Source organism: Acidovorax sp. Root219 (assembly GCF_001428665.1).
In the GTDB taxonomy this organism is placed as follows: Bacteria; Pseudomonadota; Gammaproteobacteria; order Burkholderiales; family Burkholderiaceae_C; genus Acidovorax.
Genome location: NZ_LMIJ01000011.1, coordinates 329,969 through 384,958, shown reverse-complemented (window position 1 = coordinate 384,958; position 54,990 = coordinate 329,969). Strand labels below are relative to the sequence as shown.

The following is a 54,990-nucleotide window of genomic DNA, read 5'->3' as shown; positions in this document are numbered from 1 at the left end:
GCTCGAAATGCGTATCGGCCGGCATGTTGCGCGCACGCACCCGCACCGGGTGTGCAGGGTTGGGGGCGAAAGGGTCCATGTCCCCGAGCGGGGCAACCTGGCTGGTGCGTGCCATCGGGGGCTCCGTGCTTTGTTTTGTATGCGCTGTTGGCGCAAATTCGCCGAAAGCTGTCTTTCCGTCGCATTCCAGAAATCCAGGCGCAATACTACGATGCCGCCATGACCTCTGCCAACCCCACCAGCCCCGTTGCTGCCGTCCCCTTGCGTGCCGACGCCGGGGTGATCGGCCTCGTGGGCATCGCCCACCTCATCAGCCACTACAGCCAGCTCTTGCTGGCGCCGCTGTTCCCGTGGCTCAAGGACGCCTTCCAGGTCGGCTACACCGAACTCGGCTTCCTCATGACCATCTTCTTCGTGGTCTCGTGCGCCGTGCAAGCGGGCTCGGGCTTCGTGGTCGACCGCTTCGGTCCGCGCCCCATCCTGTTCGGCGGCCTGGCGCTGCTGGGCCTGGCCGCGTTCGGCTTTGCGGCCAGCACCAGCTATGGCATGCTGGCTGCGTTCTCGGTGCTCGCGGGCATCGGCAACGGCGTATTCCACCCCGTGGACTACACGCTGCTCAACCGGCGCGTGAGCGCGCCACGCCTGGGCCATGCCTACAGCGTGCACGGCATCACCGGTAGCCTGGGCTGGGCGCTGGCGCCGGCCATGCTGGTGCCGCTGGCGATCGCGTTCTCGTGGCGCGTGGCGCTGGTCTGTGCCGGCGTGCTGGCGTTTGCCGTGCTGCTGGTGCTGCTGTTCAACCGCCGCCACCTCGAACTGCCGGCCCTGCCACCAGCTGCCAAGGTCGGCGCGACCGGCGTGCCAGCGCAAGGCAACTTCGCCTTCCTGCGCATCCCCGCCGTGTGGATGTGCTTTGCGTTCTTCTTCTTCTACGCCGTCTCGCTCAACGTGGTGCAGGCCTTCGCGCCCGAGGCCGCGCGACAACTGCACGCGGTGCCGGTGGCGCTGGCGGCCATGTGCCTCACGGTCTACATGGTGGCCAGCGCGGGTGGCATGGTGCTCGGCGGCTTTCTCGCCGCCGAGCCGAGCCGCTGCGAGCGCATCGTGGGCGTGGGCTTCGGCCTGGCGGCCTGCGTGGCGGTGGCCCTGGCGCTGGCGCATCCGCCCGGCGCCCTGGTGCCCGTGATGTTCGGCGTGATGGGCTTCTGTGCCGGCATCGCCGGCCCCTCGCGCGACCTGCTGGTCAAGCGCTCCACGCCCGAGGGCTCCACGGGCCGTGTCTACGGCATCGTGTACTCGGGGCTGGACATCGGCCAGGCCCTGTCGCCGCTGCTGTTCGGTGTGCTGCTGGACCAGGGCCGCTTCACGGCCGTGCTGCTGGGCCTGGCCGTGGTGCAGGGTGTGCTGATCGCCAGCGCCTTCAATGTGCGCCGCGTGCGACGTACCCTGGCACCCGTGGCCGTCTGACGCCGGGCTGGCCGGCGTCGGCTGTTGCGCGTCAGACCACCGTGCGGTGGCGCGCGATGCAGGTGTCCAGCGTGTCCTCGCCCGTGCGCTGCCACCAGTCCAGCGCCGAGAAGATCTCCACCTCGGCATAGCCCGCGAAGCCCGCAGCCTCGACCCACTGGCGGATCTTCCTGAGCTCGATCACGCCGTCGCCCATCATGCCCCGGTCGCTGAGCAGGTCGCGCGTGGGCAGGCGCCAGTCGCACACATGGTAGGCCAGCAGGCGCTCACGGCCGGCGCGTGCGATCTGCTGCGCGAGCTTGGGGTCCCACCACACGTGGTACACATCCAGGGCCACGCCCAGCGCACCGGTCTTCTGTGCATCGAGCGCATCGCAGATGTCCAGCGCGTGCTCCAGCGTGTTGATGCAGGCGCGGTCGGCCGCCTGCATGGGGTGCAGCGGCTCGATGGCCAGGGGCATGCCCACCTGGCGCGCGTAGTCGAGCGATGCGGCAATGCCGTCGAACACCTCGCCGCGTGCGCGGGCGAGGTCGGTGTAGTGCGGCGTGCCGTCCAGCGCGCCGGGCAGGGCGCCCACCACCAGCACCAGGCAGGCGGCATCGAGCGTCTTGGCTTCGTCGATGGCGCGGCGGTTGTCATCGAGCGCGGCGCGCAGGCCAGCGGCATCGGCCGCCGGGAAGAAGCCGCCGCGGCAATAGCCCGACAGCGCCATGCCGTGGGAGCGCAACTGGCGCGCGGTGGCATCCAGGCCGGCAGCGGCCACCTGGTCGCGCCAGGGGCTGATGGCGCGGATGCCGCGCTCGGCACACTGGTCGATGATGCGCGAAAGCGGCATCTCGGCCCCCTGCTGCTTGCGCACGGTGGCGGTGTTGATCGACAGCCAGCGGTGGTCTTGCGAGAAGTCACGCATGGCGGTCAGGCGCTCACGCCGTGCAATGCCAGCAGGTGGCCCATGCGCTGCACGGCCAGTTCGGGCTGCTCCAGCAGGTCGGCCTGGTCGGCCAGGCGGAACAATTGCGCAAAATGCACCAGCGAGCGCGTGCTCTGCTGCCCACCCACCATGGTGAAGTGGCTCTGGTGCCCGTTGAGCCAGGCCATGAAGACCACGCCCGTCTTGTAAAAGCGCGTGGGCGCCGCGAAGATGTGGCGCGACAGCGGCACCGTGGGCCCCAGGATGGCGTGAAAGCGCGCCGTGTCGCCTGCGGCCAGGGCCGCGAGCGCCGCACTCGCGGCCGGTGCAATGGCGTCGAAGATGCCCAGCAGCGCATCGCTTTGGCCCTGGCGCTTCGCGGCGCCCGCACCATCGCCCGCGATGAGCTCGGCGTAATTGAAGTCGTCGCCCGTGTACATGCGCACGCCCTGGCCGTCGGTGCCGCCCGTGGCGGGCAGGCGGCGGCGCATGGCGATTTCCTTGTCCTTGTCGAGCAGCGAGATCTTGATGCCGTCCACCTTGTCCGGGTGCGCGGCGATCACGGCCAGCGCCGTGTCCATGGCTGCATCCACGTCGCGTGAGCCCCAGTAGCCCGCGAGCGCCGGGTCAAACATGTCGCCCAGCCAGTGCAGCACCACGGGCTGGCGCGCCTGCGACAGGATGCGGTCGTACACGCGCTCGTAGTCGGCAGGGCTCCTGGCCACGCGGGCCAGCGCGCGGCTGGCCATCACGATGAGCTTGCCGCCGAGCTTTTCGATGGCCTCCATCTGCTCCTCGTAGCCGCGGATCACGTCGTCCACCGACCTCACCTCGTCCAGCACCAGGTGGTCCGTGCCGCAGCCCGAGGCCACGAGCGCGCCCGGCCCGAAGTCGCGCGCCGCGTCGAGCGAGCGGCGGATCAGCTCCCGCGAGGTGGGCCAGTCCAGCCCCATGCCGCGCTGCGCGGTGTCCATGGCCTCGGCCACGCCCAGGCCCAGCGACCACAGGCGCTGGCGGTAGGCGATGGTCGCGTCCCAGTCCACGGCGCACTGCAGCCAGGGGTCGATGGCGGCTAGCGGGTTGGCCACCACATGGGCGGCTGAGTAGGCGGTGCGGTTGAACACCGCACCCTGCGGTGGCACGACCGGCGTGCGGCCCTGCAGGGTGTAAGGGGTGATGCGGCCATCGGCCGTGGGCAGGGATAGGCTGAGGGCCATGTGGTGATCGGAGAAAGTGGATAAAAAAGGGATTGCTGCGGCGGGCTCAGCCCTTGAGCGGTGTCACGTCCACCCAGCGGCGCTCCTTCCAGCTCTCCAGGGCCGCCTCCACCAGCTGCACGCCCTTGGCGCCTTCGGGCAGGGTCCAGCGGTAGGGCGCGTCTTCCACCACATGGCGGATGAAGTGCTCCCACTGGATCTTGAAGCCGTTGTCGTAGACCTGCGAATCCGGGATCTCCTGCCACTGGTCGAAGAAGTTCATGGTCTGCTTCTCGTCGGGGTTCCACACCGGGCGCGGCGTGGCCACGCGGCTCTGTGCGCGGCAGCTCGACAGGCCGGCCACGGCCGAGCCGTCGGTGCCGTCCACGTGGAAGGTGACCAGGTCGTCACGCCGTACGCGCGTGGCCCAGCTCATGTTGAGCTGCGCGATCACCGGCTCGCCGTTGTGGCCCGTGAGCTCGCAGGTGGCGTAGGCCGCGTCGTCGGCGGTGGCCTTGTACGGCTGGCCGGCTTCGTCCCAGCGCTGCGGGATGTGCGTGGCGCCGATGCACGAGACCGATTTGACCTCGCCGAACAGGTTGTCCAGCACGTAGCGCCAGTGGCACATCATGTCCAGGATCATGCCGCCGCCGTCTTCACTGCGGTAGTTCCAGCTCGGGCGCTGGATGGGCTGCAGGTCGCCCTCGAAGACCCAATAGCCGAACTCCAGGCGCACACTGAGCATGCGGCCGAAGAAGCCCGCGCGGCGCAGCATGTCGAGCTTGCGCAGGCCGGGCAGGAACAGCTTGTCCTGCACCGCGCCGTGCTTGAGACCCGAGCCCGAGGCCAGGCGCGCGATCTCCACCGCCTCGTTGAGGTTGGTGGCGATGGGCTTTTCGCAGTACACATGCTTGCCCGCGCGGATGGCTTTGGCCAGCAGGGTGGGGCGCATCTGCGTGGTGCCGGCGTCGAAGAACACCGTGTCCTCGGGGTTGGCCAGCGCGGCGTCAAGGTCCGTGCCCCAGCGTGCAATGCCATGCGCCTTGGCCAGCGCCTCCATCTTCTCGGCATTGCGGCCGATGAGGATGGGGTCGGGCATCACGCGGTTGCCGTTGGAAAGCACGACGCCGCCCTGCGCGCGGATGGCGCAGATGGAGCGGATCAGATGCTGGTTCATGCCCATGCGGCCGGTGACGCCGTGCATGATGAGTCCGAGTCGTTGGGTGGCCATGGTGTCGGTCCGTTTCAGTTCAGAAGTTGCAAAAAGGATTGGGCAAAGGCGCGGCCTGGCCACCCCATGGCAGGGGCGGGCGTTGCGGTGCGCAGGGGGATTACTGGGTGGGCTGGAGACCGGCCGCCTTGACGAGTGCGGCGTTGTTCTTGATCTCGTCCTTGATGTAGGCGTCGAACTGCTCGGGCTTGAGCGTCCACGCATCGGCACCGAGCTTGAGGAAGCGCTCCTTCACCTCGGGCGTCGCCAGCGCCTTCACCACCTCGTCGTGCAGGCGGTTCACGATGTCGCGTGGCGTCTTGGCCGGCACCATCATCCCGATCCAGAAGTTGAACTCCGAGCCGGGCACGCCGGCCTCGGCCGTGGTGGGCACGTCGGGCAGGGCGGCGGCGCGCTTGGGCGAGCCCACGGCCAGCGCCAGCAGCTGGCCGTCCTTGATCTGGCCGATGACGGGCGCGATGGGCGAGAAGTAGTAGTCCACGCGGCCCGACAGTACCTCGGTCACGGCCTCGGCAGAGCCCTTGAAGGGGATGTTGGTGGCGTCGATCTTCGCGGCCAGCTTGAACTTCTCGGCGTTCAGGTGCGTGGCGCTGCCCTGGCCGGCCGAGGCGAAGTTGACCGTTCCGGGCTTGGCCTTGGCCGAAGCCACCAGGTCCTGCAGCGTCTTGATGCCCTTGGCGGGCGAGATCACCAGCGCATTGGGCAGCGACGAGATCGGCGTCACGCCCGCGAAGTCGCCCGTGGTGTCGAACGGCAGTTTGGCGAAGGTCAGCGGGCTCACGGTGTGCGAGGAGGAGTGGATCATCACCGTGTACCCGTCGGGCGCCGCCGTGGCCACTGCCTGCTGGCCGATGGTGCCGCTGGCGCCACCGCGGTTGTCCACCACCAGCGACTGGCCCATGCTCTGGCCCATCTTGTCGGCGATGGCGCGCGCAATGATGTCGGTGGTGCTGCCCGCCGCGAAGGGCACGATCACGCGCACCGGCTTGGTGGGGTAGGCGCCCTGCGCCAGCGCGGCCAGGGGCAGGGTGGAAAGAACAGCACCCGCGAGCGCGGCATGTGCAGCGGTGCGGGCAAAACGGGCGAGGCACGTAGTAGGCATGGTGGATTTGTCTCCGGGGTGGCAGGCTTGAACTTGCTCTTAATTCACTGATTGGTGAATAGAGTGCATTTTTCAGGATCAGCCACCGGACGTCAACGCGGTTGCGCGGGGTGCAATTAGGGGTTTACCCGGAAATACGCAACCTGAGCGCCCGCGCTGCGCCTTCTGCCCGACAACCCGTGCATTCCAGAGGGGGATCGATTGGACGGAGGCAAGCGCTGCTGCGCTGGCCCGGCTCAGCTCCTCAGTACATAGCCGAGCACCATGTCGCACATGTGCGAAAGCCGCTCGTTGCGGGCTTTGGGCGCCATGAGGTCGCGTGCGAAGATGGACGAAAGCGTGTGGTTGTTCGACAGGTAGAAGTACGACAGCCCGGCGATCGACACGTACAGCTGCAGCGGGTCCACCCCGCCGCGAAAGCTGCCCTCGCGCCGGCCACGCTCCAGCACCTCGCCCAGCGTGGCGATCAGCGGCGAGTTCATCTCGCGCGCGCGCTGCGACTCCTGCAGGTGGCGTGCCTTGTGCAGGTTGGCGCTGTTGAGCAGGGTCAGGAACTGCGGGTTCTCCAGGTAGTACACCCAGGTGAACTCCACCAGCCGGCGGATGGCGGTGGCGGGCTCCAGCTCCAGCAGGTTGAGCTTGCGCTCCTCCTCGCGGATGTGCAGGTAGGCCTGCTCCAGCACGGCCTGGAAGAGCTTTTCCTTGTCCTCGAAGTAGTAGTAGATCAGCCGCTTGTTCAGGCCGGCGCGCTCGGCGATGCGGTCCATGCGGGCGCCGCCCAGGCCGTGCTCGGCGAATTCGTCGCGTGCCGCGCTGAAGATCGCGCCCTGTGAGCGGTCGGCGTCGCGCTGGCGCTCCTTGGCAGGAGTCGGCTCTGTGTCTTTGGTCATGCCCGAATAGTTCACTATCTGGTTAACAAAATCCAGTCCTTCTGGAAATCCAGAAGCGATTTTGTGGTGGCGATGCACGGCGCGGCAGGGGTCCACACGGGCACCCGGCACTATAGCCAGAGCGCCAACAGGTTCCCGGCTGGCGCATCTGCATACGCACAGCATATGGAGCTGCCCTGCACAGGCTATTTGACGGCACGCAGGGCCCTTTCTACGATGTGCCAAGGCCCTTGCCGCCCGCTGCTTTCGCAGAACCACACAACATACCCGGAGACGAATCGCCCATGCACTCCCTTCCTGCACCCCTCGTGCGCGCGATGCGCCTGCCCCTGGTGGGCCTGGCCGCCGGCCTGCTGGCCGCCTGTGCCCCGATGAAGACGCCGCCGACCGCCAGCGTGGGCGATTTGCCTGCCAGCAAGGAGGCGGCCCCGGTCGCCACCGCCTGCCCCAAGGACATCGCGGCCATCGCACGCTGCCTGTCGGGCCAGGATTCGGCGGGCGCCTACTACCTCATCGCCATGCCGAACCAGTGGAACCAGGTGCTGGTGATGCACTCGCACGGCGGCCCCACGCTGGGCGCACCCAAGGCCGAGCGCGCGGTGGAAGACCTGGAGCGCTGGTCCATCATGGTCCGCGCCGGCTATGCCTGGGCGGGCAGCACCTTCCGCCAGGGCGGTGTGGCCGTGCGCGCCGCAGCCGAGGACACCGAGCGGCTGCGCCGCATCTTCGTGGCCCAGGTGGCCCAGCCGCGCCGCACCATCCTGCACGGCCAGTCCTGGGGCGCCGGCGTGGCCGCCATGGGGGCCGACATGTTCGGCAACGGGGCCGGCAAGCCCTACGATGCCGTGCTGCTCACCAGCGGCCTGCTGGCAGGCGGCAGCCGCTCGTACGACTTCCGCACCGACCTGCGCGTGGTCTACCAGCACCTGTGCAACAACCACCCGCTGCCCAGCGAGCCGCAGTACCCGCTGAACATCGGCCTGCCGGCCAGCGCCAAGATGACCGCCGCCGAACTCACGGCCCGCGCCAACGAGTGCCTGGGCCTGAACAAGCCGGCCGCCGAGCGCACGCCCGAGCAACAGCGCAAGGTCAAGACCATCGTCGACGTGCTCCGCATCCCTGCCAGCTCGATCCAGAGCCACCTGAACTGGGGCACCTTCCACTACCGTGACGTGGTGCACCTGCGCACGGGCGACGCCAGCCCCTTCGGCAACACGGGCGCCCGGTACACGGGCTCCGCCGACGATGCGGCGCTCAACGCTGCCGTGCTGCGCTACAAGGCTGATCCGCAGGCCCTGGCGCGCTTCGCGCAGGACACCGACCCCACGGGCCGCATCGCCGTGCCGGTGCTCACCGTCAAGGGCGTGGACGACCCGACCGCCTTCGTCGAACTCGATGCCTACTTCAAGGGCACCATGGAGCGCGCCGGCAGCGGCGCGCGCCTGGTGCAGACCTTCACCCAGCACAACACCCACAGCTACCTGAGCGACCCGACCTACCCCACGCTGATGACCGCGCTGCTGCGCTGGGTGGACGAGGGCGTGAAGCCCACGCCCGACAGCATTGCCCAGCAGTGCCCGGCCTATGAAGCGCAGTTCGGCAAGGGCTGCGCCTTCCTGCCCGCCTACGTGCCCAAGCCCCTGAACAGCCGCGTGGTGGACCGCGACCGGCCGTAGCTTGTACCCGGCAGCTTGCTCGCGGCGCAATCGGCCAAGAAAAAGGGCCCCGATCGGGGCCCTGGGCTATGGGAGTGTGGGGCTCCGCAGCGAAAGGATCAGGCAAAGGCCTTGAGTGCCTTGTTCAGCGTCTCGCTGGGGCGCATCACGGCGTCCAGCTTGGCGACGTCGGGCAGGAAATAGCCACCGATGTCGGCGGGCTGGCCCTGCACGGCGGCCAGCTCGGCCACGATGGTGTCTTCCTTGGCGGTCAGTTCCTGGGCCAGCGGCGCGAAGTGCGCTGCCAGTTCCTTGTCGTCCGTCTGCGCGGCCAATTCCTGGGCCCAGTACAGGGCCAGGTAGAACTGGCTGCCGCGGTTGTCCAGCTGGCCGGTCTTGGGCGAGGGGTTCTTGTTGTTGTCCAGCAGCTTGCCCGTGGCGGCGTCCAGCGTCTTGGCCAGGACCTTGGCCTTGGCGTTGCCGGTCTTCAGCCCCATGTCCTCGAACGACACGGCCAGCGCCAGGAACTCGCCCAGCGAATCCCAGCGCAGGTGGTTTTCTTCCACCAACTGCTGCACGTGTTTGGGCGCGGAGCCGCCGGCACCCGTTTCGTACATGCCGCCGCCGGCCATCAGGGGCACGACGGACAGCATCTTGGCCGAGGTGCCCAGTTCCATGATGGGGAACAGGTCGGTCAGGTAGTCGCGCAGGATGTTGCCGGTGGCGCTGATGGTGTCCTGGCCGCGGATCACTCGTTCCAGCGTGTAGCGCATGGCACGCACCTGGCTCATGATCTGGATGTCGAGGCCGGTGGTGTTGTGCTCGTGCAGGTACATCTTGACCTTGGTGATCAGCTGCGCCTCGTGCGGGCGGTACGAGTCGAGCCAGAACACCACGGGCATGCCGGAGTTGCGGGCGCGCGTGACGGCCAGCTTGACCCAGTCGCGGATCGCGGCGTCCTTGACCTGGCACATGCGCCAGATGTCGCCGGCTTCCACGTTCTGGGACAGCAGCACTTCGCCGGTCGCCAGGTCGGTGATGTTGGCCACGCCGTCTTCGGCGATCTCGAACGTCTTGTCGTGCGAGCCGTACTCTTCGGCCTGCTGGGCCATCAGGCCCACGTTGGGCACCGTGCCCATGGTCTTGGGGTCGAACGCGCCGTGCCATTTGCAGAAGTTGATGATCTCCTGGTAGATGCGGGCGAAGGTCGACTCGGGCATCACGGCCTTCACGTCCTTGAGGCGGCCGTTGGCGTCCCACATCTTGCCGCTGTTGCGGATCATCGCGGGCATGGACGCGTCCACGATGATGTCGTTGGGCGAGTGGAAGTTGGTAATGCCCTTGGCCGAGTCGACCATGGCCAGCTCGGGGCGGTTCTCGTGGCAGGCGTGCAGGTCGCGCTTGATCTCGTCGCGCTGGCTTTGTGGCAGCGTCTCGATCTTGGCGTACAGGTCGACCATGCCGTTGTTCACGTTCACGCCCAGCTCGTCGAACGTCTTGGCGTGCTTGGCGAACGCGTCCTTGTAGAAGATGCGCACGCAGTGGCCGAACACGATGGGGTGAGACACCTTCATCATCGTGGCTTTCACGTGCAGCGAGAACATCACGCCGGTCTTGCGCGCGTCTTCGATTTCCTTCTCGTAGAACTCCAGCAGCGCCTTCTTGCTCATGAACATGCTGTCGATCACCTCGCGGTCGAGCAGCGCGACCTTGGGCTTGAGGACAATAGCCTTGCCGCTCTTGGTGATCAGTTCCATCTTCACTTCACGGGCGCGGTCCAGCGTCATGGACTTTTCGCCATGGTAGAAGTCGCCGTGGTGCATGTGCGAGACGTGGCTGCGCGATGCCTGGCTCCATTCACCCATCGAATGGGGGTTCTTGCGCGCGTAGTTCTTCACGGCGGCGGGCGCGCGGCGATCGGAGTTGCCTTCGCGCAGCACGGGGTTCACAGCAGAGCCGATGCACTTGCCGTAGCGCGCCTTGATCTCTTTTTCCTTGTCGTCCTTGGGCTGGTCGGGGTAGTCGGGTAGTGCGTAGCCCTTGCCCTGCAGTTCGGCGATGGCCGCCTTGAGCTGCGACACCGAGGCGCTGATGTTGGGCAGCTTGATGATGTTGGCGTCGGGCTGCAGCGTCTTCTTGCCCAGCTCGGCCAGGGTGTTCGGAGCGCGTTGCTCTTCCTTCAGAAACTCGGGGAACTCGCCCAGCACGCGGGCGGCCACGGAGATGTCCGACTCCGCCACGTTGATGCCGGCAGGTGCGGCGAACGTGCGGATGATGGGCAGGAAGGAAGCCGTGGCCAGGCGAGGTGCCTCGTCGGTCAGGGTGTAGATGATGGTCGGTTGCTGTGTCGTCATGGCTTGTCTCACGAAACGGGTGTGTAAATGCCCTTTGCCGGGGTATGGCAGGGGCCAAACGCGAATGCTCTCGCATTCTCGTCTTTTGCTGCTTTCCCGGACCCCCATTTTTGCAATTGAATTCCACTATGCAAAATTTACCGTTGGGTCGGGGGATTTTTTTATCGGTTTGCTCTTGTGCGAGGGGCGGGGAGTCCAGATGGCGCGGCCCCAAATCAGCTCAAAATCCTCATCGGCAGAAGGGCCAAGCGGCAGGCCGCGAGGCAATATGGCCGGCGGTTCAGGGCTCCGGCTGGTGGCCCTATGCTTGACCGCAGCCACCAGGAGGCCCGTATGGATGAGGAACAGAACAAGCGCAACGTCATGGCCTTCTATGACCTGATGTTCAACCAGTGCCAACCGGCGCAGGCCATCGAACGGTACGCAGGCAGCGTCTACATCCAGCACAACCCGCATGTGGCCGATGGCAAGCAGGCCTTCATCGACTACTTCGAGCGCATGGCGCGGGAGTTCCCCGGCAAGCACGTGGAGTTCAAGCGCGCCCTGGCCGAGGGGGACCACGTGGTGCTGCATTGCCTGCAGACCTGGCCGGGCGACAAGGACTATGCGGGCATCGACATCTTCCGGCTAGACGCGGATGGAAAGATCGTGGAGCACTAGGACGTGCTGCAGGTGGTCCCCGAGCGGTCGGCGCACGGGAACGGAATGTTCTGACGCAGCGCGCGCCGTGCGCTCACAGGCGCCGGACCTGCGCCCCTGCCACCACGAAACGCAGCGTGCCCGGTGGCAATTGGTCCACCGCGGATCCCGTGAACGCTCCGAACGCCGGCAGCACGACCAGCCCCGGCGTCCATGCAAAGCAGGGCAGGCGCACGCTGTCACGCGCCAGTCCGTACAGGGTCGCCGTGGGGTGCAGGTGCCCCGCCAGCACCGTGGCCCCCGCTACCGAATGCGGGTGGTGGCAGGCCAGCACCTCGACCCCCTCCATCGGTTGCCAGGGCTCATCGACCAGGGTGATACCCAGGGCTTCTGGCGGGTCGCCCGCATGCACGTCGTGGTTGCCACGCACCAGCGTCATGCGCACTGCAGCTTGGCCTTCGCGCCAGGGCTGCAGCTGCTGCCACAGGGCGTCTGCCGCACCGCTGCGCGCGTGCAGAAAGTCTCCGAGGAAGACCAGGTGCTCCGCGCCCGTCACGGCCAGCACTTCGTCGAGCCGGGCCAGGTTGTCGGCCGTGGTGCCGTGTGGCACGGGCTGGCCCGCGCGGCGGAAGGTGGCGGCCTTGCCGAAATGCACGTCGGCCACGAAGGCGGCGCGCGCGGCAGGCCACCACACGGCGCGCTGGGGCAGCAGCCACAGGGAGGTGCCGCCAGGCAGGGTGATGGCCTTGGCGCCTGGGGGAGGGGCGGTGGGTGAATGGGCGAAAGAAGGGTCTGCGTTCAAGGGAAGTTCGGTCGTCGTCGTGCTCAGAATCCGTGGCGCCTTCGGGGTCGGCGGGGGCTGTCTCCCGCATCGCCTCGGCGCGCGCGCCGGGGTGGCGCGGTGGCGCCGTCGGGCACATCCCAGGCCATGTCGGCCGGGTCCACGGGATTGTCGGCGAGGTGGGTGCCGGTGGTGTCGTCGGCTGCCTTCTCCAGCGCCTGCACCATGCGCGCCAGGCGGTCGGCCAGGGTCTCGGTGCTCAGGCGCTCGCGAAAGCGCTCCACCATCAAGGGCAGGGCGAACGGGGTGGGGCGCTCCAGCGCATGGATGGACAGGGTCTGCGCCTGCATGCCGCGCAAGGTGCGCGCGAGGCGCTCCATGTCCAGCTCGTTGGCCAGCAGCTCGGCGCGGGCCTGGGCCAAGAGCAGGTTGTCGGGGTCGTACTGGGCGAACACGTCGTAGTACAGCGAGGACGAGGCCTGCAACTGGCGGCTGCTGCGCTGCTCGCCCGGGTGGCTCTGGAAGATGAGCCCTGCGATGCGCGCGATCTCTCGAAAACGCCGGCGCGCCATCTCGGTGGCGTTCAGGCTGGACAGCACCTCCTCTTCGAGCCCGCTGCCCAGGGCGGTCGGCGTGCCTTCACCCAGGATGCGGGGCAGCAGCGTGGCCCAGTCGATGGGCTTGGCCGACAACAGCTCCAGCCCGTAGTCGTTGACGGCGATGGAGAAGGTGTTGGCCACCTGCTGCGATGCGCGCCAGGCCAGCAGGCCGGCCAGGCCCAGATGCACCAGGCGGCCCGCCAGCGGGTACAGGTACAGGTGCCAGCCCTCGCGGGTGTGCAGTGTTTCGGCCACCAGGCGGCCGGGCGTGGGCAGGGCGGACCAGGCATCCTGCACGGCCAGCAGGGGGCGGGCGCACTGCATCTCGGGTGATGCGTAGACACCACGCTCGGCCTGCTCCAGCATCTCCAGCATGGCGTCGGCCAGCGTGTTCGACAGTGGCATGCGCCCGCCGTTCCAGCGCGGGAGCGCGGCGCTGCCCTTGGGGGCGATGCGCACGTAGGCCGTCATCTGCTGCGTGCGCACCAGCTCCAGCAGGCGGCCGGCGAACATGAACACGTCGCCCTTGCGCAGCCGGGCGATGAAGCTCTCTTCCACCGAACCCAGGCGCCCGCCGCTCACGAACTGCACCTGCATGCTGGCATCGCTGACGATGGTGCCGATGTTGCTGCGGTGGCGGCGCGCCAGCCGCGCATCGGGCACGCGCCACACGCCTTCCTCATCGGGCGCGGCGCGCTGGAAATCGGGGTAGATGGCCAGCGAGGCCCCTCCCTGGCGCACGAACTGCAGCGCCCACTGCCAGTCATTGTCGGCCAGCGCGGCATAGGCCGGGGCGCGGCGCACCTCGGCCAGCAGCGCCTCGGGCACGAAGCCGCCGCCCAGCGCCACGGTGACCAGGTGCTGCACCAGCACGTCGAGTGGCGCGCGCGGTGTGTGCCGGTCTTCGATGCGGCCCAGCGCCAGCGCGTGGCGCGCGGCGGCCGCCTCCACCAGCTCCAGGCTGTGCGTGGGCACCAGGGTGATGCTCGACGTGCGCCCTGGCGCGTGGCCGGATCGGCCCGCGCGCTGCACCAGCCGCCCCACACCCTTGGCCGAGCCGATCTGCAGCACCTGCTCCACGGGCAGAAAGTCCACGCCCAGGTCCAGGCTCGACGTGCAGACCACCGCCTTGAGCAGGCCGGCCTTGAGCCCATTCTCCACCCAGGCGCGCACCTCCTGGCCCAGCGACCCATGGTGCAGCGCCAGCGTGCCCGCCCAGTCGGGCCGCGCCTCCAGCAGGGCCTGGTACCAGCGCTCGGCCTGCGAGCGGGTGTTGGTGAACACCAGTGACGATGCGCAGGCCTCGATGGACTCCACCACCTGCGGCAGCAGCGCCAGGCCCATGTGGCCGGCCCAAGCGAAGCGGTCCACCTTGGCGGGCAGCATCACGTCCACCCGCAGCGCCTTGTCGATGCGGCCCTGCACCAGCACGGCGGGCGGTGCGGCGGGGGCGCCCTGCACCGGGCGGGGCAGCAGGGTGTCCAGCGCCTCCTGCAGGTTGCCCAGCGTGGCCGACATGCCCCAGACCTGCAGGGCGGGGTTCCAGCCCGACAGGCGCGCCAGCGCCAGCTGTGCCTGCACGCCACGCTTGTTGCCCACCAGCTCATGCCACTCGTCCACCACCACCAGCTGCACATGGCGCAGGCGCTCATGGGCATCGGCCCGCGCCAGCAGCAGCGACACGCTTTCGGGCGTGGTCACCAGCAGCGTGGGCAGGCGGCGGTCCTGAGCGGCGCGCTCGCCGCTAGCGGTGTCGCCGGTGCGCAGGCCACTGGTCCAGTCTGGCGCCAGGTCGGGCAGGGGCGCTACCAGCGCGCGCAGCGTGTCGGCGGCCAGGGCGCGCATGGGGGTGATCCACAGCACGGTGAGCGGTGGAGCTGCCGCGCGGCGTGTGCGCAGGGCCGTGCGCGCGCTCGCCTCTGCAACGGGTGCCACGGGCGCGCCTGCCAGCGCCAGGTGCTGCAGCGCGCCCAGCCACACGGCATAGGTCTTGCCCGCACCAGTGGTGGCGTGCAGCAGGCCCGAGCGGCCTCCGCCCATGGCACGCCATACCTCCTGCTGAAAGCCGAAGGGCTGCCAGCCGCGCGCCGCCATCCAGCCTGCCGCCGCACTGGCGGCCACCGTGGGCCGCGGCTTGCGCGGTCGCCGGGGCGGGGCCTTGGCTCCCGTGCTCATGCCGGTGCGTCCTGCCCTGGCAGAAGCGCCATCAGCGTCTGCAAGGTATCGGCCTCGGCCACGGTCTTGTCCTGGCGCCAGCGCAGCATGCGCGGAAAGCGCACGGCGATGCCGCTCTTGTGCCGCGGGCTCTTGCCGATGCCCTCGAAGCCGAGTTCGAAGACCATGGTTGCATCCACGCTGCGCACGGGCCCGAAGCTCTCGCGCGTGGTCTTGCGGATGATGGCGTCCACCTGGCCGATCTCCACGTCCGTCAGGCCCGAATAGGCCTTGGCGAAAGGAACCAGCTGGCGCTCGGGGTCGCCCTGCGGCCCGTTCCACACGGCAAAGGTGTAGTCGCTGTACAGGCTGGCGCGGCGGCCATGGCCGCGCTGGGCGTAGATCAGCACGGCGTCCACGCTCATGGGGTCGATCTTCCACTTCCACCACACGCCCACGTCCTTGGTGCGGCCCACGCCGTAGTGCGCCTGGCGGTGCTTGAGCATGAAGCCCTCGGTGCCCATGCCACGCGCGGCCTCGCGCTGGCGCGCCAGGTCCTCCCAGTCGTTGCCCTGCAGCAGCGCGCTCAGCCGCAGGGTGTGCTGCGGTGCGGGTGCGATGGCCGCCGCCAGGTCGGCTTGCAGTGTGGCCTCCAGCAGCGCGCGGCGTGCCTGCTGGGGCTGCTGGCGCAGGTCCTGGCCCGCATGTTCGAGCAGGTCATAGGTCACAAGTACCACGGGCAGCTCGCGCAGCAGCTTGGGGCCCAGGGTCTTGCGGCCCAGGCGCTTCTGCAGGTCGGCAAAGGGGCGGGGCTGGGGCTCGCCGGGCAGCCACACGAGGATCTCGCCATCGACCACCGTGCCATCGGGCAGTGCCGCCATCGCGGCCTCGGCCAGTTCAGGGAAACGGTCGGTCACGAGCTCCTCGCCGCGCGACCAGACCCAGACTTCGCCCGCGCGGCGCACGATCTGCGCGCGGATGCCGTCCCACTTCCACTCCACCAGCCAATCGCCGAGCGCGCCCAGCAGTGTGGGCATCTCGGCCACGGGCTGGCTGAACGGGTGGGCCAGGAAGAAAGGGTAGGGCTGGCCCGCCATGCCTGAATCCACTGCGGCGCCCGCGTTGCCATCTGCGGCCTCCTCCACGGGTGCCACCAGCGCGTTGTAGTCGTCTGCCTTGGGCTGCCGGCCGATCTGCGTGTAGCCCATGAGCCGGTGGGCAATGCGCTTGGGGTCCAGCGCGCTCACGGTGGCCAGCGCCTGTGTGACCTGCAGGCGCGACACCCCCACGCGGAAGTTGCCGGTGATGAGCTTGAAGTACACGAAGCGCTGCTCCGGTGCCAGCATGTCCCACTGCGTGCGGAGCCGAGCATCGGCCTCCTCGGGCGGCAGGGAGCGCAGCGGCAGCAGCTTGGCCATCCACTCGGCCAGCGGCAGGTCCACCGGCTGCAGCGGCGGGGGCAGCAGCAGGGCGAGCGTCTCGGCCAGGTCGCCCACGGCCTGGTAGCTTTCTTCGAACAGCCATTCGGGCAGCCCGGCCGCTTCCTGCGCCAGGGCCTTCAGGCGCTTGGTGGGCACCATCTGGCGCGGCTTGCCCCCCGCCAGGAAGTAGGTGGCCCAGGCCGCATCGGCCGGCGGCGCCACGCGCAGGTAGGCTACCAGCGCTGCCAGCTTGGCCGACTGCCCGGTGGTGGCATCGAGCGCCTGGAACAGCTGGGCAAAGGCCTTCATGCAGCGGCCTCGGGTGCCGGCGCATCGGCCTGTGCTGGCGGCGCTGCCCCTGCGTCGTCCTCGGTGTCGTCGGCGCCGTACTCGGTCACGAACACCTGGGCATCGAGCCCCTGCTCGCACAGCCAGCGCACCATCACCTCGGTGCTGCCGTGGGTGACGATGATGCGCTCGGCCCCCGTGGCGCCAATGGCCTTTTGCAGGCTGGGCCAGTCGGCGTGGTCGCTCATCACGAAGCCCCGGTCCACGCCCCGGCGGCGGCGCGCGCCGCGCACCAGCATCCAGCCGCTGGCAAAAGCGTCGGAATGCTCGCCAAAGCGCTTGAGCCAAGGCGTGCCCGCCGCCGAGGGCGGTGCCAGCACCAGCGCGCGGCGCAACTCGGCCTTGGTGACGCCCGGGTCCGTCACGCGCAGCGTGGGCGGTAGCGCCACGCCCGCCGCGCGGTACACGGCGTTGAGCGGGTCCACCGCACCATGCACGACGATGGGACCGATGCCCGAGTCCACCCCGTGCAGCAGGCGCTGCGCCTTGCCGAAGGCGTAGGCATACAGCACGCTGGCCTTGCCCGCCGCCGCATTCGCGGCCCACCAGGCATTGATGTCGGCGAACAGCACGGGCTGCGAGGGCCAGCGGTAGATCGGCAGGCCAAAGGTCGATTCGGTGATGAAGGTATGGCAGCGCACCGGCTCGAACGGCGGGCAGGTGCCATCGTCCTCGAGCTTGTAGTCGCCCGAGGCCACCCACACCTGGCCGCCATGCTCCACCCGCACCTGGGCCGATCCCAGCACATGCCCCGCCGGGTGCAGCGACAGGCGCACGCCGTGGTGGTCGATGGTGTCGCCATAGGCCAGCGTCTGCAAATCGATGTCGGCCCCCAGCCGGTTGCGCAGCGTGCCCTCGCTGTCCTGGTGCGCCAGGTAGTGCGCCGAGCCCATGCGTGCATGGTCCGAATGCGCATGCGTGATCACGGCCCGCTCCACCGGCCGCCAGGGGTCGATGTAGAAATTGCCGGCCGGGCAGTACAGGCCTTCGGGGCGGTGGACGATGAGGTCGCTGGGCATGGGGCAGTTAGGAGTGCAGTCCATCCTAAGCGTGGAACGCAGCCCTGCGACGGCTCGTCCGGCAACTCGCAGCCGTGTCCTACAGCCGGCGCTACCGTCGGCTAGCCATGGAATGCAGCCTCCGCAATCTGCTGCACCCGTGCCATCGTGATGCCCTCCCGTTGCTCCACCGCCAGCGGGTGGTTTGTCGGTTCCAGCGTGATGAGGGGGCGCTGTCCCAGGGGCATGGTCTGCACGTTCGTCTTCAGGCTGAGCGTGCCAGGCGCATAGCCAGGCAGGGCACTTTGCAGCCAGCCGAAACACGCTGGCTCGGCCTCACGCCCTTCGCTCTCCCACAGCTCGCAGCTGCGCACGAAATTCGCCTCGCTCAGGGACACCCATGCGAGCCAGACGAAAGAATCGTCTCCGTCGACGACGGGCAGCAGGATCCGGCCGAGAATGAAAAAGTGCTGGCCGTCGATGACGCACTGGTCCGACGACAGCTCCACCCGTGCTTCACGCTCTGCTTCGGGTACCGAGAACCACAGCTCCGGGGCGGGGGCGCCCAGGCACATCGGTATGCTGTCGTGGGTCTGGCCGCAGGTTGCGCAAAGGAATCCGGTCATGGGAACGCGTTCATTCGTTGGTGGAGCAGCGGCTGTGCCGAAAGGAGGGCATCCGATGAAAGGCATTTTCACATTCCATGGAGTTCGGCGGTGCACCCTGGCACTTGCCGTTGCCATGGTATCGGGCGCTTTTGCGCAAAGCCCGGTGCCGCAGGCGCTCGTCGCCCGCACCAACGCTTTCAACGATCCCTTCGTACAGGTGACCTCGGCCATCGCTGCATGCCCCGCGCCCGAAGGCCCGCTCTACACCGAGGCCGAGGTGCGCGAACTGGCCCATGTGCGCTCGCAGCACGGCGGCAGCTGCCACCGCGTGGGGCGCTGCCGGCTGCCCAACTCCTACCTGTACGACGCCGAGATCATTCCGCGCGTGCAGCGCTACGTCCGCGAGGAAGGGCGTTTTGGCGACACCAGCGTATGGGTGCTGGGCGAGCGGCGCCTGGTCACGCTGATGGGCTGTGTGCAGTCCGCCGAGCAGGCCCAGGCGCTGGAGAAGGCCGTGGAGCTGGTGGACGACGTGATGGGCGTGATCAACCTGCTGCAAGTGGGCACCGAACGGGGCGCAGCGCGCTACCCTCTTGCCAAGTAGACAGATACCGCAGGTGCGGCGTTTGCGCAATCGGCCCTGACGCGCAATTGCGCGGGCGAACCACACTGCCCGGACGGGGGCTTTTGCGCGCGCGCGTCCTGCTGCATATTGCCGGTTCGTACGAACATTCCTGTTTTGCAAAGGAAACCCCCATGCACTTCAAGCACTCCCTGCTCGCGGCCGCCACCCTGGCCCTGGCAGCCATCGCCCCCACCGTTTCGGCAAAACCGTTCAAGTGGGCAGGGTCCACCGACATCCAGACCATGGACATCCACTCCCAGAACAGCGCCCTGGGCAACGGCATCCATGCCGCGGTGTACGAGTCGCTGGTGATGTTCAACAGCCGCACGCTCAAGGTCGAGCCGCTCTTGGCCACGTCCTGGCAGCAGGTCAGCCCCACGCAGCTGCGCGTGAAGCTGCGCCAGGGCGTGAAGTTCAGCGACGGCTCCACCATGACGGCGGACGACGTGGTGTTTTCGCTGCAACGTGCCATGGGCAAGAGCTCCACCTACGCCATCTACACCCAGGGCATGGACCGCATCGCCAAGGTGGACGGCGAGACCATCGACATCTTCCTGAAGAACTCCAACCCGGTGCTGCTCAACCAACTGACCGAGCTGCGCGTGATGAGCAAGGCCTGGTCCGAGAAGAACAACGCCGAGGAGCCCAAGGACATCAAGTCCAAGGACGAGACCTTCTCGCACCGCAACGCCATGGGAACCGGGCCCTTCGTGCTCAAGGAATGGGTACCCGACCAGAAGCTGGTGTTCGCCGCCAACCCGCAGTGGTGGAATGCCGGCAAGAGCGAGGGCAATGTCACCGAGATCGTCTACACGCCCATCAAGTCCGAGGCCACACGCATCGCGGCCCTGCTTTCGGGCGAGGTGGACATGGTGCGCGACACCAGTCTGCAGGACCTGGAGCGGCTCAGGGCCAACCCCAGCATCAAGGTCATGGAGATGGTCGAGAACCGCACCGTCTACCTGGCCCTGGACCAGTTCCGCGACGAGCTGCCGGGCAGCAGCGTGAAGGGCAAGAACCCGCTCAAGGACCTGCGCGTGCGCAAGGCGCTGTACCAGGCCATCGACGTGGCCACCCTGCAGCGTGTGACCATGCGCGGCATGTCCAAGCCCACGGGCGCCATGGTCTCGCCCCTGGTCAACGGCTGGACGGAGGCCGTGGACAAGCGCCTGCCCTACGACCCCAATGCCGCCAAGGCGCTGCTGGCCGACGCCGGCTACAAGGACGGCTTCGAGGTCGATTTCGCCTGCAGCAACAACTCCATCATCCAGGACGAGAACCTGTGCCAGGCCATCACCTCGATGTGGGCGCGCGTGGGCGTCAAGGCCAAGCTGCGCACCATGCCCTCCATCACCTACTACCCCATGGCGCAGCGGCACGAAGCCAGCATCACCCTGCTCAGCTGGGGCGTGCCGACCTTCGACGCGCTGTACACCCTGCAGTCGCTCACGCGTACCAAGACCACGGGCGGCGACGGCAACTACAACCTGGGCCGCTACAGCAACGAGCGCATGGACTACGTCGTGGACCGCGTGAAGACCGAGATCGACCAGCCCGTGCGCAACCGCCTGCTGACCGAAGGCCTGCAGCTGCAGAACGACACAGTGGCCAACATCCCCCTGCACAACCAGATGCTGGCCTGGGCGATGAAGAAGAACGTCGAGCTGGTGCAGCGGCCTGACAACCGCATCGACTGGCGCCTGATCAAGGTGAACTGATGCCGGTGCCGGTGTTCCCTCAAACCGCGTCCAATGGGAACACCGGCCGGCGCACGTTCCTGAACGGGAACAGCGCGTAGTTGGAACTGGTCACTCCCGTGGGGCTGTCGCATTCGACCAGCGCGTGCGACAGCGGCACGAACACCGGGCGGCAGTACATGCGCGACTTGAGCAGCACGAAGCGGTGCGCCGTGGGGTCCACCCCCACGCACGAGAACACGCCCAGGTCCCAGGGCTCGTGGGTCTTCTCGGTCACCACGATCCGTGCGCTGCCGGTGTCGAACAGCACGGTGCGCCCCATGGCGCAGCGCTGCCCGGTGTAGATGGGGCCGGTCACGGTGTACTCGCCATCGCTGATGGCGCGCACCGTGCCGGTCAGCGCCACGGGCTCCTTGGCCACGTTGAGCTGGGTGAGCGGCACCTTGTTGCCCAGGCGCACGGTGACCTGTGCACCGACGCCCGCAGCCACCAGCTCGGCCACCGCCTCGGGGTCGCACAGCGGGCCCACGGCGATGTCCGACAGGCCCTCGGCGAGGGCGGCCTGCAAGACATCCATGGAGTCGCAGGTGCCGCCGGACATGCAGTTGTCGCTGTGGTCCAGCAGCAGCACCGGGCGCTCGGCGCCTTGCGCCAGGGTCTGCGCGCGCTGCAATGACTGCGCCAGGGGCTCGCTGTCGTAGACAAACTCGGCGCGCTCCTGCCAGATGGTGGCGGCAATGCGGTCGGCTACGGCCTGGGCGGCTTCGGGGTCGTCGGCGCGGCCGGTGACGACCACGCTCATGAACGGCGCCTCGATGTCGGCCAGCGAAAACCCTGCGAACACCGACACCGCGGGCACGCCCTCGGCCTCCGCTGCGCGCGCGGCGTCCACCGCGCGCAGCATGGCGCCCTGCAACGTGGTGCTGCGCAGGGTGTGGCCCATCATGGGCAGTTGGTGCCAGCGCACGCTGTAGCGTGCTTGGCCTTGCAGCATGGCCAGCAGCAGGCGCCCTGCATGCTCGCCGGTCTCGTACATGTCGATGTGCGGGTAGGTCTTGAAGCCCACCATGACGTCGGCGTTGGCGACCATCTTCGGCGTGATGTTGCCGTGCAGGTCCAGCGCCACGCCGATGGGCACGCCGGGCGCCGCTGCGCGCACGCGTTCGAGCAGGTCGCCCTCGCCATCGGGGCTGTTCTCGGCCACCATGGCGCCATGCAGGTCGAGCAGGATGGCATCGCAGCCCGGCGCCGCCTCGACGATGCGTCGGGTCAGCTCGTCGTAGGCGGCGGCATGCACCGGGCCGCTGGGGTTGGACATGGCCGACACCGGCGTGACCAGTGTGGCGCCCAGGCCCCGGGCCAGGTCGATGAAGGCCGCCATGGCTGTGCGCATGCCCAGGTTGTCGCGCAAGGCGTCTTCGCCGTAGGTGGGCGAAAACGCCTCCAGCGGCGTGGGCACGGGCGAGAAGGTGTTGGTCTCGTGGTTCAGGCGGGCGATGAGGATCTTCATGCGGCCACCACCTGGGCGCTGCGCAGCATGGCCTGCAGCAGTACGTTGCAGCCGGCTTCCAGGTGCTCGGGCTCGGCGTCCTCGATCTCGTTGTGGCTGATGCCGTCGGCGCAGGGCACGAAGACCATGGCCGTGGGTGCCAGCCGCGCCAGGTACACGGCGTCGTGCCCGGCACCGCTGACCACGTCCATCGCGCTGTAGCCCAGGGCCTGGGCATCGGCGCGCACGCCTTCGACCAGCGCGGGCGCAAACGGCTGTGGCGGGAAGTACACCACCTGCTCCACCGCGATGGGCGTGCGGTGGGCGGTGCCGATGCGCTCGCAGGCGGCGCGCAGCTCGGCGTCCATCTGCAGCAGCTCGGCGTCGTCGGCAGCACGCAGGTCCACCGTCATGCGCACGCTGCCGGGGATCACGTTGCGCGAACTCGGGAACACCTCCAGCACGCCCACCGTGCCGCGGGCATGCGGCGCATGGTCCAGGGCGATGCGGTTCACTTCGGCCACCAGTGTGCTGGCGGCCAGCAGCGCATCGCGGCGCAGCGCCATGGGCGTGGGGCCGGCATGCGCCTCCATGCCCTGCACCGTCACGTCGTACCAGCGCTGGCCCAGGGCACCCTGCACCACGCCGATCACGCAGCCATTGGCCTCCAGCACCGGGCCCTGCTCGATGTGCGCCTCGAAATATGCGCCCACGGGCGGCGTGGGGCCGCTTTCGCCGGCATAGCCGATGGCGGCCAGTGCCTCGGCCACGCTGGTGCCCTGCGCGTCGCGTTGGGCCAGCGCATGGTCGAGCGTGAAGGCGCCGGCGAACACGCCCGAGCCCATCATCACCGGCACGAAGCGCGAGCCCTCTTCATTGGTCCACACCGCCACCTCGATGGGGGCTTCGGTCACGATACCGTGGTCGTTCAGGGTGCGCACCAACTCGATGCCGGCCAGCACGCCGTAGTTGCCATCGAACTTGCCGCCCGTGGGCTGGGTGTCGATGTGGCTGCCGGTCATCACCGAGGGCAGGGCGTCGTTGCGGCCCGCGCGGCGCGCGAAGATATTGCCGATGGCGTCGGTGCGCACGCTGCAGCCGGCCTCGCGCGCCCAGCGCACGAAGAGGTCGCGGCCTTCGCCGTCCAGCGCGGTCAGGGCCAGGCGGCACACGCCGCCCTTGGGCGTGGCGCCTATCTGCGCCAGGTCCATCAGCGATTGCCACAGGCGCGCGCCGTTCACGCGCGGCAGCAGGGCAGAGGGGTTGGTCATCATGTTCACGGTAAGCTTTCCTGAAAAATGGGGCGGGGCGCTACGCGAGGCCCACGCCGAGGTAGCGGTCCTTGATGGCGTCGTCGGCCAGGAAGGCGGCGTTGTCCGCCTCATGCACGATGGCGCCCTGCTCGATCACGTAGTGCCGGTCGGCCAGCTGGGTGCAGACCTCCAGGTTCTGCTCCACCAGCAAAATGGCCACGCCCGCGGCCTTGATGGTCTTGAGCTGCGCCACGATCTCCTCGACGATCACGGGCGCCAGGCCTTCCACGGGCTCGTCCAGCATCAACAGGCGCGGTGCATTCATCAGCGCGCGGCCGATGGCCAGCATCTGCTGCTCGCCGCCTGAGAGCTGGCCGCCGCCATTGCTGCGCCGCTCCTTGAGGCGCGGAAAGATGCGGTAGACGTCCGGCAACTGCCACGGCGAGCGCTTGCGCTGGCCCAGCAGCAGGTTCTCCTCCACCGTGAGCAGCTTGAAGATGCCGCGGTGCTCGGGCACCAGGCACACGCCGCGCTGGGCGATGGCGTGCGTGGCCAGGCCCTGCACCTCTTCGCCCGCAAAGCGCACGCGGCCCTGGGTGGGCGGCACCACGCCGCAGATGCTCTTGAGCGTGGTGGTCTTGCCGGCACCGTTGCGCCCGAGCAAGGTGACCAGCTCACCGTCGCCCACGCGCAGGTCCACGCCCTGCAGCACATGGCTCTTGCCGTAGTGGGCGTGCAAGCCCTGGATGTCGAGGATCGTCATGCCGCCTTGCCCCCCGTGATCATGTTGCCCAGGTAGGCGCTGCGCACCCGGTCGTCGCTGCGGATCGCGTGCGGATGCCCTTCGGCCAGCACGCGGCCCTGCTGCATTACCGTCACGGTGTCGGAGATGTCCATCACGATGTTCATGTTGTGCTCGATGAGTACCACGGTGTGCTCGTCCTTGAGGCCCTGGATCAGCCGCTTCATGTCATCCAGGTCGTCGATGCCCATGCCGGAGGTGGGCTCGTCCAGGAAGATCGCCTTGGGCCGCGCCGCCAGCGCCATGCCCACCTCCAGCCGGCGCTGCTGGCCGTGCGAGAGGTTGCCCACGGGCGTGTCGGCATGGCGCTCCAGGCCGAGGCGCGCGAGCACGCTGGCCACCACCCCGGCCTGCGAGCGCGCGCCCTGCGGCGCATGCCAGCAGTTGAGCGCATGGCGCGGCGCGGTGCCCTGGGCCGCCAGGCGCAGGTTCTCGCGCACGGGCAGGGTCAGGAACAGGCTCGTCACCTGGAATGAGCGCGCCATGCCGCGCTGCACGCGGCGGTGGTCGGGCTCGTGCGTCACGTCGTGCCCGTCGAACACGATGCGCCCGCCACTCACGGCCTTGGTGCCCGTGAGCATGTGGAACAGCGTGGTCTTGCCCGCGCCGTTGGGGCCGATGACCGAATGGACCGTGTTCGCGCGCACCTTGAGGTCCACGCCCGCGAGGGCGGCGAACTTGTCGTAGCGCTTTTCCACGCCCACGGCTTCGAGCAGGATGGGAGAGGCTGCGGTGTTCATGCCTGGCCTCCTTGCGTGCTGGCGTCTGTCTTGCCGCCACGGCCCTTGCCGCGCAACAGATTCCAGGCCGACTCGCCCAGGCCCCACAGGCCGCGCTGCATGCCCAGGCTGACCACCATCAGCACCACCCCCAGGATCAGCAGCCAGCGCGGCCACAGGGTGGACAGCCAGTCGCCCAGCAGCAGGTAGAAGGCCGAGCCGAGCAGCGAGGCCAGCAGGTTGCCCGTGCCGCCAATCACGGTCATCACCAGGATCATCTCGCTGGTGTGGTATTCGGCATTCGCCAGCGGGGCGATGCCGGTCATCATGGCGTGCAGCGCGCCGGCCAGGCCCGTCACCGCGCCCGAGATCACGAAGGCCTGCAGCTTGAGCAGGCGCAGGTTGTAGCCGATGGCGCCTGCACGCTCCTCGTTGTCGCGCACCGCCAGCAGCGTGCGCCCGAAGACCGAGGCCGACACCTTCTGCAGCAGCCAGAAGGCCACCAGGAACACCGTGGCCACGAAGCCGTAGTACTGCCAGGGTGAATTCAGCGGCCACAGCGTGAAGCCACCCACGGCCAGCGAGGGGCGCGGGATGTCCATCAGCCCGTTGTCGCCCCCCGTGATGCCGGGCATTGAGTAGGCGAGAAAGTAGAACATCTGCGCGAAGGCCAGCGTCAGCATCACGAAGTAGGTGCCACGCTGGCGGATGGCCACCCAGCCGACGATGGCCGCGCCCAGCGCCCCGATCACCACGGCGAGCGCCAGGGCCAGCGGCATGGGCAGGGGCCAGCGCGTGAGCGTGAGGGCGATGGTGTAGCTGCCCAGCCCGAAGAAGATGCCCTGCCCGAAGGACAGCAGCCCGGTGTGGCCCAGCAGCAGGTTGCAGCCCATGGCGGCCAGGCCATAGATCAGCACCTCGCTGGCCAGCGAGCCCGATTGCATGGTCAGCGGCATCACCAGCACCACGGCCAGTGCCAGCAGCAGGTGGAAATTCTTGCGCAGAAGTGTCGTCATGGTGGTGTTCATCCTTTGCGGCCCAGCAGGCCATGCGGGCGCAGCAGCAGCACGGCGGCCATGGCGATGTAGATCATCAGGCGCGCACCCTCGGGCCACACCGTGCTCATCACGCTCTGCACGATGCCGATCAAAAGGCCGCCGATCAGCGCGCCGGCGAAGCTGCCCATGCCCCCGACCACCACCACGATAAAGGCCACGCCCAGCGCCTCGATGCCCATGAAGGGCTCGGCCCCGCGCATCGGGGCGGCGAGCACGCCGGCAATCGCGGCGGTGGCCGCGCCCAGCGCGAACACCAGGCTGAAGATGCGGAACACGTTGATGCCGAGCAGCGAGACCATCTCGGTCGATTCACTGCCCGCGCGCACCGCGCTGCCCAGGCGCGTGCCTTCGAGCACATACCACAGGCCCACGGCCAGCACGGCGGTGAAGCCGATCACGAACAGCCGGTACTTGGGGTAGACAATGCCGCCCCACATGACCACGCCCTGCAGCAGGTCGGGCACCGGCACGCTGTCGCCTAGCGGCCCCCACTGCAGGATCACCAGTTCCTGGATGGCCAAGGCCAGGCCCACGGTGACGAGGATGTGGAACTCGTGCGGCTTGGCGTACACATGGCGCAGCACGAGCTTCTCGGTGAGCCAGCCCAGCGCGCCCACGAGCACGGGCACCACAGCCAGGGCCAGCCAGAAGCTCAGGCCCCAGCGCGTCATCTGAAAGCAGAAGTAGGCGCCCAGCAGGTAGAAGGCCCCGTGCGCGAAGTTCACGAAGCGCAGCAGGCCGAACACGATGGACAGGCCGACGGCCAGCAGGAAGTACAGCATGCCGATGCCGATCCCGTTGATGGCCTGTAGCAGGTAGATGTTCATGGGCGAGGTGAGAGGGGGGGATGGACTTGCGGCGCGCAGGCACGGCCCGCAAAGAGGTGGCTTCAATGGCGAGGGCGGCCAGGAACTTTGGCGTTCTCGCGGATTTGCGCTCGGCCAGATAACTAGGCGGTGAGCCGCGGACAGTGCGCTAGCACGGCAAGGCTCTCCAACGACGTTAGCTGGTCGAACGCAAATCCGTATCAGGCGAGCTTGCAGCCGGTCTGGTCCAGGGGCAGGAAGGACTTGCCCGAACTGACCACATCCACGTAGTCGTCCTTGTTGGCCATCTTCGCCTTGGCCTTGCCCTTGAGCAGGTAGTAGTTCTTGAGCACCTGGTGGTCGCCCTTGCGGATCTCTTCATCACCCGTCAGGCCTTGGTACTTCATGCCTTCCATGGCGGCGATCACGGCCTTGGGCTCCACCGTGCCGGCCTTGATGATGCCGTCGATCATGAGCTTGGTGCAGATGTACGAGCCCGCCAGGCTGTAGTTGGGGTTGGACTTGAACTTGTCGTTGCTGCGCTTGACCAGGTCCAGGTTGAGCGGCGCATTGGCCGTGTGCCAGTACTGCGCGCCAAAGTACACGCCCTCACACAGGTCGGCGCCCAGCGACTCGAACTGCTCCAGCCCCGAGGCCCAGGCCACCAGGATGGTCATGTTCTTGTGCATGCCGAAGCTCACCGCCTGGCGCAGCGCGTCGGACGACTGCGAGCCGAAGTTGAGCAGCACCAGCACGTCGGGCTTGGCGGCCATGGCATTGGTCAGGTAGCCGCTGAACTCCTTTTCGGTCAGCGAGTGGTAGCTGTTGCCCACATGCTCCAGGCCCTTTTCCTTGAAGATGTTCTTGGCCGCCGAGAGCAGGCCGTCGCCGAACACGTACTGCGGCGTGATGGTGTACCAGCGCTTGGCCTTGGGCAGGGCCTCGGCCAGGGGGCGCACCGTCTGCTCGATGGCGCCGAAGGTGGGCACCGACCAGCGGAAGGTGGCGGCATTGCAGTCCTTGCCCGTGATCTCGTCGGCACCGGCGGTGGTGATGAAGATGCCACCGGCCTTCTCGGCCTCTTTGCCCATGGCCAGCGATTCGGACGACAGGATGCCGCCCGCGAAGAAGCGCGTGCCCTGTTGCTGCGAGGACTCCTGCACCTTGCGCACGGCCGTGGCGGGCTTGCCTTCGGTGTCCAGCACCGTGTAGGCCAGGGGGCGCTTGAGGACGGTGCCGTACTGCTCGATGGCCAGCTTCATGCCCAGGTCCGCGAACTTGCCATTGGCCGCGAACGCGCCCGACATGGGCACCGGGCAGCCGAACTGGATGGCGCCGCTGGCCTGCGCCCAGGCGCTCTGGGCCAGGCCCAGCGATGCGGGCAGTGCGCCCAGGGCAGAGAGTTGCAAGAGGTGGCGACGGTGCATGGGGGCTCCTGTGGAGGGGTTGAGGCCGGCTGGCCGATAGCGGGGCACGACTTGTGCAAAGCACATGGCGTGCCACCGCTGCAGAGCGTCGTTGGCGCTCATTTCTCGTATTTATAGTGATAAATAGAATAAACACCGTGCGTGGAAACCCTGCATCGCTCCCGCTGCCCCCATGCGGTGCATACACTGCACCACGGGCGGTACTTCACCCCTGCCGCGCACCGGCGTGTGCATCCGTCCGAGCAACGACAATCCATCCATGCCAAGCAAACCGTCCGCACAGAAGCCGCTCAAAGCCCTCAAGCGCCCCGACCTGGTGGCGCAGGAGATCAAGCGCCTGATCACCGAGAAGAACCTGAGCCCGGGTGACCGCCTGCCGCGCGAGAGCGAGCTGCAGGCGCAGTTCGAGGTCAGCAAGGGCACCATCCGCGAGGCCCTGAAGTCGCTGGAGGTGCAGGGGCTGGTGACCATCTCCACCGGCCCCTCGGGCGGCGGCACCATCGCCGAAGTGCCGCTGGACCGCACCCTGCAGTTCATGCAGAACTACCTATTCTTCCAGGAAGTGACCATCGACAACATCTATGCCGTGCGCCAGTTCCTGGAGCCCGAGCTGGCCGCCGGCGCCGTGCCGCACCTGACCGAGGCCGACTTCGAGGCGCTGGAGCATTCCATCGCCTGCTGCGACCCCGCGTCGAGCAGCGAGGACATGCTCAGCCAGCGGCGCGAGGACGTGAACTTCCACGACATCCTGGCGGCGGCCAACCCGAACCCCTTCCTGCGCTTCAACTGTGAGCTGATCAACGAGATGCTGCGCCAGCTCATCGTCTACGGCAACCGCACGCCCAAGGCCGAGCACCGGCGCTTCGGCGAGGTCAACGCCAACTTCCACCGCGAGATCGTGCAGGCCGCGCGGAAGCGCGACGTGGAAACCGTGCGCACGCTGATGGCGCGCCACATGCAGGACGCGGCCAGCAGCGTCAAGCGCATGAAGGGGCGCATCCAGGGCCGGCTGATCCTGGACGCCGACACCCTGCGCAGCCCGCGCTCGGCCCATGTGCGGCCCAAAGCCGCCGCCAAGACGACCAAGCCGAAAGCTGGCGAGTAGGAGCTCAGCGCGCTGGCTGAAACATGATGATGGCCATGCCGCACAGCGCCACGGCCACACCGGCAATGTCCCAGGCCGTGGGTCGGATCTGGTCCACCGCCCAGAGCCAGGCCAGCGCCACGCCGATGTAGACGCCGCCATAGGCGGCATACACCCGGCCGGCGGCCGCCGTGTCGTGCAGGGTCAGCAGCCAGGCGAACAGCGCCAGACTGGCGGCCGCGGGCAGCAGCAGCCACATGGGCTTGCCTTGCTTGAGCCACAGGTAAGGCAGGTAGCAGCCCACGATCTCGGCCAGCGCGGTGGCGATGAACAGCAGCAGGGTCTTCATGCGGAGGGCAGGGGCGGCAGGGCGATTTGGGTCATGACGCTTCGATGGTGGGCGAAGCATCCGGGGTGGTCAAGCGCCTATCGTGAAGCCTGTTTCACCACACGGCATTGACCACCATGATCACCTGCTTCATCCGCTACGAAATCGACCCTTTCCAGCGCGACAGCTTTGCCGAGTACGCGCGGCGCTGGGGCCAGATCATCCCGCGCTGCGGCGGCCACCTGCTGGGCTACTTCCTGCCGCACGAGGGCAGCAACTACGAGGCCTGGGGCCTGATCGGCTTCGACTCGCTGGCCGCCTACGAGGCCTACCGCGCGCGCTTGCGCAGCGATGCCGAGGGCCGCGCCAATTTCACCTTCGCGCAGGAAAAGCGCTTCATCCTGCGCGAGGAGCGCACGTTCACCCAGGGGGTGGAAGGCACGCTGGGCCTGCCAGCCCATGCGCAGGGGCCCACGCCATGATGGCCGTGATCTTCGAGGTGACGCCCGTGCCCGGCCAGCGCGGCGCCTATTTGGATGCGGCAGCGGCCTTGAAGCCCCTGCTCGCGCAGACCGACGGCTTTGTCTCTATCGAGCGCTTCGAGAGCCTGGCCACGCCGGGCAAGCTGTTGTCGCTGTCCTTCTGGCGCGATGAAGAGGCCGTGGCCCGATGGCGCCAGCAGGAGGCGCACCGCAGCACCCAGGCGGCCGGGCGCGACCATGTGTTTGCCGACTACCGCCTGCGCGTGGCGGCGGTGGTGCGCGACTACGGCATGAACGACCGGGCGCAGGCGCCTGGCGATTCGCGCGCGGTGCACGGCTGAAAACCGCAGCCCTCACACCGGCATGAGGCCGGTGCGCAGGGCGTGCGCCCACCCGGGCCGACCGTTCCGATCGGCCAGCACGGCCATGGATTCGTGGTCGTAGGGCACCAGGTGGTGCTCCACAGCCCAGCCCCGCCCAGTCAACTCCGCGATGGCGTAGCGCGCGTCAGGCGTGCCGTTCTCCACCTTGTGGGCAACGGGGTGGTCATCGTCGTAGGCCTGCAGGCCCACGCTGCCGGGGTTGAGCAGCAGCACACCGGCACCCAGGCGCACCTGGCGCGGCACATGCGTGTGGCCGCAGGCGATCAGCGGTGCGTACTGGCCCGCCAGGCGCTCGTCGATCTCTGCCGGGATGGCGGCACGCACCGTGGAGCCGTCCAGCGTTTCGAGCAGGTATTCGTGGTCGCTGCGCGGCGAGCCATGGCACAGCAGCACGCCCTCGTCCAGGCGCAGGGTGTGGGTGAGGCTGCGCATCCAGGTGAACTCCGCTTCGGTGAGCTGCGCATGCGCGTACTGGTCCGATGCGCCGCCGTGGCCGGGGCACAATTGCAGCACCTGGCGCTCGTGGTTGCCCGCAAGCGACAGCCAGTCCGAGGCCATGAGCCACTGCGCCGTCTCGCGCGGCAGCAGCGGGCCCGAAAGGTTGTCGCCCAGGTTCACCACCCGGTCGGCGCCGCGCCGGGCAATGTCCGCCGCCACGGCTTCGAGAGCCGCGAGGTTGCCGTGGATGTCGGAGACAAAAGCGATGCGCATGGAATGGGGGGCGTGGGGTGGCGGTTGAGCCGTCAGCAGGGGGACACGCTGCCGCCGGCGCTGCTGAGCAAATGGGCGGTCACCTGGGCGCGGTTGAACAGCAGGTCGCACAGCCATGCATAGACCAGTGCAATATAGCCCAGCAGCGCCCAGCCCACATAGTCGCCGAAGACGATGGTGTGCAGCCAGTTCTGCCCGAACAGGTAGGCCGCGCTGGCAGCAGCGGTGGCCAGCAGCAGGGTGGCCGCAGCGGGCAACAGCTGCAGCCGGGCGGCGGGGCGCCTGAGCGCCGCCACGCCCAGCAGGGCAAAGGCCAGCGCATTCGCACCGCTGAAGATGCGCAGCTCGCGCAGCAGCTTGCCGGCCGTCTCCAGGTACTGCGTGCGGATGAGGTCTGAGAGCTGCGCCTGCATCTGCTGCAGGGTGCCAAGCTTGAGCGCCATGCGCTCGGTGGCGCGCCGGCGGCACGCGCATTCGGGTATGCCCATCTCGGCGGCGATGGCTGCGATGCGTGCGGGCAGGCCGTGGGTGAGTGCCCCGCGCACAGCGGCGATTTCGCGCTCACGGTCATGCAGCAGGGCGCGTGCCTTGCCATCGAGAAAGCGTGCGTCCAGCGCCGCGATCTTCTCGCCGGTCTTGCGCTCGATCTGCTGGCGGATCAGCTCCCGGGCCTGGTGCTCCACCCAGGTCGGCCGGGCCAGGGACACCGCGAACAGGGCGCCAAAAAATAGGCTGCCCACGAGGGCGATGGCAAGGACCAGGGGGCGGATGGTGGTGTGCATGGCAGGCGAAGCAAGAGGCCGGGGACCGGCCACGATACGGCAGCCCGGGCGCAACGCAAGCCACGCCCTGCACGATTGTGTGACTTATGCCCGCAAACCAGGCCGCGTTCGGGGCAACGACCTCACGGCCGCCATCACAGCGCGAAGATCTTGCCCGGGTTCAGGATGTTCTTCGGGTCCAGCGCGCGCTTGATGGCGCGCATCATGCCCACCGCGCCGGCTCCGGTCTCGTCGAGCAGAAAGCCCATCTTGTGCAGGCCTATGCCGTGCTCGCCGGTGCAGGTGCCGCCCAGGGCCAGGGCACGCGCCACGAGCTTGTGGTTCAGGTCCTCGGCGGTCACGCGCTCTTCGGGGATGTTCGGGTCCAGCAGGTAGCCGAAGTGGAAATTGCCGTCGCCCACGTGGCCCACGAGGAAGTAGGGGATGCCGCTGGCCTCGGCCTCGGCCACCGAATCGAGCAGGCAGTCCGCCAGGCGGCTGATGGGCACGCAGGTGTCGGTGCTGATGGCGCGGCAGCCGGGGCGGCTCTGCACGGCAGCGAAGTAGGCGTTGTGCCGTGCGGTCCACAGGCGCGTGCGTTCCTCGGGCGTGCTGGCCCACTCGAAGGCATTGCCACCGAACTCGCTGGCGATCTCCTGCACGGTCTCGGCCTGCTCCTTCACGCTCGACGGCGAGCCGTGGAACTCCATGAGCAGCATGGGTTCCTCGCGCAGGCCGAGCTTGCTGTGGGCGTTGACCATGCGCACCGTGTGGTGGTCGATCAGCTCCACGCGCGCGATCGGCACACCGAGCTGGATGGTCTGGATGGTGGTGCGCACGGCCGCCTCGATGCTCGGGAACGAGCAGATCGCGGCCGACACGGCTTCGGGCAGCGGGTACAGGCGCACGGTGATCTGGGTCATGATGCCCAAGGTGCCCTCGCTGCCCACCATCAGGCGCGTGAGGTCGTAGCCGGCGCTGCTCTTCTTGGCGCGCGTGCCGGTGTGAATGACCTCGCCGCTGGCGGTCACCACCTCCAGTGCCAGCACGTTCTCGCGCATGGTGCCGTAGCGCACGGCGTTGGTGCCACTGGCGCGCGTGGCGCTCATGCCGCCGATGCTGGCGTCCGCACCCGGGTCGATGGGGAAGAACAGGCCTGTGTCCTTGATCGCGTCGTTGAGCGCCTTGCGCGTGATGCCGGGCTGCACCGTCACCGTGAGGTCCTCGGCATCGATGCTGAGCACCTGGTTCATGCGGCTCACGTCGATGCTGATGCCGCCCTGCACGGCCAGCAGGTGGCCTTCGAGCGAGGAGCCGGCGCCGTAGGGGATCACCGGCACCTCGTACTGGCTGGCCAGTTTCACGGCATCGGCCACGTCCTGCGTGCTTTCGGCAAACACCACGGCCGAGGGCGGTGGCGCCTGCAGCGAGCCTTCGTCGCGCCCATGCTGCTCGCGCACGGCCTGGGCCAGGGAGCAGCGGGCGCCGAAACGGGCCTGCAGCGCGTCGATCAGCGCCGGGGGCACCTCGCGCAGGTGGATCTCGGGCAGCAGGTGCGAGGCGGCGGTGGGGGCGTTCATGGGTTTGTCTCCGTGCGTGGGCAGTGGTGCTTCGGTCATTTTAGGGTGGCATGGTCCGGGGCGTGTGCCTGTGCGCCGCACATCCCTGAATGCGGCGCGGATGCACCCGGGTATGCACCGATGCCGCCTCGCACCTGGGCATTTACATTACGTTCGAAATGTATATTGTGATCAAGCAATGAGCAAGTCCCCGCCCATCCAGCCGCAAGCCGCCACCCCCCGGCGCACGCATGCCGAGCGCAGTGCCGCCACGCGCCAGCACCTGATCGCCACCGCCATCGATGTGATCCAGAGCAAGAGCTTCGAGGAGATGTCCATCCACGAGCTGGCCCGCTCGGCCGGCATGACTTCAGGGGCCGTGCAGCACCACTTCGAGTCCAAGGCCGTGCTGATGATGCGGGTGCTCAGCGAGCTGATCGACTCAGGCCGCCAGGACGGCCAGCTGTGGCCAGCCGCCGCGCTCGCGCCGCCGCAACGCGCTGCGCAATTCGTGCATGCCGCATGGAACCTGGTCTATGCCCAGCCACGCTTCATCGTGGCCTGGAACATCTACCTGGGCTGCCGCAACCAGCCCGAAGTGCTGACGCACATCGCCGCGCTGCGCTCCACGCTCAATGCGCAGATGCGCGCAGGCTTCTTCGACACGTTCCCCGAACTCACTGGCCATGCAGACCGCGAGGCTTTCCTGGGCCTTGTGTTTTCCACACTGCGCGGCCTGGGCCTGCTGCAGTTGTTCACCCCTGTGGTGGATGGCCCTGCACACAAGGCTGCCCACATCGCACAGCTCGAATGCCTGGCGGGCCTCATTGCCGCCCGCTGCCAGGAGGAAGGTGGCGGCGGCAAGGCCCGCAGCCGCCAGCGCACAGCGCGTACCAAGACACCAACGACAGGAGACAAACCATGACTGTGCAGTATCTGCATTCACCGGCTTCACCGCGCGTGCTGATGGCCGCTGCGTGCCTGGCAGTGGCCACGGCTGCCGGTGCGCAACCGGGTGCCTACCCCTCCAAGCCCATCCAGATCATTGCCCAACAGCCTCCCGGCAGTGGCTCGGACGCCATGACCCGCGTATGGGCTGACTGCGCCGCCCGCGAGCTGGGCCAGGCCGTGGTGGTGCAGAACAAGCCCGGGGCCAATGGCATCCTGGCGGTCAACTACCTCAAGGCCCAGCCAGCCGATGGCTACAGCCTGATGAGCATCGGCATGTCGCAGATGTCCATCACGCCGTATGTGTACAGGCAGCAGCCCTACGACCCTTTGCGCGACTTTGATGGCGTTTCCGTCCTGGGCACCTCACCGCTCGTGCTCGCCGTGCCGTCAGGGCAGGGTATCACCCGCCTGGCCGACCTGGAGAAGCTGGCGCGTGCCACTCCGGGCGGGCTCAACTTCGGCTCACCGGGCAAGGGCAGCCCTGCGCACCTGCTCACCACCGCCCTCATGGACCGCATGGGTGTGCCAGCCACCCATGTCCCCTTTGTCGGCGAGGGTGCGGGCCTCACGGCGCTGATGGGCCAGCAGATCCATGCGATGACCCTGGTGATCGGCACGGCCACCGCGCAGGTCAAGGCCGGCAAGCTGGTGCCGCTGGCCCTGTTTGCTGCCCAGCGCACACCGCAGCTACCTGACGTGCCCACCATCGCCGAAGCCCTGCCCGCAGCCGGCGACCTGGCGCGGCCCTCGTGGATTGCGGTGGTGGCCCGGGCAGGGACACCGCCGGACTTGCTCAACAAGCTCAATGCGGTGACGGACAAATGCCGCAGCGATGCCCAGTACAAGTCCCGCCTGGAGACCATGAACGTGACACTCACGGGATCCACCCCCGGCGATGCGCGCGCCTGGGCTGCCCGCGATGCTGCCGTGTGGCGCCCTCTGATCGACAAGCTGGGCCTGGCCACGGAATGACGCTGCACGCACCGATCCGGCCCGCGGCGCCCGAGGCCGTGCTTGCGCACGGTGGCCGCTTGCGCGGGGTCTGGGAGTCCGGTCTGCGCGTGTTCCGGGGGGTGCGCTATGCACTGGCGCCGTACGGAGCGCGCCGCTTTCTGCCGCCTGTGGCCGTGCCGGCCTGGAGCGGCGTGCGCGATGCCGTGGCCTTTGCGCCCATGGCGCCGCAGTTGGCCCGGGCCGCCTTGGCCGGTGCGCCAGTGCAGGGCGGGGAAGACTGCCTGGCACTGAATATCTGGGCGCCTGAGGCAGGGGCCGGCGAGCACCTGCCGGTGATGGTGTGGGTGCATGGCGGCGGGTTCTTTCGCGGCAGCGCCAGCGATCCCTTGTATGACGGTGCAGCATTTGCGCGCCAGGGCATCGTGTTCGTGTCGCTGCAATACCGCCTGGGGGTGGATGGTTTTCTGCATGTGCAGGACGCGACAGCCAACCGCGGCCTGCTCGACCAGGTGGCTGCCCTGAAATGGGTGCAGGACCACATCCACGCCGTTGGCGGTGACCCGGCGCGGGTGACGGTGTTCGGCCAGTCCGCAGGTGCCGGTGCCCTGGCGTGCCTGCTGGGCATGTCGGTGGCGCAGGGGCTGTTCCAGCGCGCCATCCTGCAAAGCCCGAGCATCGCCTGCCAGGACCTGGCAGACGCGGCTGCGGTACGCATGGCCATCGCAGCGCTGGTGGGGGTGGCACCCACGCGCGATGCGTTGGCGGCAGCGCCGCTGCCTGCGGTGCTGCACGCCGTGCACCGCCTGGCTGCGGAGCCGGCCCTGCGGCTGCAGCATGGCATTGACGGGCGCAACTTCTTTCCGCTGCGGCCTGTGGTGGATGGCACGGTGCTGCCTGCGCCGCCCTTGCAGGCCATGCAGCATGCCTGGGCATGTGCACTGCCCAGCCTGCAGGTAATGGTGGGCAGCAATGCCGATGAGATGCGCCTGTACCACGTGCCCGGTGGCGCGGTGGACCGCGTGACGGGCGCGCAGCTGCAGTCCTTTGCCGATGCCGTGGGCTTGCCGGCCAATGGGCTGCAGGCCTATGCGGCGGCTGCAGGGCAGGGCGCCACCACCCCGGGCGAGCTGCTGTGCGCTGTGCAGTCGGACTATTACTACCGCGTTCCCGCGCACCGCATCGCCTCCATGGCCGGCGCCCTGGGCGTGAAGGCGTATCTGTACCAATTCGGCTGGAGGTCGCCCCAGTGGCGTGGGCGGCTGGGCGCGGCCCATGCGGTGGAGCTGCCCTTTGTGTTTGGCAACCTGCACTCCGCGCAGGGGCTGGAATTCACGGGCGCTTGCGCACCGCAGGCACTGTCGGACGCCATGCACGGTGCCTGGGTGCGCTTTGCAACCAGTGGCGACCCGGGATGGCCGGCCCATGCGCAAGCGGCGCCATGGGCCATGCACTTCAATGTGCCATCCCGGTGCGTGCCAGATCCAGCAGCCGCTCACTGGTGCGTCTGGGAGGGCATTCTCTAGCACTCCGACGGGGCAGGCCACGACTCGGACAATCCGGTGGTGCGCCAAGCTGGTGCATTTTGCTTGTATACCAGTTGGCACGGAAGCTGCAAAGGTGGTGTCAATGACCTCCGCCACCGACATCAGCAACCGCATCATCGAAGCCGTGATGGCCCAGAAGCTGGCCCCGGGCTCGCGCCTGGGCGAGCAGCAGCTGGCCATGCTGTTCGACTGCAGCCGCACCATCGTGCGCGAGGCGCTCACGCGGCTGTCCACGCGCGGCATCGTCACCGTCAGCGCGCGCCGCGGCTGGTACGTGATCGAACCGTCCGAGGACGAGGCGCGCGAGGCCTTCGAGGCGCGCCGCGTGATCGAGCTCGGGTTGCTGCACCAGCTCAAGTCGGTGGACAAGGCGGCCGTGCGCCAGCTCAAGAACCACCTGCAGCGCGAGAAGGCGGCCCTGGCCGGCAGCGACGTGGGGGCACGCAGCTTTCTGCTGGGGGACTTTCACGTCTGCCTGGCCGAGTGCCTGGGCAACAGCCTGCTGGCCGACACGCTGCGCGACTTCACGGCGCGCACCACGCTGATCGCCATGCTCTACCAGTCCTCGCACGACGCGGCTCAATCGTGCGCCGACCACGTGCGCATCGTCGAGGCGCTGGAGGCCGGCGACATCGCCCGCGCCGAGGCCCTGATGTCCGAACACATCGGCACCGTGCAGGACGCCCTGCGCCTGCAGGCGGCCCACGACCCGCTGGCCGAGCTGCGCGATGCGCTGGCGCCCGTGCGCAAGAGTGCTGCCGCGCCCGAGGCTGCCGTGAATGTCAAAGGCCGCGCCCCGCGCAAGGCGGCCGCCAAGAAATCTGTTCCCCCACCGTCCGACGACGCATCCACCTACCTAGGAGCCCTGCTATGACCATCCGTGCCCGTGCCACCACCCGCCGTTCCACCCTGGGCCTGCTGGCCGCCGCCGGCCTGTCGGCCGCGCTGCTGGCGCCCGCCGCGCATGCGCAGAACGCGCTGGACAACATCCTCAAGGCCAAGGAAATCAAGATCGCCATCCCCACCGACTACCCGCCCTACGGCTTCGTTGGCACCGACCTCAAGCCCCAGGGCCTGGACGTGGAGATGGCCAACTACATTGCCGCCAAGATGGGCGTGAAGGTCGAGCTGATCCCGGTGACCAGTGCCAACCGCATCCCCTACCTGCAGACGCAGAAGGCCGACCTCGTCATCTCCACCCTGGGCAAGAACCCCGAGCGCGAGAAGGTGATCGACTTCACCGCCGCCTACGCGCCGTTCTTCCAGGCCGTGTTCGCGAGCAAGAGCCTGTCGATCAAGAGCTTTGCCGACCTGACCGGCAAGTCGGTGGCCGTGACGCGCGGCGCCATGGAAGACCAGGAGCTGGCCAAGGTCGCGCCCGCCGGCGTGGACGTCAAGCGCTTCGAGGACCATGCCGCCAGCATCTCGGCCTTCGTATCGGGCCAGACGCAGGCGATTGCCACCAGCGCATCGACGGCCGGCACCATCATGGTCAAGAACCCCAACCTGGCCACCGAGTACAAGCTGCTGCTCAAGGACAGCCCCAACTTCATTGGCGTGGCCAAGGGCGAGGACAAGCTGCGCCTGCGCGTGAACGAGATCATCGCCGAGGCCAGGAAGTCCGGCGACATCGACAAGCTGTCCAGCAAGTGGCTGGGCCGCCCAGCAGGCGACCTGCCGCAGTAAGCGATTGATAAAACTCTTCTGGCGTTGTTGCTGCGTCTTGTCGTACTAGCGTACTGCCTGCGACGCAGCGCCTAGCCAGAACCGCTTCGCTGAGTTTTCTCAACCGCTCTTCCAGGCGCATTCCATAGACTCCTTCCTGCACAGGCCTGCCGCGCGATGAGCGCGGCGGGGTAGGCACACCATGCTCATCCAACTGGATTTCTCTGCCGTTTTCTCGCAGTGGCCTCTACTGCTGCGCGGCGTGGCCTGGACGATAGGGCTCACCGTGGTGGGCACGGTGCTGGGCTTGCTGCTGGGCACGGCCTGCGCCTGGGCGCGCTCGCGCAACCTGGGTCCGCGCCCGGCGGCGCTGCGCTGGGTGGTGGCCGCGTACGTGGAGCTGGTGCGCAACACGCCGTTCATCGTGCAGCTGTTCTTCCTGTTCTTCGGGCTGCCGGCGCTGGGGCTCAAGCTCTCTCCCGAGCTCGCGTCGGTGCTGGCCATGGTGATCAACCTCGGCGCCTACTCGTCCGAGATCATCCGCGCCGGCATCGAGGCCACGCCGCGCGGCCAGGTGGAGGCCGCCGCCAGCCTGGCGCTCACCCCCGGCCAGACCTTCCGCCGGGTGGTGCTGCCGCCCGCACTGCAGAAGGTGTGGCCCTCGATGGTGAGCCAGATCATCATCGTCATGCTGGGCTCGGCTGTGTGCGGGCAGATCTCCACGCCGGAGCTGAGCTACGCCGCCAATCTGATCTCCAGCAACACCTTCCGCGCGTTCGAGGCCTTCATCGTGGCCACCATCGTGTACCTGGCGCTGTCCATGCTCACCCGGCGCCTGCTGGTATGGGTGGGCGCGCGTTTCCTCGTGGGGAGGTAATCCGCCATGGTTGAGTTTTCGATCTGGGACATCCTGCGCAACCTGCTGGGCGCCGCGCGCTGGACGGTGAGCCTCTCGCTGATCGCCTTCATTGGTGGCGGCCTCGTCGGCATGGCGCTGCTGGTGCTGCGCCTGTCCAAGCTGCGCGGTGCGCAGCGGGCCATCAACGCCTATGTTCAGGTCTTCCAGGGCACGCCGTTGCTGATGCAGCTGTTCCTGGCCTACTTCGGCATCGCGCTGTTCGGCATCAAGACCTCGCCGTGGACAGCGGCGGCCTTTGCACTCACGCTCTACACCAGCGCCTACCTCACCGAGATCTGGCGCGGCTGCGTGGAGTCCATCCCCAAGGGGCAGTGGGAGGCCGCGCAAAGCCTGGCGCTCAACTTCCGCGAGCAGCTGCGCCATGTGGTGCTGCCGCAGGCGCTGCGCATCGCGGTGCCGCCCACGGTGGGCTTTCTGGTGCAGGTGATCAAGGGCACGGCGCTGGCTTCCGTGATCGGCTTCGTGGAGCTGACCAAGGCCGGCAGCATGATCTCCAACGCCACCTACAAGCCCTTCCTGGTCTACGCCTGCGTGGCCCTCATGTACTTTGCGCTGTGCTTCCCGGTGAGCCTGGTGGCGCAGTCCCTCGAAAGGAAACTCCATGGCAACCGGCACTGACACCACCACGCCTGCCACCGCAGCCCCTGCCGATGTGCTGCCCGGCCGCCCCATCGTGGACATCACGGCGCTGCGCAAGTCCTACGGCACGAACGAGGTGCTCAAGGGCATCGATCTGAAGGTGCAGCGCGGCGAGGTGATCGCCATCATCGGCAAGAGCGGCTCGGGCAAGAGCACGCTGCTGCGCTGCATCAATGGCCTGGAGGTGTTCCAGGAGGGTGCGCTCAGCGTCAACGGCCAGAAGCTCATGCACGAAAGCCCCACCGCCATGCGCTCGCTGCGCCAGCAGGTGGGCATGATCTTCCAGAACTTCAACCTGTTTCCGCACCTCTCCGTGGGCCGCAACATCATGCTGGCGCCCACGCTGGTCAAGGCGCGCGACGCCAAGGCCGCCGCCGAGCAGGCGCGCCAGCTGCTCACCCGCGTGGGCCTGGCCGAGAAGTTCGACGCCATGCCCGACCAGCTCTCGGGCGGCCAGCAGCAGCGCGTGGCCATCGCCCGTGCGCTGGCGATGGAGCCGCAGGTGCTGCTGTGCGACGAGATCACCTCGGCGCTGGACCCCGAACTCGTGGGTGAGGTGCTGCGCGTGGTGGAGTCGCTTGCGCTCGAAGGCATGACGCTGATGATGGTCACGCACGAGATGGCGTTCGCGCGCAAGGTGGGCGACCGCGTGGTCTTCATGCACCAGGGCCGCGTGCACGAGACCGGCACACCGGCCGAACTCTTCGGCAGCCCGAAGACGCCCGAGCTGCAGCAGTTCCTCTCGTCGCTGCACGACTGATTGGCGGGCAAAAAAGAAGCACGCCGCAGCGTGCTTTTGGGATGAATGGGGAGGTGGGGTCGATCAGGACTTGGCGGCCAGGGCAAACTCTTCGAGCGACAGGAACTTGTCCTTGTTGCGGTCCAGGGCCTCGAACTTCTGGCTGATGGCCGGCAGCATCACGGCCTCCTGCGGGCTCAGCTGGCCATCGCGGTTGGCATCCGCTCGCGCAAAGGCGACGCCGGCCTGCGAGTTCTGCACCTGTTGGGTGGAGCTGGCCGTGCCGCCGAGCTGGGGTGCCAGGGCGGGGGATGGGGTCGTGGCGCTGTGCGGGATGGGTGGGGTCACTCCCAGGCTCGGTGCCGCAGGCCGGGTGCTGTTGGCAGGCGCGGTCAGCGGTGGGTTGTTGGTGGCGCTTTGCGCATGGGCGGTGGACGCCGCAGTGAAAGCGCCGATGGAGAGCACTGCAAACAGCAGAGCGCTGCTGGCATCGAAGGGATGGGCCGCTTTGCGCGATGGGGTGTTCACGGTCGTTGGGGTCTTCATGGGTGCTGAGCTCCGAAGTTGAACAGGCCGCCATTGCACCGCAGATGGCTGTGGGCAGCCAGCCATTTTGCCTGCTGTTGCCTGGGCCTACATTTGCCTGCCCGGTGTAACTCTTGGTGTAGGACGCCCGGCCGAATGCGCTGTGACCTGGCGCCGCGCGTGCGCTTGAAGTCCCACGCCAGTCCCTGCGCAAGTCCTACAGGCCCGATCACGGAGTGCTTGAACAATGGACCCAGAGCAATCAACGCTCTTCTTCTGACAAGGACTCTCCATGACTACCAAGCACACCCTCATCGCTTCCCTGGCCGTTCTCGCCTGCAGTGCCGCGCTGGCTCAGGCCCCCGCTGGCGTGGGCAAGACCCCTGCCGAAGTGAGCCCGTCCGCATCGGGTGGCGCAGCCGCCACTTCCGCACAAAACAAGGTCGATAACAAGAAGGCCAACTCGTCGGCCGCCGTGGCCAACCCCGCCGCCGGCATGGGCAAGGGTGCTCCCGCCCCTGAAATCGATGCCACCGCTGCCGGCGGCAAGGCGGCAGCCAATGCCGAAAAGAAGACCAACGCCCGCCTGATGGACGCCAACGGTGATGGCATGGTCTCGCGCGCCGAGTGGGACCGCTACCATGCAGACGCATGGGCCGGCATGCAGTCCAGCGCCAAGAACGGTCTGGTCTCCACCGCCGAGATCGATGCTGCCAACCGCCGCGCCACGGTCCAGTGATCGCCGCCATCGCGGCAGATGAATCCGGTGCGGCTGGCACTCGCCCTGGTGCGGGTGCCGCCCACCGGCCCCGTCCGGCGGGTGGCGCACTACCCGCACCTTCTTTCTCCATGCAGTGACGTGACACCTGCCTTTCAGGGGCATGGTGGGCATGAACTGCATTTGCCGTTTCCGCTTCTGCCTTTTCCCATGGGTTCAGGCGCCAATGTGCGGCGATGAATGACAATGCGGCGCATGGCTGTCGAGAAGGGTGTCCTGCACCTGCGATGGCAATCCCCATTCAACGAAACAGCGTTGCCGGACTTCTGCAGACGCTGCGCACAGGAGGCCTCCATGGGCAATCGACTCACCGCCATCGCCACCCGCACGGGCGATGCCGGCACCACAGGGCTGGGCAACGACCAGCGCGTCTCCAAGAGCAGCACCCGCATCCACGCCATGGGCGACGTGGACGAGCTCAACTCCCACATTGGCCTGCTACTGTGCGAACCCTTGCCCGATGATGTGCGCAGCCTGCTCGTGCAGGTGCAGCACCAACTGTTCAACCTGGGCGGCGAGCTGTCCATCCCCGGCTACGAACTGCTCAAGGCCGAGGCCGTGCTGCAACTCGACGAAGCTCTGGCGCACTACAACGCATCGCTGCCACGCTTGCAGGAGTTCATCCTGCCCGCCGGCACCCGAGCCGCATCACAGGCCCATGTCTGCCGCACCGTGGCCCGGCGCGCCGAGCGCGTGGTGGTAGGCCTGGGCAGTGAGGAAACCCTGAACGACGCGCCGCGCCAGTACCTCAACCGCCTGTCGGACCTGATGTTCGTGCTCGCCCGCGTGCTCAACCGCATGGACGGTGGCGACGACGTGTACTGGCAGAGCGAGCGGCTTGCGCGATCACAGGCCGCAGACAGCTGATCGCCACGGCTCTGTTGCGGAGACCTCAGGCCATCCCGAGCATGCGCGCCAGGTTGTTGTCGCTGCGCTCCTGCTGCAGCGTGATGCTGTGCTCCAGCGCCAGCAGATGCGCTTCCATCTCGCGCGCCGCACCGTCGGCGTCGCCCTGGGCGATGAGATCCACCACGCGCTCGTGCTCTTCGTGCTCGCACGAGGCCTTGCCGGGTGGCTCGTACAGCGCCACGATCAGCGAGCAGCGCGAGACCAGTTCCATCAGGTAGCGCTGCAGCACCGGGTTGCGTGCCAGCTCGGCCAGTCGCAGGTGGAAGGCACTGGCCAGCCGTGCCCAGGCGGGCTGCGTGAAGCGGTGCATGGCGTCGTGTTCCTGCGCAAGCTGCTGGCGCAGCGAGGCGATGTCCTCGCGCGTCGCATGGCGCGTGGCCAGGCGCACGATGGAGCCTTCGAGCGCGCGGCGCGCCTCGAACACCTGGCGCGTCTCCTCGGGCGTGGGCTCGGCCACGATGGCGCCGCGGTTGGGGCGCAGGTCCACGATGTGGTCGTGCGCCAGCGCCTGCAGCACCTTGCGCACGGTGGCGCGGCGCACGTCGAACAGCTCGCACAGCGAGGCCTCGGGCAGCTTGGTGCCGGGCGTCAGGCGCTGGGTCATCACGCTCTCGTACACCGTGTTGTAGATGCGTGTTTCCACGTCGTCGCCCGTGCGCAGGCCCGGCAGGCCGGGCAGGTCGCTTTCCTGCAGTTGCGCGGCCGCCTTGAGCGGCACTGCCGCAGGGGATTGGGTCGAGGTGGTGGCCCGCAGTGGCTTGGCGCCGGCGCGGGGAGTTGTCTTGGTGGCCATGGTGTTCGCCCGGAATGCCTGCTGTCTGTCGTCGCGCGGCCCGGCGGATGTTGTTGCCCCCATTGTCGCGCCTTCAGAGCCTGCCGTCCTGCAGCGCCTGCCAGACCTGCACCGCCAGGCGCACGAGGGCCAGGTCGCTGCCCGCCGGGCCGATCAGCGACACCCCTGTGGGCAGGCCACCGGCCGTGGCCAGCGGCAGGCTCACCTGCGGCAGCCCCGCCAGGCCGGCGATGCAGCAGATGCGCAGCGTGCGCGCGCGGATGGCGTCGATCTCGGTGCCGCCGGCGCTGCGCAGCGGCGCCACGCTGGCGGCCGAGGGAACGATCAGCACCGTGCCATTGCCGACGAGCGCACGCACCTGGGCGCGGGCGGCCTGGCCTGCGGCGCGCGCCGCCCCGGCGGCCTCGGCCGTGACCTCTGACGCTGCCTGCCAGCGGCCGGCAATGGCGTCTTCGAAGCCGGGCGCGTTGGCCGCGATCCATGCGCCATGGGCCTGCCAGGCCTCATGGGCGCCCCAGGCCACATAGTGGCGGCGCCAGTCCTCCAGAGAACTGCCCTGGGCTGCCGTTGCCGCGCCCGCCCCCTGGGGCAGGATTCTGGCGAGCACTTCCCCCACGCGGGGCAGCAGTGCGGCCACCTCGGCGTCGGCCTCGGCAGCCGCGTCCTGCAGCACGACGGCGCGCACCGCCGCGAAGGGGGTGGCCGGCAGCAACGCTCTGGCCACGCGCTCGAAGGTGCCTGCGTCGTGTGCGAACCAGGTCGCGGTGTCGAAGCTGTCGTGCAGCGGCACCAGCCCCTCGCGCGAGACCAGGCCATGCGTGGTGCGCAGCCCCCACACGCCGCAGTAGCTGGCTGGCACGCGGGTGGATCCACCCGTGTCGGTGCCCAGCGCAAAGTCCACCAGCCGCGCGGCCACTGCCGCGACCGAGCCGCTCGACGAGCCGCCCGGAATGCGCTCGGGCGCGGCGCTGTTGAGCGGCATGCCGTAGTGCAGGTTGTGGCCGTGGATGCTGTAGGCCAGCTCGTCCGAAATGACCTTGCCGCACAGCGTGGCCCCGGCGTCGAGCAGCTGTTGCACCAGCGCGCTGTGGCGCGTGGGCACCGGGTGGCTGGCCAGCCAGGCGGGGTTGCCGGCGCCCGTTGGGTGGCCGGCCACGTCGAACACGTCCTTGGCGGCAAAGCGCAGGCCGGCCACGGGGCCGCCGGGCGCCCCTTCGATCACGAAATGGCCGTGGGGCACCCAGGCATGGACGGTGTCGGTGAAGGGCAGGCCGGGGGAGGCGATGGGGTGGTGCATGGGGCGGGGCTCAGGCAGAAGGGAACAGGGCATCCACGTGCGCGCAAATGGCGCCGGGCGTGGTGAACCAGACGGCACCGGCATCGCGCGCACGAGCCACATGCTCCAGCGCGCGGCGCAGATGCCGCAGCCGGTAGGGCTGGCCCACGAGATAGGGGTGCAGGGCGATGCCCATCACCAATGGCTGCGTAGCCGATTGCTGCAGCATCTCGTCGAAATTGTCGACAATCATCTGCGCGAAATCCTTGCCGTCGAGTTGGCGCGCAACGATCATCGGGATGTCGTTGAGCTCCTGCGGGTAGGGAATCGACCACAGCCGCTGGCCGCTGCGCGTGCGCATCGGCACGGGCTGGTCATCGTGCGCCCAGTTCAGGGTGTAGCGGTAGCCTGCCTCGGCCAGCAGGTCGGGCGTGGTGGGGCTCTCGGAGATCCAGGGCGAGAGCCAGCCCGTAGGCGCGCCACCGCCGGCCTGTGCGATGCGTTCGCGGCAGGCGGCCAGCAGCGCGGCCTCCTCGGCTTCGGCGAAGTCGCCCTGGCGCTCCGAATTGGTGTGGCCGTGGCCGATCAGCTCGTCGCCCCGTGCCGCACAGGCTGCAAGCAACTCCGGGCAGTGGTCGTACAGCGCGGTGTTCAGGATGCAGCCGGCCGGCAGGGCCAACTGGTCGAACAGCTCCAGGCAGCGCCAGGCCCCCACGCGGTTGCCGTACTCGCGCCAGCTGTAGTTGAGCACGTCGGGCTCGGGCGATGCCGGGCCGATGCGCGCACCCAGGCCCCCGCCGAAGGCGAAGTGCTCCAGGTTGAAGCCCAGGTACACCGCCAGGCGCGCGCCGTTCGGCCAGGTGTAGTCGGGGCGGCGGGTGATAGGGCTGTAGCCGAAGCGCCCGTGGCCTGGCAGGGGGCCATCGCCGTAGATGCTGGTGATCATGCGCCGGCACCTTCGGTCGGCCAGGGCGCGGCCAGGCCGGCCCGCACCAGCAGCCATTCGGCGCTGTCGTTCCACACGTCCATCTGCACGATCAAGCCATGGCGCAGCACATAGCGGTCCACATAGCGGTTGCCCTCGAACGGCGTGCCATCGGGCCAGGCACCGTAGAGCGTGCCGGTGTTGTAGACCACGGCCTCTTCGTGCGTGGCACCGGCCACGACGTCGGTGCTCTCGAACTTCTTTTTCACCCAGGCGTAGCGCGTGGCGTTGAAGGCGCTGCACTCGGCCGGCTGGCGCATGGGTCGCCCACCCGTGAAGCGGATGGCCAGGCCCGGCGCGACGAAGCGGCTGGCGGCGGCGGGGTCTGGAATCATCACCAGGCGCAGGAACTCTTCGACGATGGCGCCTGCATCCTGGGTGGGTGGGGTGTGTGCTTGCTGCTGCATGTTGGTGCTCCTGATCGCACCACCGGAGTGCGAAATATTGCGGGGGCTGCTTCGGAATGGGGCGGAACGCGGTGAACTGCCTTTGGTTTTTATTGTCAGCAAAGCGTGTGCCAGATTGTCGACAATGACATATCAATAAAGTTACCAATAAATATTGGTGTTTGTTGACATTGGCACGTTGCTTGCTGGTGGAGCCTCCCGAGGCGGACCGACACCCGCCCACCGATCCGTTCATCCCCGTCCACCCGCCACTGCAGGAGAACCGCCATGCCTTTCACCACCCGCCGCCGCTTTGCCGTCGCCACGCTCGCCACCGCTGCCTGGGCCGCCATGGGCGCCCTGAGCGCTGCCCATGCCGCCGAGCCCATCAAGGTCGGCCTGGTCACTGCGCTCTCGGGTCAGTCGGCGCTGGCGGGCGATGCGATCACGCGCGGCCTGACCATTGCCATCGAGGAGATCAACGCCAAGGGCGGCCTGCTCGGCGGCCGCAAGCTCGAACTGGTGCGCCGCGACGACGAGGCCAACCCCGCCAAGGGCGTGACGGCTGCGCGCGAACTGATCTACAAGGAAAAGGTGGCCGTGCTCTTCGGTGGGCTGGACACGCCGGTCTCCATCGCCATCGTGCAACTGGCCAACCAGGAGAAGGTGCCTTTCATGGGCCCCTGGGCCGCAGGCACGCCGGTCACCAAGAACGGCGCCAAGCCCAACTTCGCGTTCCGCGTCTCGGCCGTGGACGAGATCGTCGACCGCGGCATGCTGGCCTATGCGCAAAAGACCTTCAATGCCAAGAACCCCGGCATGATCCTGGTGAACAACCCCTGGGGCGAGTCCAACGAGAAGGGCCTGACCGCAGCGCTCACCGCCAAGGGCATGAAAGCCGCCGGCATCGAGAAGTTCGGGGACAGCGACGTGGACGTGGTGCCCCAACTCACGCGCCTGAAGGCGGCGGGCGCCGACGCGCTGTTCCTGGTCGGCAACGTGGGCCCTTCGGCCCAGGTGGTCAAGTCGCTCGACCGCATGGGCTGGCAGGTGCCCATCGTCTCGCACTGGGGTCCTGCGGGTGGCCGCTTCACCGAACTGGCCGGTGCGAATGCCAAGAACGTGCATTTCGTGCAGACCTACAGCTTCTTCGGCAAGCAGGGCCCGGTGGGCGAGAAGGTGCTGGCAGCCCTCAAGGCCAAGTACCCCGAGATCAAGGGCCCCGACAACATCACCCCCGCCGTGGGCGTGGCCAACGCCTACGACGCCATGCAGCTGGCGGCGCTGGCCATCACCCAGGCCGGCAGCACCGAGGGCGACGCCGTGCGCCAGGGCTTCTACAAGATCGGCAAGTACGACGGACTGATCAAGGGCTACGACAAGCCCTTCAGCGAAGGCAACCATGACGCGCTGAGCGAAAACGACTATGTCTGGGCGCAGTTCATAGGCAACCGCATCCTGCCGGTGGGCCTCGAAAAGTAAGCAAGCCACGCCATGCAGTCCCGCGCCCGCAGGGGTGCGGGGCTTCCCTGCACTTTCACTACTTCGATCACCACGATGCTTTTTCTCTCCGCCCTGATCAGCGGCATCGGCCTGGGCAGCATGTACGGGCTGATGGCCCTGGGCTTTCACGTCACCTTCGTCGTTTCCGGCACCGTGAACTTCGCCCAGGGCAGTTCCATGATGCTGGGCGCCGTGCTCACCTACGGCTTTGCCATGGTGCTGGGCTGGCCCATGGCGCTGGCGGTATTGCTGGCGCTGCTGCTGTGCGCGCTCTACGGCCTGGCCGTGGAGTTCTTCGCCGTGCGCCCCTTCGCGCGCCGGGGCTCCGACGCCTGGCTCATGGCCACGGTGGCGCTGGGCATCGTGGTCGACAACCTGGCCATGTTCACCTTCGGCAAGGAGCCGCGCAGCCTGCCGTCGCCGCTGGCCCAGGCACCGATGACGCTGGGCGACATCGGCCTGGGTGTGTACCCGCTGCAGCTCATCATCCCGACCATCGGCCTGGTGCTGGCCGCCGTGCTGCATTTCGTGGCGCGGCGCACGCGCTGGGGCACGGCCATGCTGGCCGTGGTGCAGAACCGCGATGCGGCCCGGCTCATGGGCATCCCCATCGGGCGGGTGGTGTCGGCGGCGTTCGCGCTGTCGGCCGTGTTCGCCGGCGTGGCGGGCGTGCTCATCGCGCCGCTAGTGAACGTGCAGTCCGACATGGGCACGCTGTTCGGCCTCAAGGCCTTTGCGGTCGCCATCCTGGGCGGTATCGGCAGCGCCTGGGGCGTCATGGCTGCGGGCCTGCTGTTCGGTGTGGCCGAGGCGCTGATCACCTCCACGCTGGGCTCGGGCTACACGCAGATCCTCACTTTCTCGCTCGTCATCGTGGCGCTGGCCGTGCGGCCCAACGGGCTCTTCGGGCGTGCCCTGGTGCGCAAGGTATGAAGACGATTTTCTCCTCCATGCAGAACGCACCTTTCCTTCCTTCGTCCGCGCGCGGGCTGGCCATGCCCACCCTGCTCGTGCTCACGGCGCTGGGCGTGGCCGCGGGCCTGGCGCTGGCCACGCAGGTCAATGGCTACTACGTTTTTGTGCTGGCCAACGTGGCGCTGCTGGCGCTGGTCGGCATCGGCCTGAACGTGCTGCTCGGCCTGTCGGGCCAGGTGTCCTTCGGGCACGTGGGCTTCTATGCCATCGGCGCCTATGCGGTGGCTATCCTCACCACCAAGGCCGGCTGGAGCTTCTGGGCCGCCTGGCCGATCGCTGCCGTGCTGGCCGGCGCCATGGGCGCGCTGCTCGCCTTGCCTGCATTGCGCGTCAAGGGACCGTACCTGGCCATGGTGACGATTGCCTTCGGCCTGATCGTGGAGCACAGCGCGGTGGAGATGCGCGACCTCACCGGCGGGCAGAACGGCATCATGGGCATTGCCGCGCCGGCGCTGGGCATCGATGCGCTGCGTGGCGAGCGCGCCATCGCCGTGCTGGCCATTGTGGCCGTGGCGGTGGCGCTGCTGGCCTATGTGCGGCTCTCGCGTGGCGCCTGGGGCGCCGCGCTGCGCGCGGTGCGCGACTCGGAGACGGCGGCCGAGTCCATCGGCCTGAATCCGCTGGTCGTGAAGACCGTGGCGTTTGCGGTGTCGGCCTTGCTCGCGGGGTTGGCGGGCGGGCTGTATGCGCCGCTGTCGGGCTTCGTCACGCCACACAGCTTCTCTTTCCTGCAGTCCATCCTGTTCGTGCTGGTGGTGATGATCGGCGGCGCCGGCAGCATCGCCGGGCCGCTGGTGGGCGCGGTCATCGTTGGCCTGCTGCCCGAGCTGCTGTCCAGCCTGGAGGAATACCGGCTGCTGTTCTTTGGCGCGCTGTTGCTGGTGGTGCTGTGGGTGGCGCCGCAGGGCCTGGTGGGCCTGTTCGCGCGCCTGCGCCGCAGCATGCCCGCCAGTGCCGAAGCTGGCGCCGCGCCAGGCGGCTCTCTGCCGGTCCTGAAGCCTGAGGGCGGCCGTGCGCTGAGCGCACAGGGCCTGTCCATGGTGTTCGGCGGGGTGCGCGCGGTGAGTGAGCTGTCCTTTGCTGTGCGTCCGGGTGCCGTCACCAGCCTGATCGGCCCCAACGGCGCAGGCAAGAGCACGGTGCTCAACATGCTCAGCGGTTTCTACACGCCCACCAGTGGCGGCGCGCTATTGGGCGATGAGCCCTTGCAGGGTCGGGGCGCCTGGCGCATCGCCCGGGCCGGTGTGGCGCGCAGCTACCAGACCTCGCAGCTCTTCGGCTCGCTCAGCGTGCTCGACAACGTGGCCCTGGCGCTGGCACGCGGTGGCCTGGGCACCTTGCTGGGCGATGGCCGCGTGTGCTCGCCCGGTGCGCGGGACGAAGCGCGCGCCCTGCTGGCCTGGTGCGGCTACAAGGGTGCCGTGCAGGTGCCGGCTGCCGACCTGGCGCACGTCGACCGGCGCCTGGTGGAGATTGCCCGCGCACTGGCCATGCGGCCCGAGGTGCTGCTGCTCGACGAGCCGGCCGCCGGCCTGTCTGCCGAGGACAAGGACCAGCTCTCCGCGCTGTTGCGCCGCATTGCCGAGCAAGGCGTGGGCGTGCTGTTGGTGGAGCACGACATGGCGCTGGTGATGGGCCTGTCGGACCATGTGGTGGTGATGGAGTCGGGCCGCCACCTGGCCGAAGGCAGCCCGGCCGAAGTGCAGGCCCACCCCGCCGTGCGCAAGGCCTACCTGGGCGATGGCGCCGGTGGCGCCGTGGCGGTGCATGCCACCGCAGTGCGTGCCCTGCTGGCCGAAGCCCCCGAAGTGCTGGGCGTCGGCCGCCTCACCACCGGCTATGGTGCCGAGCCCGTGCTGCACGCCGTGGACCTGCGTGTGCGCCAGGGCGAGATGGTGGCCCTGCTGGGCGCCAACGGCGCGGGCAAGTCCACGCTGATGCGCACCCTGGCAGGCCTGCACCGGCCGTTGTCGGGCGGCATCCACATGGACGGCGTGGAGTTGGGCCCGCTGCGCGCCGAGCAGATCGTGGCGCGCGGCCTGGTGCTGGTGCCCGAGGGGCGCCAGGTGTTCCCCGAACTCTCGGTGCTCGACAACATCCGCCTGGGCGCCTTCCTCCACCCCGAGGGCCGCGAGGCCCGGGTGGAAGAGATGCTGCAGCGCTTTCCGCGCCTGCGCGAGCGGCTGCACCAGCGCGCCGGCCTGCTGTCGGGCGGCGAGCAGCAGATGCTGGCCATCGCCCGCGCCCTGATGAGCCGCCCGCGCGTGCTGCTGCTCGACGAGCCCTCGCTGGGCCTGGCTCCCAAGGTCATCGAAGAGCTGTTCGCCTCGCTGGCGCGCCTGCGCGACGAATCCATGATCCTGGTGCTGGTGGACCAGATGGCAGCGCTGGCGCTTTCGCTGGCCGACCGGGCCTACGTGCTCGAAGGCGGGCGCGTGGTGGCGCAGGGTACGGCGGCAGAAATTGCGGCCAACGATGCCCTGACCCGCGCCTACCTGGGCGGGGGGCATTGAACTGAACGCCATGGACACCAACACCACCATCAACTTGCCCAATGTCCTCGCCGAGGTCACGGCCGCCTTTGCGCGCTACGAGCATGCCCTGGTCCACAACGAAGTGGAGGTGCTCGATGCGCTGTTCTTCCACAGCCCGCACACCGTGCGCTACGGCGCCACGGAATGCCTGCATGGCATCGACGCGATCCGCGCCTTCCGCAGCGGCCGTTCGGCGGCCGGCCTGGCGCGAACGCTGAGCAACACTGTCATCACGACCTACGGGCGCGACTTCGCCACGGCCAGCACCGAGTTCACGCGCGAAGGCAGCGCGCGCACCGGCCGCCAGCAGCAGACCTGGGTGTGCATGCCCGACCAGGGCTGGTGCGTGGTGGCGGCCCACGTGTCATTGATGGACTAGCATTCGCTCCAAGAAAAACCAACCCCCAGGAGACATTTCCGATGTTGCACAGCCTGCAAAGCCGCGGTGGCATGGTCACCGCCCCCCACCACCTGGCCGCACAGGCCGGCGCCGCCGTGCTGCGCGAAGGTGGCAATGCGGTGGAGGCCATGGTCGCGGCAGCCGCCGCCATCGCCGTGGTCTACCCGCACATGAACGGCCTGGGTGGCGATGGCTTCTGGCTCATCCACACGCCCGGCACGGCGGCCCCGGTGGCGGTGCGCGCCTGCGGTGGCGCGGCCCAGGCGGCAGACGCCGCCTTCTACCAGGCGCACGGCGACGCGGCCATTCCCACGCGCGGGCCGCGCGCGGCGCTCACCGTGGCCGGGGCCATCGGCGGCTGGGCCGAGGCGCTGGAAGTGGCCCGCGCCTGGGGCGGCAAGCCCCTGCCGCTGGCACGCCTGCTCGAAGACGCCATGCGCCATGCGCGCGAGGGCGTGCCCATCACCACCTCGCAGGTCGAACTGACCCGCGCCAAGTGGGCCGAGTTGGAGCATGTGCCCGGTTTCGCCGCCGCTTTCGCGCCCGAGGGCCAGCCGCACCGGGGTGATACCTTGCGCCAGCCGCGCACCGCAGCCACGCTGCAGCGCCTGGCCGAGGCCGGGCTGCACGACTTCTACCGCGGCGACCTGGCGCGCAGCATGGCGCGCGACCTGCAGGCCCTGGGCAGCCCGCTGGCGCTGGCCGACCTGGAGGGCTGGCACGCCCAGCAGGTGGCACCGCTGTCGGTGCAGTTGTCGGCCGGCCGCGTCTTCAACCAGCCGCCGCCCACGCAGGGCGTCTCGTCGCTGGCCATCCTGGGCCTGTTCGACCGCCTGGGCGTGGGCCAGGCCGAGGGCTTTGACCACGTGCATGGCCTGGTGGAATCCACCAAGCGCGCCTTCGCCTGGCGCAACAAGCACGTGGGCGACCCGGCGTACATGCGTGCCGATCCTGCGGCCTTCCTGCAGGCCGATTCGCTCGACGCCGAGGCCACATGCATCGACAAGGCCCGCGCCGCGCCCTGGCCCGAACCCACGGAGCCCGGCGACACGGTGTGGATGGGCGCCGCCGATGCCCAGGGCAACGTGGTCAGCTACATCCAGAGCATCTACTGGGAGTTCGGCAGCGGCATCGTGCTGCCCGAGACGGGGCTGCACTGGCAGAACCGCGGCGCCTCGTTCACGCTGGGCGCCGGGCCCAACCAGCTCGCACCCGGGCGCCTGCCGTTCCACACCCTCAATCCGGCACTGGCGCACCTGAAAGACGGGCGCGTGCTGGCCTACGGCACCATGGGCGGCGAGGGCCAGCCGCAGACGCAGGCGGCGGTGTTCACGCGCCATGTGCTCTTCGGCCAGGACATGCAGGCCGCGGTGACCGCGCCACGCTGGCTGCTGGGCCGCACCTGGGGGGACAACTCCACCAACCTCAAGCTCGAATCGCGCGCCGACCCGGCCCTGGTGGACCGGCTGCGCGCCGCCGGCCACGACGTGCAGATGGTGGGTGCCTTCGAGGACATGATGGGCCATGCCGGGGCGGTGGCGTTCCACCCCGATGGGCGCATCGAGGGCGCGACCGACCCGCGCGCCGACGGGGTCTGCGCGGCCGTTTAGGCCGTATTGCCTCAGCGCGGCGCCAGGATCGCCATGGTGATGCGCGACACGCAGGTCATCTCGCCAGCGTCGTTGACCATGTCGATCTGCCACACATGCGTGGTGCGGCCGATGTGCACCGGGCGGGCCGTGCCCGTCACCCAGCCGCTCTGGGTGGAGCGCAGGTGGTTGGCGTTGATGTCCAGGCCTACGGCGCGGTAGCCCTCGGGGCAGGAGTGGGCGGCGCCCACCGAGCCCAGGGTCTCGGCCAGCACCACGCTCACGCCGCCGTGCAGCAGGCCATAGGGCTGGTGGGTGCGCTCGTCCACGGGCACGCGGCCGCGCACGAAATCGTCGCCGACTTCCAGGAACTCAATCCCAAGGTGCGGCACGGCGGTACGCAGGCTGTGGTGGGTGAGCGATTCGATGGTGATGGGTTTCTTCCAGATGGCAGGCATCGTTCTTTTCTTTCTCGCAAAGGGTGAACAGGGCCCCTTGGTGGTTGGCGAATGGGCTTGCCATTGTGCTTCGGTTCAAGGGTCCGGGACTCGGGCCGCGTCGCCTGCGGGTCAGCTGGCCGGCGCGCTACCATGGCTGCATTCCCGCCGGCTTTCCACCCGTCCCATGCAGCACCTTCCCTCCTGCCCCTCCTGCCGCCAGCCCATGGAAGCGCACCAGTTCGCCACCAACCAGGGTGGCATGCAGACGCTCGACCTGTGCTTTGCCTGCCAGGGCATCTGGTTCGACCGCCACGAGAACCTCAAGCTTGCGCCGGCGGCGGTGGTGGAGCTGTTCAAGCTGCTGCACGAGCACCGCACGGACGAGCGGCGCCCCTTGCAGAACAGCCTGGCCTGCCCGCGCTGCGTGCGCCCGCTGGCGCACGGTTTCGACCTGGTGCGCAGCGGCCGCTACGTACTCTACCGCTGCGCCAGCCAGCATGGCCGCTTCAGCACCTTTTCGTCCTTCATGGTGGAGAAGGGCTTCGTGCGCCACATGACCAAGCCCGAAGTGGCCGACCTCGCCAAGCGCGTGGGTGCTATCTACTGCACGGGCTGCGGCTCGCCGGTGGACATCCGCAAGGACCACGCTTGCCCCTACTGCCGCGCAGCGTTCTCGCTGATCGACCCCGAGGCCGTGAAAAGCGCGCTGGAGAGCTATGCCCAGGCCGGTCAGCGCGCCGCCCAACTGCACCCGCCCCAGCGCACCGACCTGGCCGACGCACTGGTGTCGCTGGAGCGTGACCGCACGCGCGCCGAGCGCGAGCGGCAGAAAGAGCGCTTCACCAGCGGCGATGCGTCCGACGCAAGTGTCACTGGCGATCTGCTCGTCGCCGGGGTGGCCCTCGTCTGGGGCATGCTGAGTTCTTNGCGGCTAACAAAACTCTTCTGG

At 68.5% G+C, this 54,990-nt stretch carries 52 protein-coding genes and 1 pseudogene (1 of these 53 running past the window's edge); 24 read left to right on the top strand and 29 right to left on the bottom strand.

The annotated features are described in order from the left end of the window. On the bottom strand, positions 1-115 hold the beginning of the coding sequence (locus ASE28_RS12520; protein ID WP_057266824.1) for a helix-turn-helix domain-containing protein. 722 nt of this gene lie to the left of the window's left edge; 115 of the gene's 837 nt are visible here — the first part of the coding sequence; its start codon is at positions 113-115; its stop codon lies beyond the left edge, outside the window. A gap of 104 nt (positions 116-219) precedes the next feature. On the opposite strand from ASE28_RS12520, the gene ASE28_RS12515 reads away from it, so the two are divergent. Further along, on the top strand, positions 220-1,467 hold the full coding sequence (locus ASE28_RS12515) for an MFS transporter (RefSeq protein WP_057267286.1): 1,248 nt from the start codon (positions 220-222) through the stop codon (positions 1,465-1,467). A 31-nt stretch (positions 1,468-1,498) separates the two neighbouring features. On the opposite strand, the gene ASE28_RS12510 is transcribed toward ASE28_RS12515, so the two are convergent. The 5 genes from ASE28_RS12510 to ASE28_RS12490 form a co-directional block, all read right to left on the bottom strand. Beyond that, a complete protein-coding gene (locus tag ASE28_RS12510) occupies positions 1,499-2,377 on the bottom strand; it encodes a sugar phosphate isomerase/epimerase (RefSeq protein ID WP_057266823.1) in 879 nt (292 codons plus the stop codon). A 5-nt stretch (positions 2,378-2,382) separates the two neighbouring features. Beyond that, a complete protein-coding gene (locus ASE28_RS12505) occupies positions 2,383-3,594 on the bottom strand; it encodes a dihydrodipicolinate synthase family protein (RefSeq protein WP_057266822.1) in 1,212 nt (403 codons plus the stop codon). Between the two features lie 46 nt (positions 3,595-3,640). Next, positions 3,641-4,804, bottom strand: coding sequence for a Gfo/Idh/MocA family protein (locus ASE28_RS12500; RefSeq protein WP_057266821.1), 1,164 nt, complete (start codon positions 4,802-4,804; stop codon positions 3,641-3,643). Between the two features lie 100 nt (positions 4,805-4,904). Continuing rightward, positions 4,905-5,906, bottom strand: coding sequence for a tripartite tricarboxylate transporter substrate binding protein (locus ASE28_RS12495; protein ID WP_057266820.1), 1,002 nt, complete (start codon positions 5,904-5,906; stop codon positions 4,905-4,907). Between the two features lie 236 nt (positions 5,907-6,142). Continuing rightward, positions 6,143-6,796, bottom strand: a complete 654-nt coding sequence (locus ASE28_RS12490; protein ID WP_057266819.1) for a TetR/AcrR family transcriptional regulator — start codon at positions 6,794-6,796, stop codon at positions 6,143-6,145. Positions 6,797-7,080: 284 nt separating this feature from the next. On the opposite strand from ASE28_RS12490, the gene ASE28_RS12485 reads away from it, so the two are divergent. Further along, positions 7,081-8,472, top strand: coding sequence for a hypothetical protein (locus tag ASE28_RS12485; RefSeq protein ID WP_157421956.1), 1,392 nt, complete (start codon positions 7,081-7,083; stop codon positions 8,470-8,472). 98 nt (positions 8,473-8,570) lie between these two features. Here the strand turns inward: ASE28_RS12485 and ASE28_RS12480 are convergent, their stop codons facing one another. Further along, positions 8,571-10,805: an NADP-dependent isocitrate dehydrogenase gene (locus ASE28_RS12480; RefSeq protein ID WP_057200364.1), complete on the bottom strand. Its 2,235-nt coding sequence runs from the start codon at positions 10,803-10,805 to the stop codon at positions 8,571-8,573. Positions 10,806-11,138: 333 nt separating this feature from the next. On the opposite strand from ASE28_RS12480, the gene ASE28_RS12475 reads away from it, so the two are divergent. Then, a complete protein-coding gene (locus tag ASE28_RS12475; RefSeq protein WP_057266817.1) occupies positions 11,139-11,465 on the top strand; it encodes a nuclear transport factor 2 family protein in 327 nt (108 codons plus the stop codon). Positions 11,466-11,538: 73 nt separating this feature from the next. Here the strand turns inward: ASE28_RS12475 and pdeM are convergent, their stop codons facing one another. The 5 genes from pdeM to ASE28_RS12450 all read right to left on the bottom strand — a co-directional run bounded on the left by pdeM (position 11,539) and on the right by ASE28_RS12450 (position 18,371). Further along, positions 11,539-12,246: a ligase-associated DNA damage response endonuclease PdeM gene (gene pdeM, locus ASE28_RS12470; protein ID WP_057266816.1), complete on the bottom strand. Its 708-nt coding sequence runs from the start codon at positions 12,244-12,246 to the stop codon at positions 11,539-11,541. A gap of 23 nt (positions 12,247-12,269) precedes the next feature. Next, positions 12,270-14,999, bottom strand: a complete 2,730-nt coding sequence (locus tag ASE28_RS12465) for a ligase-associated DNA damage response DEXH box helicase (protein WP_057266815.1) — start codon at positions 14,997-14,999, stop codon at positions 12,270-12,272. Beyond that, positions 14,996-16,708 (bottom strand): ATP-dependent DNA ligase, encoded by a 1,713-nt coding sequence (locus ASE28_RS12460; RefSeq protein WP_057266814.1) that lies wholly within the window; start codon positions 16,706-16,708, stop codon positions 14,996-14,998. Before ASE28_RS12460 ends, ASE28_RS12465 begins: the two co-directional genes overlap by 4 nt. Further along, a complete protein-coding gene (locus ASE28_RS12455; protein ID WP_057266813.1) occupies positions 16,705-17,766 on the bottom strand; it encodes a ligase-associated DNA damage response exonuclease in 1,062 nt (353 codons plus the stop codon). Before ASE28_RS12455 ends, ASE28_RS12460 begins: the two co-directional genes overlap by 4 nt. Positions 17,767-17,867: 101 nt before the next feature. After that, positions 17,868-18,371, bottom strand: a complete 504-nt coding sequence (locus ASE28_RS12450; protein WP_057266812.1) for a DUF2199 domain-containing protein — start codon at positions 18,369-18,371, stop codon at positions 17,868-17,870. Between the two features lie 115 nt (positions 18,372-18,486). Here ASE28_RS12450 and ASE28_RS12445 point away from each other — a divergent pair, with 115 nt between their 5' ends. Both ASE28_RS12445 and ASE28_RS12440 read left to right on the top strand, forming a co-directional pair. Then, the gene (locus tag ASE28_RS12445) at positions 18,487-18,957 is read left to right on the top strand and encodes a BON domain-containing protein (RefSeq protein ID WP_057266811.1); all 471 of its coding nucleotides are present in this window, start codon (positions 18,487-18,489) and stop codon (positions 18,955-18,957) included. A gap of 152 nt (positions 18,958-19,109) precedes the next feature. Beyond that, a complete protein-coding gene (locus ASE28_RS12440) occupies positions 19,110-20,696 on the top strand; it encodes an ABC transporter substrate-binding protein (RefSeq protein ID WP_057266810.1) in 1,587 nt (528 codons plus the stop codon). Between the two features lie 19 nt (positions 20,697-20,715). Here ASE28_RS12440 and ASE28_RS12435 read toward each other — a convergent pair whose 3' ends face one another. The 7 genes from ASE28_RS12435 to ASE28_RS12405 form a co-directional block, all read right to left on the bottom strand. Continuing rightward, positions 20,716-22,185: a M81 family metallopeptidase gene (locus tag ASE28_RS12435; RefSeq protein WP_057266809.1), complete on the bottom strand. Its 1,470-nt coding sequence runs from the start codon at positions 22,183-22,185 to the stop codon at positions 20,716-20,718. Then, entirely contained in the window at positions 22,182-23,438 is a 1,257-nt protein-coding gene (locus ASE28_RS12430) for a Zn-dependent hydrolase (RefSeq protein ID WP_057266808.1), read from the bottom strand. Before ASE28_RS12430 ends, ASE28_RS12435 begins: the two co-directional genes overlap by 4 nt. Positions 23,439-23,475: 37 nt before the next feature. Beyond that, positions 23,476-24,180, bottom strand: coding sequence for an ABC transporter ATP-binding protein (locus ASE28_RS12425; protein ID WP_057266807.1), 705 nt, complete (start codon positions 24,178-24,180; stop codon positions 23,476-23,478). After that, the gene (locus ASE28_RS12420) at positions 24,177-24,959 is read right to left on the bottom strand and encodes an ABC transporter ATP-binding protein (RefSeq protein WP_057266806.1); all 783 of its coding nucleotides are present in this window, start codon (positions 24,957-24,959) and stop codon (positions 24,177-24,179) included. Before ASE28_RS12420 ends, ASE28_RS12425 begins: the two co-directional genes overlap by 4 nt. Further along, positions 24,956-25,954, bottom strand: coding sequence for a branched-chain amino acid ABC transporter permease (locus ASE28_RS12415; RefSeq protein WP_057267285.1), 999 nt, complete (start codon positions 25,952-25,954; stop codon positions 24,956-24,958). The genes ASE28_RS12420 and ASE28_RS12415 overlap by 4 nt, the downstream gene beginning before the upstream one ends. Positions 25,955-25,962: 8 nt before the next feature. Continuing rightward, complete coding sequence (locus ASE28_RS12410) at positions 25,963-26,823, bottom strand: branched-chain amino acid ABC transporter permease (RefSeq protein ID WP_057266805.1); 861 nt, start codon at positions 26,821-26,823, stop codon at positions 25,963-25,965. A 200-nt stretch (positions 26,824-27,023) separates the two neighbouring features. Further along, positions 27,024-28,229, bottom strand: coding sequence for an ABC transporter substrate-binding protein (locus ASE28_RS12405; RefSeq protein WP_057266804.1), 1,206 nt, complete (start codon positions 28,227-28,229; stop codon positions 27,024-27,026). 259 nt (positions 28,230-28,488) lie between these two features. Here ASE28_RS12405 and ASE28_RS12400 point away from each other — a divergent pair, with 259 nt between their 5' ends. Further along, positions 28,489-29,334: a FadR/GntR family transcriptional regulator gene (locus ASE28_RS12400; protein ID WP_057266803.1), complete on the top strand. Its 846-nt coding sequence runs from the start codon at positions 28,489-28,491 to the stop codon at positions 29,332-29,334. 4 nt (positions 29,335-29,338) lie between these two features. Here the strand turns inward: ASE28_RS12400 and ASE28_RS12395 are convergent, their stop codons facing one another. Next, positions 29,339-29,662 carry a YnfA family protein gene (locus ASE28_RS12395; protein WP_057266802.1) on the bottom strand — a complete coding sequence of 108 codons (324 nt, stop codon included), beginning with the start codon at positions 29,660-29,662 and terminating at the stop codon, positions 29,339-29,341. A 116-nt stretch (positions 29,663-29,778) separates the two neighbouring features. On the opposite strand from ASE28_RS12395, the gene ASE28_RS12390 reads away from it, so the two are divergent. Beyond that, positions 29,779-30,123: an NIPSNAP family protein gene (locus ASE28_RS12390; protein WP_057266801.1), complete on the top strand. Its 345-nt coding sequence runs from the start codon at positions 29,779-29,781 to the stop codon at positions 30,121-30,123. Then, complete coding sequence (locus ASE28_RS12385; RefSeq protein ID WP_057266800.1) at positions 30,120-30,464, top strand: antibiotic biosynthesis monooxygenase; 345 nt, start codon at positions 30,120-30,122, stop codon at positions 30,462-30,464. The genes ASE28_RS12390 and ASE28_RS12385 overlap by 4 nt, the downstream gene beginning before the upstream one ends. A 12-nt stretch (positions 30,465-30,476) precedes the next feature. On the opposite strand, the gene ASE28_RS12380 is transcribed toward ASE28_RS12385, so the two are convergent. From ASE28_RS12380 to ASE28_RS12370, 3 genes are all read right to left on the bottom strand, one after another. After that, complete coding sequence (locus tag ASE28_RS12380) at positions 30,477-31,217, bottom strand: metallophosphoesterase (RefSeq protein ID WP_057266799.1); 741 nt, start codon at positions 31,215-31,217, stop codon at positions 30,477-30,479. Positions 31,218-31,249: 32 nt separating this feature from the next. Beyond that, positions 31,250-31,999: a hypothetical protein gene (locus ASE28_RS12375; RefSeq protein WP_057266798.1), complete on the bottom strand. Its 750-nt coding sequence runs from the start codon at positions 31,997-31,999 to the stop codon at positions 31,250-31,252. A gap of 134 nt (positions 32,000-32,133) precedes the next feature. Next, positions 32,134-33,558, bottom strand: a complete 1,425-nt coding sequence (locus ASE28_RS12370; RefSeq protein ID WP_057267284.1) for an FAD-binding oxidoreductase — start codon at positions 33,556-33,558, stop codon at positions 32,134-32,136. Positions 33,559-33,736: 178 nt separating this feature from the next. Here ASE28_RS12370 and ASE28_RS12365 point away from each other — a divergent pair, with 178 nt between their 5' ends. The 8 genes from ASE28_RS12365 (at position 33,737) to ASE28_RS12330 (ending at position 40,969) form a co-directional block, all read left to right on the top strand. Next, positions 33,737-34,462, top strand: coding sequence for a TetR/AcrR family transcriptional regulator (locus ASE28_RS12365; RefSeq protein ID WP_057266797.1), 726 nt, complete (start codon positions 33,737-33,739; stop codon positions 34,460-34,462). Next, a complete protein-coding gene (locus ASE28_RS12360; protein ID WP_057266796.1) occupies positions 34,459-35,460 on the top strand; it encodes a tripartite tricarboxylate transporter substrate binding protein in 1,002 nt (333 codons plus the stop codon). The genes ASE28_RS12365 and ASE28_RS12360 overlap by 4 nt, the downstream gene beginning before the upstream one ends. Continuing rightward, positions 35,457-36,965, top strand: a complete 1,509-nt coding sequence (locus tag ASE28_RS12355) for a carboxylesterase/lipase family protein (RefSeq protein WP_057266795.1) — start codon at positions 35,457-35,459, stop codon at positions 36,963-36,965. Before ASE28_RS12360 ends, ASE28_RS12355 begins: the two co-directional genes overlap by 4 nt. A 103-nt stretch (positions 36,966-37,068) precedes the next feature. Continuing rightward, positions 37,069-37,860, top strand: a complete 792-nt coding sequence (locus ASE28_RS12350; protein ID WP_057266794.1) for a GntR family transcriptional regulator — start codon at positions 37,069-37,071, stop codon at positions 37,858-37,860. Next, on the top strand, positions 37,857-38,672 hold the full coding sequence (locus ASE28_RS12345) for a transporter substrate-binding domain-containing protein (protein WP_057266793.1): 816 nt from the start codon (positions 37,857-37,859) through the stop codon (positions 38,670-38,672). Before ASE28_RS12350 ends, ASE28_RS12345 begins: the two co-directional genes overlap by 4 nt. Positions 38,673-38,853: 181 nt before the next feature. Next, complete coding sequence (locus ASE28_RS12340; protein ID WP_057266792.1) at positions 38,854-39,528, top strand: amino acid ABC transporter permease; 675 nt, start codon at positions 38,854-38,856, stop codon at positions 39,526-39,528. Positions 39,529-39,534: 6 nt separating this feature from the next. Further along, entirely contained in the window at positions 39,535-40,188 is a 654-nt protein-coding gene (locus tag ASE28_RS12335) for an amino acid ABC transporter permease (RefSeq protein ID WP_057266791.1), read from the top strand. Continuing rightward, entirely contained in the window at positions 40,172-40,969 is a 798-nt protein-coding gene (locus ASE28_RS12330; protein WP_057266790.1) for an amino acid ABC transporter ATP-binding protein, read from the top strand. The genes ASE28_RS12335 and ASE28_RS12330 overlap by 17 nt, the downstream gene beginning before the upstream one ends. Before the next feature lie 63 nt (positions 40,970-41,032). On the opposite strand, the gene ASE28_RS12325 is transcribed toward ASE28_RS12330, so the two are convergent. Continuing rightward, positions 41,033-41,494, bottom strand: coding sequence for a hypothetical protein (locus tag ASE28_RS12325; protein ID WP_057266789.1), 462 nt, complete (start codon positions 41,492-41,494; stop codon positions 41,033-41,035). A 271-nt stretch (positions 41,495-41,765) separates the two neighbouring features. Between ASE28_RS12325 and ASE28_RS12320 the strand changes: the two genes are divergently transcribed. Continuing rightward, the gene (locus ASE28_RS12320; protein ID WP_057200337.1) at positions 41,766-42,212 is read left to right on the top strand and encodes a hypothetical protein; all 447 of its coding nucleotides are present in this window, start codon (positions 41,766-41,768) and stop codon (positions 42,210-42,212) included. Between the two features lie 333 nt (positions 42,213-42,545). Beyond that, a complete protein-coding gene (locus ASE28_RS12315; RefSeq protein ID WP_057266788.1) occupies positions 42,546-43,118 on the top strand; it encodes a cob(I)yrinic acid a,c-diamide adenosyltransferase in 573 nt (190 codons plus the stop codon). 25 nt (positions 43,119-43,143) lie between these two features. Here ASE28_RS12315 and ASE28_RS12310 read toward each other — a convergent pair whose 3' ends face one another. From ASE28_RS12310 to ASE28_RS12295, 4 genes are all read right to left on the bottom strand, one after another. Beyond that, the gene (locus tag ASE28_RS12310) at positions 43,144-43,953 is read right to left on the bottom strand and encodes a GntR family transcriptional regulator (RefSeq protein WP_057266787.1); all 810 of its coding nucleotides are present in this window, start codon (positions 43,951-43,953) and stop codon (positions 43,144-43,146) included. Positions 43,954-44,026: 73 nt separating this feature from the next. Further along, positions 44,027-45,250, bottom strand: coding sequence for an amidase (locus tag ASE28_RS12305; RefSeq protein ID WP_057266786.1), 1,224 nt, complete (start codon positions 45,248-45,250; stop codon positions 44,027-44,029). Positions 45,251-45,260: 10 nt separating this feature from the next. Further along, on the bottom strand, positions 45,261-46,175 hold the full coding sequence (locus ASE28_RS12300) for a polysaccharide deacetylase family protein (RefSeq protein ID WP_200961069.1): 915 nt from the start codon (positions 46,173-46,175) through the stop codon (positions 45,261-45,263). Then, on the bottom strand, positions 46,172-46,621 hold the full coding sequence (locus ASE28_RS12295; protein ID WP_057266785.1) for a hypothetical protein: 450 nt from the start codon (positions 46,619-46,621) through the stop codon (positions 46,172-46,174). The genes ASE28_RS12300 and ASE28_RS12295 overlap by 4 nt, the downstream gene beginning before the upstream one ends. A gap of 267 nt (positions 46,622-46,888) precedes the next feature. On the opposite strand from ASE28_RS12295, the gene ASE28_RS12290 reads away from it, so the two are divergent. The 5 genes from ASE28_RS12290 to ASE28_RS12270 all read left to right on the top strand — a co-directional run bounded on the left by ASE28_RS12290 (position 46,889) and on the right by ASE28_RS12270 (position 53,622). Next, on the top strand, positions 46,889-48,082 hold the full coding sequence (locus ASE28_RS12290; RefSeq protein WP_057266784.1) for an ABC transporter substrate-binding protein: 1,194 nt from the start codon (positions 46,889-46,891) through the stop codon (positions 48,080-48,082). 75 nt (positions 48,083-48,157) lie between these two features. Then, entirely contained in the window at positions 48,158-49,036 is an 879-nt protein-coding gene (locus ASE28_RS12285) for a branched-chain amino acid ABC transporter permease (RefSeq protein ID WP_057200331.1), read from the top strand. A 17-nt stretch (positions 49,037-49,053) separates the two neighbouring features. Next, positions 49,054-51,591: an ATP-binding cassette domain-containing protein gene (locus ASE28_RS12280; protein WP_369818161.1), complete on the top strand. Its 2,538-nt coding sequence runs from the start codon at positions 49,054-49,056 to the stop codon at positions 51,589-51,591. Between the two features lie 10 nt (positions 51,592-51,601). Continuing rightward, positions 51,602-51,991 (top strand): oxalurate catabolism protein HpxZ, encoded by a 390-nt coding sequence (hpxZ, locus tag ASE28_RS12275; RefSeq protein ID WP_057266783.1) that lies wholly within the window; start codon positions 51,602-51,604, stop codon positions 51,989-51,991. A 41-nt stretch (positions 51,992-52,032) separates the two neighbouring features. Next, entirely contained in the window at positions 52,033-53,622 is a 1,590-nt protein-coding gene (locus ASE28_RS12270; RefSeq protein WP_057266782.1) for a gamma-glutamyltransferase family protein, read from the top strand. 11 nt (positions 53,623-53,633) lie between these two features. Here the strand turns inward: ASE28_RS12270 and ASE28_RS12265 are convergent, their stop codons facing one another. Further along, positions 53,634-54,059: a hotdog fold thioesterase gene (locus ASE28_RS12265; RefSeq protein ID WP_057266781.1), complete on the bottom strand. Its 426-nt coding sequence runs from the start codon at positions 54,057-54,059 to the stop codon at positions 53,634-53,636. Between the two features lie 166 nt (positions 54,060-54,225). On the opposite strand from ASE28_RS12265, the pseudogene ASE28_RS12260 reads away from it, so the two are divergent. Next, a pseudogene (locus tag ASE28_RS12260) lies at positions 54,226-54,967 on the top strand (zf-TFIIB domain-containing protein); the annotation flags it as partial. Between the last annotated feature and the right edge of the window lie 23 nt (positions 54,968-54,990).

Coding starts and splice junctions, on each gene's coding strand:
- ASE28_RS12415 (WP_057267285.1), bottom strand. CDS start 25,954: ATGACGACACTTCTGCGCAAGAATTTCCACCTGCTGCTGGCACTGGCC.
- ASE28_RS12400 (WP_057266803.1), top strand. CDS start 28,489: ATGCCAAGCAAACCGTCCGCACAGAAGCCGCTCAAAGCCCTCAAGCGC.
- ASE28_RS12310 (WP_057266787.1), bottom strand. CDS start 43,953: ATGGCCACCAAGACAACTCCCCGCGCCGGCGCCAAGCCACTGCGGGCC.
- ASE28_RS12475 (WP_057266817.1), top strand. CDS start 11,139: ATGGATGAGGAACAGAACAAGCGCAACGTCATGGCCTTCTATGACCTG.
- ASE28_RS12485 (WP_157421956.1), top strand. CDS start 7,081: ATGCACTCCCTTCCTGCACCCCTCGTGCGCGCGATGCGCCTGCCCCTG.
- ASE28_RS12385 (WP_057266800.1), top strand. CDS start 30,120: ATGATGGCCGTGATCTTCGAGGTGACGCCCGTGCCCGGCCAGCGCGGC.
- ASE28_RS12305 (WP_057266786.1), bottom strand. CDS start 45,250: ATGCACCACCCCATCGCCTCCCCCGGCCTGCCCTTCACCGACACCGTC.
- ASE28_RS12325 (WP_057266789.1), bottom strand. CDS start 41,494: ATGAAGACCCCAACGACCGTGAACACCCCATCGCGCAAAGCGGCCCAT.
- ASE28_RS12320 (WP_057200337.1), top strand. CDS start 41,766: ATGACTACCAAGCACACCCTCATCGCTTCCCTGGCCGTTCTCGCCTGC.
- ASE28_RS12300 (WP_200961069.1), bottom strand. CDS start 46,175: ATGATCACCAGCATCTACGGCGATGGCCCCCTGCCAGGCCACGGGCGC.
- ASE28_RS12285 (WP_057200331.1), top strand. CDS start 48,158: ATGCTTTTTCTCTCCGCCCTGATCAGCGGCATCGGCCTGGGCAGCATG.
- ASE28_RS12280 (WP_369818161.1), top strand. CDS start 49,054: ATGCAGAACGCACCTTTCCTTCCTTCGTCCGCGCGCGGGCTGGCCATG.
- ASE28_RS12370 (WP_057267284.1), bottom strand. CDS start 33,558: ATGAACGCCCCCACCGCCGCCTCGCACCTGCTGCCCGAGATCCACCTG.
- ASE28_RS12440 (WP_057266810.1), top strand. CDS start 19,110: ATGCACTTCAAGCACTCCCTGCTCGCGGCCGCCACCCTGGCCCTGGCA.
- ASE28_RS12340 (WP_057266792.1), top strand. CDS start 38,854: ATGCTCATCCAACTGGATTTCTCTGCCGTTTTCTCGCAGTGGCCTCTA.
- ASE28_RS12435 (WP_057266809.1), bottom strand. CDS start 22,185: ATGAAGATCCTCATCGCCCGCCTGAACCACGAGACCAACACCTTCTCG.
- ASE28_RS12330 (WP_057266790.1), top strand. CDS start 40,172: ATGGCAACCGGCACTGACACCACCACGCCTGCCACCGCAGCCCCTGCC.
- ASE28_RS12510 (WP_057266823.1), bottom strand. CDS start 2,377: ATGCGTGACTTCTCGCAAGACCACCGCTGGCTGTCGATCAACACCGCC.
- ASE28_RS12430 (WP_057266808.1), bottom strand. CDS start 23,438: ATGATGACCAACCCCTCTGCCCTGCTGCCGCGCGTGAACGGCGCGCGC.
- hpxZ (WP_057266783.1), top strand. CDS start 51,602: ATGGACACCAACACCACCATCAACTTGCCCAATGTCCTCGCCGAGGTC.
- ASE28_RS12450 (WP_057266812.1), bottom strand. CDS start 18,371: ATGACCGGATTCCTTTGCGCAACCTGCGGCCAGACCCACGACAGCATA.
- ASE28_RS12390 (WP_057266801.1), top strand. CDS start 29,779: ATGATCACCTGCTTCATCCGCTACGAAATCGACCCTTTCCAGCGCGAC.
- ASE28_RS12355 (WP_057266795.1), top strand. CDS start 35,457: ATGACGCTGCACGCACCGATCCGGCCCGCGGCGCCCGAGGCCGTGCTT.
- ASE28_RS12315 (WP_057266788.1), top strand. CDS start 42,546: ATGGGCAATCGACTCACCGCCATCGCCACCCGCACGGGCGATGCCGGC.
- ASE28_RS12295 (WP_057266785.1), bottom strand. CDS start 46,621: ATGCAGCAGCAAGCACACACCCCACCCACCCAGGATGCAGGCGCCATC.
- ASE28_RS12360 (WP_057266796.1), top strand. CDS start 34,459: ATGACTGTGCAGTATCTGCATTCACCGGCTTCACCGCGCGTGCTGATG.
- ASE28_RS12395 (WP_057266802.1), bottom strand. CDS start 29,662: ATGAAGACCCTGCTGCTGTTCATCGCCACCGCGCTGGCCGAGATCGTG.
- ASE28_RS12380 (WP_057266799.1), bottom strand. CDS start 31,217: ATGCGCATCGCTTTTGTCTCCGACATCCACGGCAACCTCGCGGCTCTC.
- ASE28_RS12445 (WP_057266811.1), top strand. CDS start 18,487: ATGGTATCGGGCGCTTTTGCGCAAAGCCCGGTGCCGCAGGCGCTCGTC.
- ASE28_RS12345 (WP_057266793.1), top strand. CDS start 37,857: ATGACCATCCGTGCCCGTGCCACCACCCGCCGTTCCACCCTGGGCCTG.
- ASE28_RS12350 (WP_057266794.1), top strand. CDS start 37,069: ATGACCTCCGCCACCGACATCAGCAACCGCATCATCGAAGCCGTGATG.
- ASE28_RS12420 (WP_057266806.1), bottom strand. CDS start 24,959: ATGAACACCGCAGCCTCTCCCATCCTGCTCGAAGCCGTGGGCGTGGAA.
- ASE28_RS12455 (WP_057266813.1), bottom strand. CDS start 17,766: ATGCCCAGCGACCTCATCGTCCACCGCCCCGAAGGCCTGTACTGCCCG.
- ASE28_RS12480 (WP_057200364.1), bottom strand. CDS start 10,805: ATGACGACACAGCAACCGACCATCATCTACACCCTGACCGACGAGGCA.
- ASE28_RS12490 (WP_057266819.1), bottom strand. CDS start 6,796: ATGACCAAAGACACAGAGCCGACTCCTGCCAAGGAGCGCCAGCGCGAC.
- ASE28_RS12465 (WP_057266815.1), bottom strand. CDS start 14,999: ATGAGCACGGGAGCCAAGGCCCCGCCCCGGCGACCGCGCAAGCCGCGG.
- ASE28_RS12500 (WP_057266821.1), bottom strand. CDS start 4,804: ATGGCCACCCAACGACTCGGACTCATCATGCACGGCGTCACCGGCCGC.
- ASE28_RS12270 (WP_057266782.1), top strand. CDS start 52,033: ATGTTGCACAGCCTGCAAAGCCGCGGTGGCATGGTCACCGCCCCCCAC.
- ASE28_RS12405 (WP_057266804.1), bottom strand. CDS start 28,229: ATGCACCGTCGCCACCTCTTGCAACTCTCTGCCCTGGGCGCACTGCCC.
- ASE28_RS12290 (WP_057266784.1), top strand. CDS start 46,889: ATGCCTTTCACCACCCGCCGCCGCTTTGCCGTCGCCACGCTCGCCACC.
- ASE28_RS12495 (WP_057266820.1), bottom strand. CDS start 5,906: ATGCCTACTACGTGCCTCGCCCGTTTTGCCCGCACCGCTGCACATGCC.
- ASE28_RS12265 (WP_057266781.1), bottom strand. CDS start 54,059: ATGCCTGCCATCTGGAAGAAACCCATCACCATCGAATCGCTCACCCAC.
- ASE28_RS12375 (WP_057266798.1), bottom strand. CDS start 31,999: ATGCACACCACCATCCGCCCCCTGGTCCTTGCCATCGCCCTCGTGGGC.
- ASE28_RS12515 (WP_057267286.1), top strand. CDS start 220: ATGACCTCTGCCAACCCCACCAGCCCCGTTGCTGCCGTCCCCTTGCGT.
- ASE28_RS12410 (WP_057266805.1), bottom strand. CDS start 26,823: ATGAACATCTACCTGCTACAGGCCATCAACGGGATCGGCATCGGCATG.
- ASE28_RS12505 (WP_057266822.1), bottom strand. CDS start 3,594: ATGGCCCTCAGCCTATCCCTGCCCACGGCCGATGGCCGCATCACCCCT.
- ASE28_RS12425 (WP_057266807.1), bottom strand. CDS start 24,180: ATGACGATCCTCGACATCCAGGGCTTGCACGCCCACTACGGCAAGAGC.
- ASE28_RS12460 (WP_057266814.1), bottom strand. CDS start 16,708: ATGAAGGCCTTTGCCCAGCTGTTCCAGGCGCTCGATGCCACCACCGGG.
- ASE28_RS12365 (WP_057266797.1), top strand. CDS start 33,737: ATGAGCAAGTCCCCGCCCATCCAGCCGCAAGCCGCCACCCCCCGGCGC.
- ASE28_RS12335 (WP_057266791.1), top strand. CDS start 39,535: ATGGTTGAGTTTTCGATCTGGGACATCCTGCGCAACCTGCTGGGCGCC.